The sequence below is a fragment of the Pseudonocardia sp. NPDC049635 genome, from assembly GCF_040659795.1.
GTDB lineage: Bacteria > Actinomycetota > Actinomycetes > Mycobacteriales > Pseudonocardiaceae > Pseudonocardia.
This window is the reverse complement of sequence record NZ_JBFAON010000035.1, coordinates 1-48,929: the sequence shown is the minus strand read 5'-3', so window position 1 is coordinate 48,929 and position 48,929 is coordinate 1. Positions and strand designations below refer to the sequence as shown.

Here is a 48,929-nt window from a genome sequence, read left to right as displayed (position 1 = left end):
GAGGACGGCGACCCGGACGGCTGCTCGCCCTACGGCTGCCGCTCCGGCCTCCCGGCGGACGGTGCCGCGTGATCGCCGACCAGTCCACCCCCACCACCGACACCGCCCAGGAGGGCACCCATGGCTGAGCACGCCTGCTGCTCCGAGTACAACTGCCGCCGCAAGCAGCCGATCCTGGTGCGCCCCGAACCGTTCGGCGGCGGCTGGGTCGCGGTAACCAAGTACCGCAAGCGCGGCGCCAACGGCCTCGTCGCCGACGAGAAGCACCGCCTGGACCCGGTGTCGCAGGCCGAGATCGAGCTGAACGGGTCGGTGCTGCACGACCTGTTCGACCACGTGAAGCAGGCGTGGTCAGGCACCGAGGACGACTCGGAAGCCGACCGAGCCTACCGGGACGTACTGGACAAGATCGCGGAGCTGACCGAGGCGAGGAAGGCTGCACTGCTCGGCGCGCCGGCCGCGGTGTCGTCTGCCGGCCCGGAAGGGGACCACCAGTGAGCGCCATGCAGAGCACAGAGGTCACCGGGTACTGCCCAATGGGCTGCGGCCGCACGCTGTTCCTTGCCGCGGGCGGCCGGGTCACCTGCCGCCATGTCGACTGCCCCGCCCCGTGCGCCGTCGACGACCTCCTCGACGACCGGGAGACCGAGCACGTCGTCGAGTTCGCCGACACCGTGTTCACCGTCCGGCACCCGCTCCGGGAGCGCCTCGGCGACCAGCTCATGGCGTGCGAGCTGCACCAGTACATCGCCGACCTACCCGGCCCACCGGTGGTCCCGGGCCGGTACCGGGCCCGCGCGGACGGTGATCGGTGGTCGTGGGAGCTCATCGGCCCGTCCGGTGTCGTCCCGGCTGGGGGTGACGCAGATGACCGCTGACCCGACCGGCACCCGGAAGACGATCGAACGCGTCGGTCTGGGTGCGTGGTTCCAGGTCAACGACGACGGGACCCCGACCTGGGTGTGCTGCCACGCCGTCCTCCGCGGCAAGATCCCGGCGACCGGACAGAAGGTCACCGAGCTGCGCGGCGCCACGGCGGACGGGGAGCTGATCTCGTTCGTCGACCTGGACAACTCCCCGATCCAGGCGCTCACGAAGCGCGAGGCGAAGGCGGCCGGTCTGGTCGACCCGCGCACCGTGGCAGCTGGGGATGCCCGATGACCGCGCAGCTGCAGCTCGACGTCGCCGGCCGTCGTGCAGCGCCGATCGAGGCTCGGCTGCTGCGGGAGCTGGACCACTTCCGGCAGCACCCGCCTGCACCCGACGACACCGAGAACGTCCGCGCCCACCGTGATCTGATCGCCGGCCACGAGCTGCTGCTCGACTGGCTCGGCACCGTCGACCCGCTGCCCGACGACCCGCTCCGGTGGCCGTGCTCGGCGTGCTGGGCGGCCCCTGGCACGCCGTGCGACGTCCCCGGGACTCGCTCGAAGTGGACACCGCCCGGTCCGCGCTTCCACCTCGACCGTGGGACGGCGGGCCGGTGGGGCGGCGTCGTGGACCGGGCCGAGCCGGGTGGTGGCCGGTGCTGACGATCCTGCTCCGCGCGCTGTTCCGCCGCCGCCCGGCCCGCTGCCGCTGCTGCCCCACCCACCAGCCCGCCGCGCGTCCGGACGTCCGTGGGGCGGTGCCGCGGTGAGGCTGCGCGGGCTGCGTCGGCGGCTGAGCGTGGCACTGGGCGCTGCGGAGGAGCTGGCCCAGGTGCGGGAGGAGCTGGCGGCGGTGAGGGCCGCGTACGCCCGAGACGCGGCTCTGTTCGTGGCTCACCGGGCGGAGTGGGACCGGGAGCGGCAGGAGCTGCGCGCCCGGGAGGCGGAGCTGTTGGCGGCCGGCCTGTCCGCCGGAGCACGCGGCCTGGTCGAGGACCTCCTTCGGGCCCGGGACACGTTCCGGGCCATGGCGAGGGCGGGGCTGCGGCACGAGGCGAAGGTGATCGAACTGGATGAGAGGCGAGCACGATGACCGAGCAGACCGAGACTCCGCCACCCCCGATCGTCTGGGTCGACACGGAGACGACCGGTGTCGGCCCGGACCGGGTGCCGTGGGAGATCGCCGTCGTGCGTCGCGCCCCGGACGGCTCGGAGTCCGAGCACCGGTGGTTCCTCCCGGTCGACGCGGCCAAGGCGGACGGGTTCGCGCTGCGGCTGGGCGGGTTCTGGGACCGGCACCCGGGCGGCCGGGCCGCGACCCGCCGGGAGCTCGACGAGCGCATTCTGCTCGACGATGCCCCGGCGCTGTCGGCACGAGCCGGGATGGCAGACCCGGGCCGAACCGCCGTCGAACTGATGCGCCTCACTCACGGCGCAGTCTGGGTCGGGGCGAACCCGGCGTTCGATGCCGAGCTCGTCGAGCGACTGCTACGCCAGCACGGCATGCAGCCGACGTGGAACTACCACCTGGTGGACACGGGCACCCTGATGCTCGGCTACCTGCACGCCCGCGCCGACGCCGGCCTGGGCGAGCGCCCCTCGGTGACCTACCGCTCGGACGACCTGGCGAAGCTGGTCGGAGTCGAGCCGGCCTCCGACGAGGAGCGGCACACCGCGCTCGGTGACGCCCGCTGGTGCCAGCGCATCTACGACCGGGTCACGGGCGGGGTGACGTCGTGAGCTGGCTGTGCAGGGTCGGTGTGCACCGGTGGGCCGAAGTCGCCGTGTCGGGCGCCCGGCTGCTGGCCGGTAGCCCGGTGTGCTCGGTGACGGCGCGCTGCCGCCGATGCCCGGTCGTCCGGCACGAGCAAAACCGCCGCCCGCCGGCGCGGCGGAAGAGTTCGGCGTCGTGACCGCGACGAAACCCCGCTACCGCCGCCAGCGGGTCACCAGGGCGGACGGCTCGGTCGCGGTCCAGACGAAACCGCCACGCGCCGACGTCCTCTATCACCCGCGGACGGGCTGGATGACGGTGCTGGTCCGCCGCACCCACGACGTGGAGCTGGCCCGGGCGATGGCGGAACGCCGCTGGCTCGAGGTCGGCGACGGCCGGCCGCTGGCCGATGTGGTGCGGGTCGGCTGGTGGCAGACCTACAGCACCACGGAGATCCCGGCGGACGCCGCGGAGGACTCCCGCGGCCGCGCGGTGCGGTTCACCCGCGACGACCGCGCCCGCGCCGCGGGCCCCGGCGTGGAGTTCCGACCTGTCACAGATCAGGAGGCTGCACGGTGAACAAGGACGACCAGCGTCGCGTGGACCGGCTCCGGGACGCCGCTGAGCGCCTCGGTGGCCTCGGCCCACGCGACGACGCGGTGGACATCGAGGTGTACCCACCGCCACCCGGCCAGCCGAAGCTGGCGGGCCTGCCGCAGCGCATGGTGTTGCCCGCTGCCGTGGCCCGGCCGATGGCGGTGTCGCTGCTCGCGGCGGCGGAGCGCATCGAGATGGTCGGCTGGTCCCTCGGCCAGCCGGTCTCCTACCAGCTGGAGATCGCCGGCGTCATCGTCGGCGAGGACCTGGGGCACAACCGGTGACCGCGACCGGGTACCGGCGCCGTCAGCGGCGCAAGGGCTACCCCCGCCAGCTGCTCCCGGCGATGTTGCCCTGGCAGGCGCGTGTGCTCCGCGCCCACGGCATCCCCGTCGGCCGGCTCCGGGCACGCGACATCGTCGACGCCCCGATCATCAGCTACCGGGGGCGAGGCGGATGACCGCCCCGCCCATCCTGCTGCTCCCCCGCCCGCTCCCCCGCTCCCCGGAGGCCTCCCCGATGCCCACCCAGCACGACCAGTCCACCGCCCCCGTGGACCCCGACACGGCCGCGCTGGAGCTGCAGACCGCGGTGGACCAGCTGACGAAGCCGACGCTGCACCGCCTGAACCGGGGCGAGCCGGCGCCCGGGTCGGACGAGTACCAGCAGATCGTCGACGACCGGGACCTGGAGCAGGCGTCGTGGAACCGGCTGTCGGAGGCGTACCGGCTGCGGGACACCCAGGTCGCCCGCGACGCCCTGGACGTGATCGACCTGATCGCCCACCGCCGCGCCGCCCGCACGGTCCCCACCGTCGAGGTCCCGCCGCTGCTGCTGCAGCTCCAGCACGCCATCCCGAACGGCTCCGACACCGGCCACTCCAGCCCCGGCACCGGTGCGGCTCGCTCCCCGCTGGCTCTCGCCGCGCTCGACGTCGTCTCGGAGATCGCCACGGCGACCGGGTTCCGCGGCCCGGCCAGCTCCCCCAACCTGGCCGCCCACCTGGCCGCGTGGTGCGTGAAGGTGTGCGGCGACGAGACCCAGGTCGTCCAGGCCGCTCAGCTCGCCGCTGGCTGGCCGGACCGGGCCCGCGCCGTCCTCGACCCGGTGAAGCACTGGACGATGCCCGGCGCCTGCCCTGACTGCGGGAACCGCACGGCCTATGTCCACCGCGACGGCGAGGTCGTCCGGGTCCCGGCGATCGCTCTGGACACGACGTCCCGGCCGACGACGGCACGCTGCCTGCGCTGCCCGGCCCGCTGGGCCGGCGAGGCGCAGCTGCAGCAGCTCAACCGAGTCCTGAATGAGGAGGCTGGCGCATGAGCCAGAACCCCCGGATCGACTGTGGACTCTGCCGACTGCTCAACCCTCGCGATGAGGAGCGGCAGTACGCGGCGGCGGTGACCGTTGTGGAAGGGACCGCACTGTGCGCCGGCCACATCCCCGCCGTGCGCCGCGCCCTCGTGCTGCCCATCGACCGGACCGTCGACACGTTCGCATTCCACCTGTTCACCGTTACCCGTGAGGACGCAGCAGCCGCCCGGGAAGCCGGAGCCTGACTGCGGCGTGCTCACCGCGACGCGCTACGGGCCGGTGGACCGGGCTGAGTCCGCCGGGTCCGCGCGAAGTGTTCAGCTTCGCTCGTCAGCCAGTACCCCTCGATGACGGGGAGCGGGAAGTCGTCGCGCTTGCCGCCGCGGCGCTCAGTGAGCAGCTGGTAGATGCGCTGCCGCTTCACACCGAGGAGGTCGGCGAAGGCCTGGGCGTCGGTGAGCGGCGGTATGCCGCGGGTCGCGGCGCGCCGTCGCTGCTCGTCGTCGGTGAGGACCTCGATGGCGTGCCAGTCGGTGACCTGGTGGCCGGCGTGGGTGACCTCCTCTATGAGGGCGGCCGCCGCAGTGGAGGCGATGCTGGGGACGTCCACGGCGTCCGGGGATGCGCTCGCGGAGACGCGCAGCCATGGCTCGTCGCGGGCGATGGAGGTCATGACGAGCTCGGCGGCGAGCGTGCTGGCCCAGCGGGTGGCGATGTCGCTGGCTTGCTCGTCGCTGATGGGGCGATCGAGCGCGACGGTGAGGGTGATGGTGTGGTGGTTCATGGCGCCCATCCTGCCTGAGTTGCTTTCATATGTGCAAGGAACAGTGAGAGGTACGATCGCGGGGCCGGGCCCGGGGTACTACGGATACCCCGGGCCCGGTCCTTGGGTCACTCCCGCCAGAACCCCGGCGGCGCGGTGAACCCTTCGAGCATCTCCAGGCCGGTCACCAGGATCCGAAGTGCGACCAGGCTGACCTTGTCGTTTCCGGTGAACGTCCGGGCTGGCACCTGGTGCTGGCGCCGGGCGTCCTTGCTGATGATCACGTATTCGGTGTCGCCGTTGACGACTCCGAACCCCTGCCGCTGCAGGGCCTCCAGGATGCTCTCCGCGGGCGTCATCACGTCCCCTCTCTGTAGTTGTTCCTTACATGAGCTAGCGTATCTCATCACCGAGAGATGCGCAAGATGTTGTAAGGAACGTGGTGGGCGCGTCGCACTTGCACCAACCCCAGGTCAGAGCGCTACAGTGCCCCCGCTCAGTACACGTGTGCCCAGGCCCAGCCGGTTCTCCACGGCTGGGCCTGGCCCGTTTCCGTAGCCACCGAGGCGCACCCGCTTGGACACGAGGGGGTGCGCCTCGTCGTGCCCCTACCCCGCCGTACGCCGCTGGAGCGCCGCACCCCGATGCCCCGGGGCAGCTCCGAGCTCAAGCGCACCCCGATGCCGGCCCGCCGGGCGAACCCGCGCCGCTACTTCGCCAAGGCCATCCCCGAGACCGTGCGCCGACAGGTCCTGGCCCGCGACGACCGGGCCTGCTGCCGCTGCGGCCACTCGGTCATCGGGCAGCGCTACTCCCTGCACCACCGCAAGCCCCGCTCCCAGGGCGGCGAGCACACCACCGCGAACCTGGTCACCCTGTGCGGGACGGGTACGACCGGCTGCCACGGCTGGGTCGAGTCGTTCCGCGACCGGGCACGCGAGGCCGGCTGGCTGGTGCCCCGCTCGGTCGACCCGGCCACGGTGCAGGTGCGCACCTGGCAGCACGGCCTCGCCTGGCCGGGCGACACCTGGATCCCGGTGGACTGACCCGTGCCCAGGTACGGGTCCACCACCCTGCGCGGGTACGGCGCCGCACACCAGCGCGCTGCACGGGCACTGAAGGACCAGCTGCGTCGTGACGGTGAGGGAACGTGCTGCCGCTGCGGGCGCACGCTCTACGCCTGGCAGCTCGACGTCGACCGCAACGACATGCGCGGCGTCGACGCCGACCATCACGAGCTGGCGCGCGCGCTCGGCGGCGAGCTGCCCGACGCGCTCGCCTGCCGCAGGTGCAACCGGTCGGCCGGCGCGACTCTGGGCAACCAGCTACGCGGCCACGCACCACGACGAGCACGACGACTGCGCGAGTGGTGACGCATGACGATCATGCTCAATGTTGGACACGATCAACAACCCGCCAAGATCGTTGATCATGCGAGTTGTCGATCATCAGTGATCCACATCTGATCAACAGCGCGCAGCGCTCTGACCTGCGGAAACGCAGCGGGGATCCCGAGAAAATCCAGGTCAGAGGCCTATGACCCCGCTCTCGACCTTTTTTCTCTCTCTTAGGCGCCCACCCGGGACCGTCACGCGTGACGCATCACGCGTCACGAGCCCCTGACCTGCGGAAAGGCGCACGTGATGGCCGATTCGCCCGCGGAGAGGGCTCGGCGGGCCCGCCGGCACCGCAAGGGCGACCACTCGCTGTGCGACCCGGCCCGGCGGTGCGACCTGGCCGACCAGGCCGCCGCGAACGAGGCCGTCGCGGCTGCCGAGACCCGGCCGGGTGGCCGGTACGGGCCGCGTGGGCAGGCGCTGCACGACGCGCTGGCCGGTGAGCCGTGGGTGGGGCCGATGCAGCGGGCGCTGCTCGACGAGGCGTGCCGGGTCGCTGACCGGCTCGACCGCCTGGACGCGGCACTGACCGACAAGGGCACATGGCTGCGCTACGAGCGGTCGGACCAGCCCGGCGAGGTCGTGATCACGATCGACAGCGTGCTGTCGGAGACCCGGCAGCAGGAGATGGCGTTCCGGGCGCTGATCGCGGAGCTGGACAAGGCAGCGACCAGGACGGCGAAGCCCGGGGCCGGGCCGATGCGACCGTCGAAGAAGGGCGGTGGCCTGGTTGACCTCCGCGAGCGTGCTGCTCGGCGCGCCGGCGCCGCGGGTTGAGCTCCGCCCGGCTGACGTCATCGGCTCCTACGGGCCCGAGGCGTGCGAGCTGGCCGAGCTGGCCGGGCTCCCGCTGGAGGACTGGCAGGCCGACGCCCTCGACGTGATGCTCAGCTTCCGCGCCGACGCGAAGTGGGCGGCGCGGGAGTACGCCGAGCTCGTCGGTCGCCAGCAAGGCAAGAGCGCCGGTGTGGGGCTGCCGCGCGCGCTGGCCGGGCTGCTGCTGCTCGGCGAGCGGCTGATCATGTGGTCCGCCCACGAGGTGAAGACCGCGCTGGAGAGCTTCCTGGCGCTGCGGCTGGCGTTCGAGCAGCTCGGCGAGCCGGCCGGGAACAACCTGATCGCGCTCGACGACGGCGCACTGCTGGTCAAGGTCATCAACAACAACGGCTACGAGGGCTTCGAGCTGTCCACCGGGCAGCGAATGCGGTTCGTGGCCCGGTCCAAGGGCTCCGGGCGCGGGTTCTCCGGCGACGTGAACCTGATCGACGAGGCGTTCGCCTACACCCGCCAGCAGCAGTCCGCGCTCGCACCGACACAGCTGGCCCGCCCGAACCCGCAGACGGTGTACCTGTCCTCACCGCCGCTGCGCGGCGACGTCGAGGAGGGCAAGGTCCTGTTCGCGCTCGCGGCCCGGGCAGCGAAGGGCCACGCCGGCGGCGAGACCGAGCTGGGCTTCCGGGACTGGGGGCTGGCGACCAGCCTCGACGACGTCGCAGCGATGGCGAAGGCCGACCGGGCGGCGTTCCTCGACGACCGGGACAACTGGTGCGCGGCACTGCCGGCGCTGGGCCGGGGCCGGGTCACCGAGGCGTCGATCCTGACGCTGCGCCGCGAGATGGACGAGCTGGACTTCGCCCGCGAGGTCCTCGGCTGCTGGCCGGTGCAGCTCTCGCTCGACGGCCGGTGGCAGGTCATCCGGGAGAGCGCCTGGCGCGCCCGCGGCGACGGCGATCGCGACGCCTGGTCGGACTCGGTCGCGTTCGCCGTGTCGATGCCGCCCGAGCAGGACTGGGCGGCCATCGACGTCGCCGGGCCGTCGCTCGACGGTGACGAGATCCTGCTGCAGGTCGCCGACTACGAGCGCGGCACCGCGTGGGTTCTCCCCCGGATCCTCGAGCTCGCCGCCAGGCACCCGGACGCGGTCACCGCGATCGACCCACGCGGTCCGGCCGGCTACCTGATCCCGCACCTGGAGCGCGCCGGCGTCGAGATCGTCACCCCCAGCGTGCTGGAGGTCGCGCACGCCGCGCAGCGGTTCGTCCGCGGAGTGGTCGACGAGCCGGTGATCCGGCACTTCGACCAGGAGGCCCTCGACATCGCGGTGAAGGCCGCGGTGAAGCGCCCGATGGGCGACGGCTGGACGTGGATGCGCCGTGGCGGCACCGACATCAGCCCCGTCGACGCCGGCTCGCTGGCGGTGTGGGCGGCAGAGGACGCGGCTGGGCCGGTGTCGGCGCCCCTCGCGGTCCCGGCGAACACCGGCAACGACTACGGCGACGGGCTCGGTGCCCTCGGCGGCGATCTCGCACACGTCGGATTCTGAGAGGAGGCGAGAGGTTGAGCGACACCCCGAACCCGCCCGTGACCGAGCTCGGCTTCGGCAACGTCAACCCCGCCACCTGGTGGGGTTCGATCGACGAGCCGACGCCGGAGCTGCGGTGGCCGCTGAACGTGAAGGTCTACGACCGGATGCGCCGTACCGACACGCAGGTGCAGTCCGTGCTCCGGGCGGTGACGATGCCGATCCGGCGGACCAGCTGGCGGTTGTCCCCGAACGGCGCCCGGGACGAGGTCGTCGCACAGATCGCCGAGGACCTCGGGTTGCCGATCGACGGGGACTCCGACGTGCCCCGTCCGGTGCGGACGCGGGACCGGTTCTCGTGGACCGAGCACCTGCGGCTGGCGATGCTGTCGCTGGTGTTCGGGCACATGCCGTTCGAGCAGGTGTGCCGGCTTGACGAGCGGGGCCGGGTCCGGTTGCGGAAGCTCGCGCCGCGGATGCCGGCGACGATCAGCGAGTTCGACGTCGCCCGCGACGGGGGCCTGCGGTCGATCGTGCAGGACCCACCGTCCTGGTCCTCACCGACGGAGTTGCTGCGCGGGCAGAAGCCACCGCGGGCAGTGCGGATCCCGATCAACCGCCTGGTGGTCTACTCCAACGAGCGGGAGGCCGGGAACTGGCAGGGCCAGTCCATGCTGCGGGCCGCCTACAAGTTCTGGCTGCTCAAGGACCGGATCCTGCGCATCCAGGCGATGACGCTCGACCGGAACGGCATGGGCCTGCCGCTGTACAAGGGCGCCGCGAAGAACGAGGACCTCAAGCCGGGTCTGCAGATGGCCACCGACTGGCGGTCCGGTGAAGCCGCCGGGGCAGCAGTCCCGAACGGTGCGGACCTGCTGCTGCGCGGCGTCGAGGGCGACCTGCCCGACGCCGACCGGGTGATCCGCTACTACGACGAGCAGATCGCCCGCGGCGCCCTGCTGCACTTCCTCAACCTCGGCACCCAGACCGGGTCCTGGGCGCTCGGGTCGACGTTCGCCGAGTTCTTCCAGATGAGCCTGCAGACCCTCGCCGACGACGTGAAGGACGTAGTCGACCAGCACGTCATCGAGGACCTCGTCGACTGGAACTGGGGTATCGACGAACGAGCCCCCCGGCTGATCTGCGACGAGATCGGATCCCGCCACCCGGCGACCCCGGAGGCGCTCAAGGCACTCGCCGACGCCGGGATCGTGCTGCCCGACCGGGACCTCGAACAGGCCGTGCGCCACCTCTACGGCCTCCCGCCGAAGGGCGCCTACAGCCAGCCCGCCGGGTCTGCCCCGAACCCCGCCCCGGCCCCTGGAGGGACGACCCCATGACCACGCTTCCGCAGCTCATCGGCGCCGCCCGGCACCGCGCCATCGCCGCGTTCGGACGCCCCTCGGCGGTCGTAGCGCTCGCCGAAGGCGAGACTGCTGCCGAGCCGTCCGAACCGAGCACAACCAGCGCCGACGTGTACCTGTTCGGCTCGATCGGCGGGTTCCTGGGCGTCACCGCGAAGGACTTCGTGCGCGACGTCGGCTCCCTCGACGTCGAGCGCATCGTGCTGCACCTCAACACCCCGGGCGGGGACGCGCTGGAAGGCGTGGCCATCGCGAACGTCCTGCGAGCACACAAGGCTCGGATCGAGGTCCGGGTCGACGGGATGGCGGCCTCGGCAGGCTCGGTCATCGCAATGGCCGGCGACGAGATCATCATGGGCATCGGCAGCCAGATGATGGTGCACGACCCGTGGGGCATCACGATCGGCAACGCGGCCGAGGTCGCTGCGTTCGGCCGTCGACTCGACGCGACCGGCGACAGCCTCGCCTCGACCCTGGCCGCCAAGGCCGGTGGCACCACCGCCGAGTGGCGCGAGGTCATGCGCGCCGAGACCTGGTACACGGCCGACGAGGCCGTCGCCGCCGGGCTGGCCGACCGCGTCGCCGCTGCCGACGAGACCGGCACCGCGGAGGGCGAGCAGATCACCCCGGGCGGGAACCGGTCGTTCTGGGATCTCTGGGACTCGATCGACGAGGACGCGTTCGACCTGTCCGCGTTCGCCTACCAGGGCCGCCAGCACGCGCCCGCGCCCGCCATGCCGGGCCGACAGACCCCCGCCGCGGCCGCGGTCGGGACCCCCGAAGGAGAAGGGAGCCGCACCGTGGCGTTCAGCGACGAGCAGCTCACCACCATGCGTCGCCGGCTGGGTCTCGCCGTCGACGCGGACGAGGCGACGATCGTCGCCGCGCTCGGCGAGGCCCTTGACGAGCAGGCCGCACCTGCGGCCACCGCACGGCCCGCGCTGCCCGAGGGCGTGGTGACGATCGAGGCGGCTGCCCTGGAGCAGCTGCAGACCGACGCCCGCGCCGGCCGGGACGCGCTGGCCCGCCAGCAGCGGGACGACCGTGAGCGGCTGGTCGCCGCCGCGGTCAACGACGGCCGGATCCCGCCCGCGCGGCGGGAGGCGTGGGTGAACATGCTCGCCGCCGACTCCGGCGCGGCGGAGACCCTCGCGAGCCTGCCGAAGGGCCTCGTCCCGGTTGGTGAGCCGACCGGGCACGACGGGAACGACGAGACCGCCCAGGCCGACCTGGTCGACCTGATCTGGGGCGCCGAGACCAGCGAGAAGGGTGCCTGAGATGGCCGACTACGTGCCGGTGTTCAAGCCCGGCGAGGACCTGACGATGACCGCGGCCGCCGACATCGTCGGAGGCCGCCTGGTGCGGGTGTCGGGGAACAACACCGTCCAGGAGACCTCCGCCGCGACGTCGGGGTGGCTCGGGATCGCCACTCAGGACGCGAAGTCCGGTTCGAAGGTCACCGTGACCTCCGGCGGCGTGCAGGAACCGACCGTGGCTGCCGCGGTGGTCGCCGGTGACGTCCTGATCCCGGCCGCGGACGGTCGTGTCACGCCGATCGCAGCAGCCGAGGACTACTCGCAGGTCGTGGGCATCGCCCTGACCGCCCAGCCCACGGCCGGCCAGAAGTGCCGCGCCCGGTTCATCCGCTAAGGGGACCCCGCGATGCCCTACACGTACCCACCCGCCGGTCCGACGTTCACCGGCGAGACCGTCACCATCCACCGCCTGCTCCAGGACCCGGCGCAGATCGCGAAGCGGCTGCGTCAGCTCGCCGCTGAGCGGTTCATCGCCGACGCCCTGCTCACCGGCCGCTACACCGCTGCCGGTGGCTCCATCCAGTGGGAGCAGGACGACGACAGCCTCTACACCGAGCGTCCGCCGGAGGCCATCCGCCCGGGTGGTGAGTACCCGATGTCGCCGCTGGGCATGGGGACCACCCAGATCGCCGAGGTCCAGAAGTGGGGCCAGGACGTGCCCGTCAAGGACGAGGCGATCAAGCGGCTCAAGCTCAACCCCGTCGACCGGGCCTTCAACAAGCTGATCAACCACATGGTGAAGACCGTCGACGGCATCGCGATGGCCGCGATCCTCTCGGCCGTCACGAACACCCAGGCCGCACGCGCGGTCTGGACGTCGGCGACGGCCAAGCAGATCTTCCTCGACGTCAGCGAGTCCAAGGCGAAGATCATCGACCTGGGACTCGGCTACGACCCTGACACCGTGGTCGTGCCGACCCTGACGTGGGTGCATGCGATGGCGACCTTCGCCGACGCCGGATACCTGCCCCGGGAGGACAACCGGCAGCCCGTCCTGACCGGTGACTTCCCTGTCATCGACGGGATGCGGTGGCTCACCACCCCCTTCGCGCCCGTGTCGACCGCGGCGATGGTGCTCGACAGCACCGCGCTCGGTGGCATGGCTGACGAGGACCTCGGCGGACCCGGTTACGCCGGCGCGCTCGCCGGGATCCAGACGAAGTCGATCCGCGACGAGGAGAAGGACGGCTACCGGCTGCGTGCCCGCCGGGTCACCGTGCCGGCCGTCGTCGAGCCGGCCGCCGCGCGCACGATCACGGGGGTGGCTGCCTGATGGGCGTCTACGAGGTCAGCGGCCCACTGGCGGTCGCGAAGGCCAGCGACGGGAAGATCCACTACTACTACCACGGCTCGGTGCTGCCCCCGGAGCTGCCGACCGTCGAACTGGACCGGCTCGTCGCGACCGGCCTGGTCCGCAAGGTCGACGGACAGCAGGGCACCGAGGCGCCGGCCTACCTCGCAGGACCCGCGACCGTCGGACCGGTCATCGGCGGCCGCCCCGTGGGCGACCACCCGGCCGGTGACCAGCCCGGTGGAACTGCCGGTCCGGAACCGGTGCGGCCGGCCGACAGCGCCTCGGTCGCCGCGTGGCGGGAGTACGCAATCGCCCGTGGCGATGACCCCGCCGAGGTCGAGCAGCTCAACCGCAAGCAGCTCGCCGAGCGGCACCCCGAGTAATCGGTGGCCCAGCCACTCGAAGTGCTCCCCCTCGACAAGGCCAAGGAGCACCTCAACCGCGAGAAGATCCGCCAGCCCGGTGAGGACGACGAGCTGGAGGAGTTCATCGGCGCCGCCGTCGACCGGGTCAGCCGCCACCTCGGCCGGCCGGCGGACCCCTCCCGACCGCTCGACGTGCTGGCGGCGAAGGTGGTGCTCGCCGAGTACTGGAAGACCCAGCGCCCGGCTGCAGGTCGGTCGAGCACCTACACGGGGCACGTCAACCCGAACGCGGACGACGGGCCGACCTCAGGGGCGTCGATCCGTGTGAAGCTCACGGACCTGCTCGGACCCGCCGCACCCGACGCCGGGTCGGCCCCACAAGGGCTGTTCCCTCCCCCGCAGGCCTGGCCGGACCCGATCCAGGGGCTGAGGTGAGCGGGCACGCCGCCGTGGCCGCGGCCCGCCGACTCCACACCGTCGCCACTGAACTGTTCGGGGACGAGGTCAACGTCGGGTTCGGGCCTGTGCCCGGCCCGACTGAGGCACTGGACTCGGTCGCCGTCGCACTGTCTCTGGACGAGGCCAGCGTGTCCGGGACCGTCGACTACGACAGCTGGTCATCGCAGCGGGACCTCGTCGACATCCACTGCGTGGTCCTGTCGGTCACCGGTGACGAGGACGACGGCGGGGAGCGGCTCGACCGCTGTTTCGAGCTGATGACCCGGCTCGGCGAAGCACTCGTCGCGGACCGTGCGGCCGGGGCGGTCCCGTCTGGGCTTGTCCCTGCCGCGCTCGTCGAACAGCGCGGTGCAGGGATCACCTGGCAGGGCATCGGCCGCTACCAGGCCCAGTGGATCCACGACGAACGGACCGGCATGAGCGGGGCGCAGCTGCTGTTCCCCGTCACCGTCGCTGCCCGCCGGGCCGCGACTACCGGATAGATCGAGAAGGAGGCCCGGCGTGGCCGAGCACAACGACCCGAACGAGCTGGTCTGGGCGAAGCACAGCTCCAACGGTGTCCCGAAGCAGATGAAGCGAGCGAAGTTCAACCTGCTCGCCTCGACACCCGGCTCCGCCTGGGAGCTGACCAGCGCCCCGGAGCAGAGCGGTCACCAGGGCATCGTCGCCGTCGCCCCGGCCGGCGAGCACCCGTCGGGCGAGACGGCCCCGGTGACGACCACGAAGACCCCGCGGGGTTCCGAGCAGGAGAAGGGGAACGCCTGATGGCCCCCACGACCGCACTTGCCGCTCCGGCGTACTACACGTCCCGGGGCATCGCCAAGATCACCTGGGTCGAGACGTTCGCGAACTTCAAGGTCCCCACCCTCGTCGAGCTCGACGCGGCGACGGACCTGTCCCCGGCGGTCGGCGCGTCCGACGGCTGGGACCAGGAGTCCGAGACGCTCACCGCGACCCCGCTCAACGACCGTCGCGACAAGCAGATCGCCGGTGCGATCTCCTACTCGGACTCCACCCTGGAGCTGTACGCGTCCCTGGAGGACGAGGCGGCGCTGGAGCTGATGCCCCAGGACGAGTACGGCTTCATCGCCCGGTACCCGAAGGGGTTCGGCACGGCCAAGCCCCTGGAGATCTTCCGGGTGCGGGTCGCGGTCGCGACCCGGCTGATGTCGGTCGACGGCAGTGAGGTCGACCGGGTCCGGTTCCAGTACTCGATCGAGGACTCCGCCGTCGGGCTGGCTGTTCCCGCATCGACGTGAGCGAGGACCTGTTCGCTCGGATGAGCGGGCGTCCCCTGCCCGTCGAGACGGTGCATCTGCCGGCCGACCGTCGGGCCTGGGACGCCGCTCATGCCGAGTGGCAGGCCGCTGCGGCCGCGGTGCAGAACGCCGCGGCGTCCGGGCCGCCGCCGCCGGCGCTGCTCGAACGCCGGGCCGCGGCCGAGGCGGCGGTCACCGAGTTGGCGGTGATCTCCTGGGACATCGTGGCGCTGCCTGCCGACGAGTGGGAGACCAAGATCGGGGAGCACCCGGCCGCCGAGGGTGCGGTGCACGGGTGGCCGTTCGAGCCGCGCACGTTCCTGCCCGCTGTGCTCGCCGAGACCGCGACGTCGGGCGGCGAGGCGCTCTCGGTGGAGCAGTGGACGGCGCTGTTCGCCGGACAGCTCGGGCAGGCCGAGCGCAACCAGCTGTTCGACGCGGTTGTGGCGATCAACGCTCAGGCGCCGGTGGTGTCACCTGAGCTGGGAAAAGGCTCGGCGCGGACCCCGTCCTGAACTTCGAGCTGAAGGTGGCCCGCGCGCACAAGATCAGCCACACGGAGTTCCTGCGCTGGCCGCTCTACGACCGCCAGAAGGCGGTGGCCTACGAGATCCGGCTCTCCGAGTACTGCCCGGACTGCGGCACCCACCCCGACACGTGGGACCCCGCCAAGGGCGGTCACCCCCACGCCATGGAGATGCGGCTGGAGCACTGCCGCGGCTGCGAGATCACCGAACAACACGACAAGGCGATCGAGAACAAGCGCGACCAGGTACCCGCCGGTGGGAAGTGGCGGCTGCGTGCCGCTCGGGAGGCGCAGAGCGATGGCAGCGGTGATCGTGTGGACGAAGGTCGAGGGCCAGGAGAAGTACAAGGCCCTGGCCCGCCGGCTGCGTGAGGCCTCCCGTGGGGACCTGCAGCGCAAGCTCACCCGCGCGATCCGCGCCGAGGGCGACCCGGCGCTGCGGGCGGTGCAGGGCCGGTTCCGCACGGTCGACGTCACCTCCGAAGGCCCGGGCGGGTCCAGCTCGGGTCTGCGGGCCCGGGTGGCCGCGGCGACCCGGATCTCGATCCTCGGGAGCGGGATCCGGATCCGCGTCGAACCGAAGAGGGTCGACCCCCGGCACGGCCGGACGCTGAGCTTCGGGGTTAACGGCAAGTACTGGCGCCACCCGGTGTTCGGCAACACCCAGGTGTGGACCGGGCAGCGCGGCCAGGAGGTCTTCTACAGCACGCTGCAGCGCTTCGAGACCCGCTGGCGGGCAGGCATCGAGCGCGCGATGGATGAGATCGCACGACAGATCGAGGGATGAGGACACGACGTGGCGACGAAGATGGTCATCTCCGCGGGCGGGAACGCCTACGAGCTGCACGACATGAACTGGACGATGGGTGAGCTCGCCGCCGTGCAGCGGCACACCGGGCTCAAGGCCGCCCAGTTCGAGGCCGGCCTGGTCGACCCCGACGGCAACGTCCTGGCCGTCCTCGCCGCGATGTGGATCTCGGCTCGCCGCGGCGGCAGCACGGTGTCCTGGGAGGACTTCGAGGCCGCGCAGACGTGGCCGGTCAACACCCTCGAGGTCGACCTCGTCGAGGTCCCGGACGCCCCGGCGAACCGTGAGCAGCGCCGCGCCGCGGCCAAGACGGCGAAGACCCCCGCCGGCAAGTAGTACCTCCGCACCACCTGAACGCCCCCGGCTGATCACCGGGGGAAGACGGGCGGGCCCGCGGTCCCCGAGCCGGGGGCCCGCCCGCACCTCTCGGGACTGAGCCATCCCGAGGGGTGACCTGTGGCCCGTGAGCTCCGGTTCGACGTCTCCGCGCTCGACCAGGCGTCGAGGACGTTCGCGCGGATGGCGCAGGCCGTCGACCGGTTCGAGCGGCGCCTCGATCGCCTCGACGGGAAGCGGGTCACCGCCGAGGCCGAGGTCAAGACCGACCGGGCCGAGCGGGCCATCGGACAGTTCGCCGAGACGGCGCGCCGCCGGCTGCAGTCCGCGCTCACCTCGCTGCCCGAGGTCGAGCTCGACGCCAACTCGTCGCCGCTGGACCGCAAGCTCGCCGACGTCCGCCGGCGCATGGCCGAGCTGGCCGACAAGACCATCGGCGTCGACATCGACGCCGACGAGGCGCTCCGGGAAGCGCAGCAGCTGCAGCGCGAGCTCGACGAACTCTCCCGCACCCACCCGCGGGTCGACGTCCGGGTCAACGCCGCCCACGCCAGCCGCGAGCTCGACGAGCTCAACGATCAGGTCGACCAGCTCGACGGCCGGACCGCCGTGGTCAAGGTCCGCACCGACGGATCGATCCTGGACTCCACCCGCCACATCACGCGCCTCGGTGCGGCGATGCGGGCGATCGCGATCCCCTCGGCCGTCCTGGTCGGCACGCCGGCGCTGGTGTCCCTCGGCGGGTCGGCCGCGGTCGCGGCGGGCAGCCTCGGCCTGGTCCCCGCGGCCGCGAACGCCGCCGGGTTGGCGGTCGGAACGCTGGTCACCGCGTTCCAGCACTTCGGTGACGCGATCGGCGACGACCCGGAGAAGGCCGCCGAGGCCCTGGCGAAGCTGACCCCGGCGGCCCGCTCTGCCGCGACCGAGGTCAACAAGCTCGACCCGGCGTTCCGCAAGATCCGCGAGTCGGTGCAGGAGACGTTCTTCTCCGGGCTCGGTGAGCGACTCGGTGAGCTCGGCGGCCGGTGGATGCCGATGCTGGAGGGGGCGACCACCCGGGTCGCCGACCAGTTCTCCACCGCCGCGGACCAGGTCCTGCAGTTCGCCGGGCACTCGAAGACGGTCGCGACGTTCCGGGACCAGTTCCTCGACCTGGGCACCGCGGTCGGCAACCTGACCCCGGCGATCATGCCGCTCACCTCGGTGATGACTGATGTCGGCACCGTCGGGGCGAAGGTCCTGGCCGACATCACCGGTGGCGCCGGGGAGGCGGCGGCCGGGCTGGCCGAGATGGTGTCGCAGGCCCGCCACTCCGGGCAGATGGAAGCCGGGATCCGGCGCGGCCTCACCGAGCTGCGCCGCTTCGGGCAGCTGGCCGGGAACACCGGCGGGATCCTCCGCGCGATGTACGACGCCGGGCGCGCGTCGGGCAACCATTTCCTCGGGACGCTGATCGACGTCACCGGCCGGATGGACGACTTCCTGTCCTCCGCGCAGGGCCAGGCCGCGATGGTCCAGATCTTCACCGGGATGAACGACGCCGTCACGGCGCTGCTGCCCGGGCTGGAGGCGGTCGGGTCGGCGGTCGGGGAGATCGCCACCGACAAGGCCACCTCGGGCGCGCTGACCGCGATGGCGGGTGCGTTCTCCGACCTGCTCGTGGCCGCCGCTCCGACCGCGGTGGCGATCTCGCGGGTCGTGACCCTCGGGATCCAGCCCTTCGCTGCGGCGCTGAGCTTCGCTGCCCCGCTGATCGGCCCGCTCGTGGGCGGGCTGCTGGCGATGAAGGCCGCGAGCTCGGCGATGAACTTCCTCGCCGCCGCGACCGGGCTCAAGACGCTCGGGACGGCCGCAGCGACGGCGACGACCGGGCTACGCAACACCGCCGCGGCCGCGGCCACCATGGGCACAGCGGGACGTACTGCCGCGGGCGGGCTGGCGGGGACCGCGGCCGCAGCGGCCACCATGAGCCGCAACGCCGGTGGCGCCGCGGAGGGGACGGGCCGCGTCGCGACCGCTCTGGGCCGTGTGCAGAGCGTGGCCGGCAAGGTCGGTAGCGCGCTGCCGCTGGTGGGCCTCGGATTCATCGCCGCTGACACAGCGGTGCGGGCCATGACCGTGTCGCTGTCGGACGCGATGACCGCCTACGGCCAGGGCGGTACGGCCGCGGAGGAGATGCGCCGCAAGGTCGAGGAGCAGACCCTCGCGTTCGGTCCGAACCAGAACGCGTTCGAGCGGGCCGGGAACACCGCCCTGGACTGGATCCGCAGCAACGTGTTCGGGGTCGCGACGGTCGACGACTTCAACGCCTCGATCGAGGAACAGAACCGGCTTATGCACGAGTCGGTGGCCGCGACCGGGGTCTCGCGCAGCAGCTTCGACGAGATCACCGGCAGTATGGACCGGTCGAAGGAGGCCGCGCAGCAGGTCAGCGACTCCCTCGCGCTCGTCGGCCCGGCGCTGGCCGGGATGAAGGACGGTGTCGCCCCGACCCGGGAGATGGACGACGCGCTCAAGGGGGTCGCAACCTCGGCCGGGGAGGCGTCCCAGCAGGCCGGGGAGTCCGCGGCGAAGCTCGGCGGGGTCGCCGCCGGCGCAACGGCTGCGGCGAACAGCATGCAGGCGTCGCGGGATGCGTTCATCGCCTCCGCTCAGGCCGCTGGGATGTCGGAGGAGGCCGCGGGGAAGCTAGCCGACCAGATCGGTCTGATCCCCGACGCCGCGCGCACCAACTTCGAGACCAACGCCGCGACGACGGCGATGGAGATCACCCAGGTCCGGGACAAGCTCGCCGAGGTCCCGCTGGGCAAGGCGGTCACGGTCACCGCGATGACCGACACGGCGAAGTCGGCGCTGACCACGCTCGGTCTGCAGGTCGAGACGATGAAGGACGGCACGGTCCGGGTCACCGCCGACACCCAGGAGGCCCAGAACAACCTCAACTCGTTCATCGCTGGGTCGCAGGACAAGAAGACGACGATCACCATCGACGGGCAGGCCCAGCCCGCCCAGTCGGCGCTGAACTCGATCCTGGGTGCTATCCGGGCGGGTCGCGAGACCGTCACCATCGACGGGCAGACCCAGCCGGTCCTGCAGGCGCTGAGCTACGTGCTCGGCACGGTCGGCGGGGCGCAGGGTGAGGTCACGATCGGCGCGCAGACCATGCCTGCTGACACGGCGCTGGGGCACTACCTGGCCGCGGTCAACTCGGCCGATGGCACCGTGAAGATCGGCGCCGAGACGTTCACCGCCGACCAGATCCTGGCCGCGTTCATCAGCCGGGCCCAGAGCCCGGTCACCAAGCCGCTGCTGGCCGATCCCTCCGACGTCTACGCCAAGGAGGCGGAGGTCGCCCGGGTCGTGACGAACCCGGCCACCAAGCCGATGCACGGCGACCCGTCCCAGGGGCTGACCCAGGAACAGCGCCTCGCCGCTCAGGTCCGGACGCCGTCGGTGAAGGCGATGATGGGCGACCCGAACCCCGGGCTCGGGTCGAACGCCGCTCTGGCGGCCGCGGTGGCGCAGCCTGCGACGAAGCCGATCGACGCCGACCCGTCCCGGGCGAACGCGAAGATCCACGGCGTGGTCGGGCTGGCGAACCAGTCCACCGGCACGCTCACGATCGACGGCAACCCGACGATGGCCAACGGGAAGATCACCACCGCGGTCCGCTTCGCCGACGGCTCGCGCGGCACGATCACCGTGGACGCCAACGAGCAGCCGGCGAACGGCCGGATCCGGGCAACGGTCACCTACGCCGACCGCTCGACCGGCACGGTCACGGTCAACGCCAACGACACCGCCGCCCGCAACGCCATCTCGAACCTGCAACGGCCGACCTACTCCACGCACACGGTGCGCATCGCGACGGTCGGCCGGATCGCGGACGGGAACGTCGCGCTGGCACGAGCCAACCGCGCCCTGGGCGCCTACACCACGCCGGGGATCACCCCCTACGCCCAGGGCGGGTACCGGAGTATGTCGGCCAGCCGTGCCGAGATCGTCCCGCCCCGGCACATGCGGCTGATCGGTGACCGGATGGTCGGCGACGAGGCGTTCATCCCGATCAACCGGTCCAAGCGCTCCCGGTCGATCCTCGCCCGCACCGCCCACGAGATGGGCTACAGCCTCGCCCCGGTCAAGGCGATGGCGAACGGCGGGATGCTGTCGGCGGCCCGGGCGATCCTCGGCCGGATGCAGGCCCGCCAGCCCTTGGCCGAGGACTGGACGTGGAAGGGCGCCCCGGCCGTGGTGGGCCAGCACAACGACGCCCTTCTCGACGAGATGCGCCGCCGCGGTTACCGCTACGCCGACGCGCGGCGGTTCTTCGAGGACTACATCCGCCAGGCCGGCGCGGCCAGCGTGCGGCCGACGGTCACCGCAGCACACACCGCGCAGGTCCAGGCGGTCCGGACCGCGCAGGCATCAGCTGCATCCGCGCAGTCCTCCGCCACCGCGGGCGTCGCGGAGCTGCGAGCGCTGATCGCGGAGGCACGGGCGCACACCGGGTTGCTGCGGGCACTACGTAGCGACTTCGGCCGCGGCCAGGGACTGCCGGAGCTCGCCGCGGCAATGTCCCAGCTCGGGAAGGCCCTCGCCGATGCGAAGCGGCTCGCCGCGACCGCGCGCGGTGCCGGGGCCCGCGACACCGCAGCGTTCGGGGGGTGGTGACCATCGAGACGTGGCTGATCAACGGTGTGCCGCTGGAGTCGGTCGCTGTGATGATCGAGACCGACGAGGGCATCACCGAGACCCCGGAGCTGCGCGAGCGCACCACCGAGGTCCCCGGGATGCACGGCCTGCTCGACCCGAGCATCGGGCCGGGCGGGCAGTCCCGCGTCCACGGTCCCGGGCGGTTCGCGCTCGGCGGGATGGTGCTCGGCGTCGACCCGGTCACCGGTGAAGGCCCGGCCGGCGGCGCCGGGCTGCAGGCCTACTACGACCGCGCCGGAGAGCTGATCCGGCTGCTCTCGGCGCGGGTGCTGACGATCGAACACGTCCGCCCCGACGGGTCGGTACGCCGGGCGGTGGGCAGCCGCAAGGGTGCGTTCCGGCCGTCCCGCGAGCGCGCGAGCCCCTGGTTCGGCCGCTGGCAGGTCGAGCTCGAGATCCCCGGCGCGTTCTGGTCGGCGACCCAGGACGTCACGATCTCGGCGACTGTGCCCAGTGGCGGTGCGATCCCGCTGGGCGCCCTCGGTGTCGGGGACGCCCCGATCACCGACGTCCTGATCACCTACGGGCCCGGGAGCAACCCGACCCTGGTGCAGGGCACCACCCACCTGGCCTACGACGGCGTCATCGGCGCCGGACGGCAGCTGGTGATCGACACCAACACCTCCGACCCGACCGTGGGCCCGGGCAGTGGTGCGACGTGGGCGCCGGAGGACTCCCGGATCCGTTACGGCCCCAACTCGTCGTGGTTCGAGATCGACCCGCTCGCCGGGGCGCTGACCCTCAACCACACCGGCGGCGGCTCCATGTCCGTCTCGATCACCGCCCGGCCCCGCTTCCTGACCAGCTGAAAGGACCGACATGCCCTCTGACGAGATGATCGGCGTCGACGCCTCCGGACAGGTGCGCCCCATGCGCATCTGCGGAGGCCTCGGCGTCGGCTGCGGGAAGGTCGACGACCACCCCCGCCACGTGATCGAGCTGCCCGGCGGCGCGGAGGCGCTCTACCACCTCGACTGCCACGCCGCCGCGGGCTGCGCGTCGTGCGCAGAACAGATCTCCGGGCGCCCGCAGAGCGCCACCGGCGCCGAACTGCTCGACCACCTCCTGGCCCAGGCCCCCGCCGTGCCCCAGGCCGAGGACCCGGCCGCCGTGAACATCCCCGTCGACACCCCGGAGGACTGACCGATGCCGCTCGACCAGGCCGAGGCCCAGCGCCTGCAGAACGCGAAGTGGGGCAAGGCGACCTACCCCGCGCCCACCACGCCGATCATGATCCGGTTGGTGACCGCGAACGGCAGCGCCTCCGCCCCCGGCACCGAGGTCGCGAACGCCGGCGGCAGCGCCTACGCACCGCAGAACGCGTCGACCGCAACCCCGGCGTCGGCACCCAACGGGGTCATGACCAGCAACGCCGCGATCACCTTCACGAACATGCCCGCAGCCACCGTCGTCGGCCTGGAGGAGTGGACCTCGGACCCGCGGCGCACCACCTTCGGCGCGCTCGCGGCACCGAAGACGACCGCGCTCGGCGACTCGCTGACCATCGCCGCCGGTCAGCTCACCGACACCATGACCTGATCAGCGACGTAGAAGGGCGACTCTCCGCCTACGCCACCCACTGACCAGGCCAGGAGCTGCACAATGTGGATCTACAACGACTCCCTGTTCGGCGAACCGGTCGAAGCCGCGGGGTTCCCTGACCACGTCGTGATGGGTGCCGACACCTGGGACCGGCTGATCCAGAAGAGCAGCACGTTCCGCGTGATCAGCCTCCGCATCGACACCAACGCCGAGCCCGGGCTCCAGGGCGGCCCGAACGACTTTCTGTGGCACCTCACCGGCGGCGCAGCCGGCGCCGCGGTCACCACGAACGCCGCCGGGAACATCGCAGTCCTGACCCGTACCGACACCAACGAGGTCTTCTGGACGCTCACACAGGAGCTCCCCGTTGGCCAGGAGCAGTACCTGAACGCGATCTCAGCCGAGGGTGCGGTGTTCTTCGGCCCGATCACAGGACAGCCACTCGGGTGGCAAGCCACGGGCTGGTGACCCGCCCGGCGCGCACCGATCGACCGAGACGATGAAGGGGGAGTAGCTGCCGGTGGCGACCAAGAAGTTCTACCTGAGCAACACGGCCGCCGCGGTCACCCCGGCGATCCCGGCTGGCTGGTGGAACGACGCCACCCTCAACGGGGCCTCGGCGTTGACCGACACCCCGGCCGGAGCCAACGTCGCCGCGTCGCGGGCCGAGACCTCGACCGTCGACCGCTACCAGGTGCTGCTGCGCCGGTGGGTGTCCCCGCCGATCACCCAGGCCGGGACGCTGGAGGCCTCCGGCACGGTCGCCGGGATCGCGATCGCCACCCAGGCCAGCTCGACGGCGGGGGACCTGCGGTCCTGCTACCGGATCTACGTCCTGACCGAGGCCGGCGCCGTGCGCGGCACCATGATCGCCATCGGCGGCGGTGGGACGTGGCCGACCACGCTGACCGGCAAGGTGGAAGACACCCCGGCGGGTCTGTCGAGCCCGGTGGCGGTCCAGCCCGGCGACCGCGTCGTGCTGGAGTTCGGCTTCCAGGCCCGCAACACCGCGGCGACCTCCTACACCGGCACGATCCGCTACGGCGGCACGGCGGGCACCGACCTCGGTGCCGGGGACACCGGCACGAACGCCACGACCCGGCCCCCGTCGATCACCTTCACCGGCGCGAACAGCTCCGATCTGTGGGAGCCGACCGGAGTCGAGCACCAGGGCGCAGCAGCGCTGTCCTCGACGACCACGCTGTCGGCCAGCGGACGCCAGGGACACACCGCCGGCGCCGGGCTGGGCTCGACCACCACCCTGGCCGCCGGGGCGACGGCCGGGCGGCGAGCGGCCGCCGCACTGGGCAGCACCACCACCCTGGCCGCCGGCGCCGCACGGGTACAGCCGGCGGCCGCCGCGCTCACGTCTGCGACGACGCTCACCGCCACCGCACTCGTCACCACTCGCGCTGCCGCCGCGCTGACCTCGGCGACCGTGCTGACGGCGCAGGCAGGGCAGCAGGCGAGCGCGCTGCTCGTCTCGACCACGGTGCTCGCCATCGGTGTCCGCCAGGACCACACGGCCACCGCCGGGCTCGGCGCCACCACGGTGCTCGCCGCCACCGCGCGGCAGACCCACCGCAGCACCGCAGCCCTGGAATCGACCACCGTGCTGGCCGCGGCCGGGACCCGGGTGCTGCCGGCCGCGGCGGCGCTGTCCTCGACGACGGTGCTGGCCGCCACCGGGACCCGCGTCAAGATCGGCGTCGCGCACCTCGCGTCGACCACGACCCTGGTCGTCGGGTCGATCATCCGCACCGCGTACGCCGCGGCCGCGCTCGCCTCGACCACCACCCTGCTCGCGCGGGCCGCCTCCGCCGCCGGTGGCGGTCTCAACCCGTCGCTGTGGGCGCTCGACCCCGCCAGCGGACGGCTGGTGCCGCTGCCGCACGTCGTGAAGCTCTCGGTCGCCGACATCGGCAACGACATCGGCGCCATCAGCGTCGACTACCCGGTCTACGGGCGAGGGTTCGAGCTACTCGCCGACAACGTCACCGACGGCCGCAAGCTCGAGGTCGAGATCTGGCTGGAGGGCTCGCGCGCCAGCCGCATGGTCGGGCGCCTCGACCAGCGCCAGGGCGACGACGTCGACCCCGGCGCGGTGTGGTCGTTCTCCGGGACCCTGATCACCAGCCGACTCGACGACGGGATCGTCGCCCCCCAGCCACTGGTCGGGGAGACCACGCTCGGCGAGGACGTCGAGGTCACCCGCGCCTCGGTCACCACGGCCCAGTGGTCACGGCTCTACGCGCTCGGCTACCGGACCACCGAGGCACAGCCCGACGTCGTGCGGGTCCCGCAGAAGGTCATCGACGCCGTCCGCGCCAACGCCGTGGACATCCCCAAGCTCGCCGACCCGAAGCGGGAGGCGAAGTTCGACGCCGCCACCCCCGGCGCGATCCTGCTGTTCCTGCTCGGCCAGTGCTGGGCCCGCGGCGCTCTCGCCGATCTGACCGTCGACTTCACCGCCACCCACGACTCCGCCGGGCAGCCCTGGCCGGAGCGGCTGACCGCGAAGTGGTCGCCGGTGAAGAACACCGTGCTCACCGTCGCCCAGCGCCTCGTCGAGCTCGGGTACATCGACTTCACCGTCACCCCAGACCGCGTCGTGCGCGCCTGGCGGTTCGGCACCCGCGGCACCGACCGCACCACCGGGCCCCGACCGGTCACACTGCGCCGCGGCCAGAACCTGCTCGAAGCCGGTCGCCGGCAGGGCTCCCGGGGTGCTGGCACCCGGTTCTTCGTCGAGGGCGGGGAAGGCGCGTTCACCACCGTCGAGGACCTCAACGCACAGGCTCGGTTCGGCGAGGTCATCGAGGTCGGCAGCTCCGTCGGCAACATCACCAACCCGAGCGCGCTCACCGCTGCCGCGCAACGCATCCGCGACGCCGGTAGCCGCGGCCAGGACGAGCGGTCCCTGAGCCTCGCCCTGGGCACCGGGCAGCCGCGCCCGGGGCGCACGCTCGGTGTCGGGGACAAGGTTCGCGTCGACACCGACGGCACGCTCGGCGTCGAGCGCCTCGCGCAGTGGCAGGTCACCCTCGAACAACAGCGCATCACCGCCGACGCGACGGCCGGGGACCTGATCCGGTCCCGACAGGCTGCGCTGCTCAAGCGGCTGCAGGACCAGCAGGCCGGTGACATCGTCTCCGGCACCTCGCAGCCCTCGGAGGACCGCGGCGTACCGGCCGCCCCCACCGGGCTGGTCGTGGCGTCGAGGGCGTTCACCGAGGGCACCGACGCCTACGCCGCGGTCACGGCATCGTGCGCCCCGGTCGAGATCAACACCGACGGCACCGCGGCGACCGATATCGACATCTACGAGTGGCAGTGGACGCTGGAGTCCGAGCCGGACATGTGGCAGACCGGGGCGACCACGACCGGTCCGTCCGGGTCATGGGCGACCGGCATCGCGCTGCCGATCCGCGTGCGGGTCCGGGCGCGGGACCGGGCCGGGAACCGCTCGGAGTGGTCGTATGAGGTGCAGCACCTCACCGATGACGCGCTCACCCCGCCGCCGGTCGCCTCCGGACTCACCGGGGAGTCGTGGCTGGGCAACTCCATCCGGTGGCGGTGGGACGGGCTGACCGCCGAGGGCGGGGACATGCTCGCGGTGTTCCCGCGGTTCTCCCACGTGGAGCTGTTCATGGGCCCCTCGGCGAACTTCGCCGACGCCTCCTATGTCGAGAGCCTGTATGCGGCCGGAACGTGGATGGTGAACAACCTCCCGACCGACGTGCGGCAGTACGCCTGGCTGGTCGCGGTCGAGCGCTCCGGGCTGCGCTCGGAACCCTCGGCGCGGGCCGATGCGCTGCCGCGGCGGCTGGTGTCGATCGACTTCGGACCGGAGTCGGTGGACCGGGCCGCGATCCGCAAACTCGCCGTCGGGACGCTGGAGCTCGACGACGGCGCGGTCAACTCGCTGAAGGTATCGGAGCTGTCGGTGGCACTGCTCACCGGTGGTGTGCTGTCGGCCGACGTGATCATGGGCGCCAGCTTCATGACCGGCACCACCGGGCGCCGGCTGCGGTTCGGCGCCGAGGGCCTGCAGATGTGGAACGCCTCCGACGACGTGGTGATCGCGTTCCGGACCGCGGACGCCTCCGCGCTGATCACCGGACAGACCCAGACCGCCCTGTCCGGCCCGCGGATCGTCATGAACTGGGGCGGGTCGAACCCCGACGAGATCCGCTTCTACGCCAGCTCCACCAACCAGTACGGCAGCCTGCGCACCGTCCCCTCGGGCAGCCCGCAGTTCCCCAACCAGACCGGCATGCAGATGACGGCCTTCTCCGGGCGCGGCGACGGGTTCACCGGCAGCCTGCGGCTGTTCCCCGACTACGCCTCCCTGGAGTGGGGATACACCTACCTGCAGGTCGTGCCCCACCAGATGGGCCTGCGCGCCCCGCGGTTCCACTTCGGCATGCCCCGCAACTCCGGGTTCCGCTCCGGCGACGACGAGGTCGTCCGGTTCGGGGTGAACAACCTGACCACGGGCAACTACATCGACAAGACCGTCATCAGCTACCACGTCAGCTCGGTCGACGAGCCGTCGTGGCGCAACATCAACCTCGGCTCCGGGCTCGCGTTCGGGCCCGGGCACATCGGCTCGATCCGGGGCGACTCGAGTGGCTACAACCCCGTGCGGGCCAGCAGCTTCGACACCTTCACCTCACTGCGCTCGACCAAGCAGGACTTCGCCGACCTCGATGACTACGAGGGCGGCCCGCGCGGCGTTCTGACCCGCGCACCGGTGCAGAAGTTCCGGCGGATCACCGAGGTCGCCGAGTGGGGTGACGCCGCCCCGGTGCACATCGGGCCGATGGCCGACGACCTGCCCGAGGAGGTGGTCCGCCGCGACATCGGCCCTGGCGGGGTCACCGGCTACTCCATCGACTCCCACCTCGGCTTGGTCCACGCCGCGGTCAACCAGCTCGGCGACGTCGTCGACGAGCTCCTCGCCCGCATCACGACTCTGGAGGCAACCCGTGCCTGACGTCCCCGACGAACGCCCGCTCTCGGTCACCCCGAAGCAGGTCATCGCGGAGCTGGAGGCGATCCCCGAGGCCCGCCCGTGGTGGGAGCTGGCCCAGGAGCGCGCCGTGCGCAAGGCCCTCGCCGTCCGGCTCCAGGAGCAGGAGCAGCAGCTGCAGGACGCCGAGCAGGAGCTGCAGCAGCTGCGCAACGACAAGGCCCGCCGCGACCGGGAAGCCGACACCGATCGGCCGACCGATCCGGGCCCGTCCGTCATCACGACCGAGGTCTGAGAGGAACGACGCCGGTGGCCACCATCGTCTACGCCATCCCGCACCAGGACGACGAGACGCTCAGCATGGGCGCCTCGATCCGCACCCACCTCGACGCCGGCCACGAGGTGCACCTGCTGCTGCTGTCCACCGGCGTCAACTCCGGCGTCCGGACCCAGCTCGGCCTGTCCCGGCCACGGTTCACCGCCGCCCGCGACGACGAGTTCCGCCGCGCTGCGGGCGCGCTCGGTGTAGCACCCCGGCGGGTGCACCTGTCACGGCCGCACGTCCCCGACGGCGCGCTGTCGGTGCAGGCCGCGCAGGACGCGATCGAGGCGTGGCTCGCCGAGCACCCGGGCGCCTGGCTGAAGACCTACAGCCACCTGAGCTGGCCGGGCCGTCACGCCGACCACAGCAACACCGGGCAGGCCGCGGTGAACCTGCTGCGGTCCGGGGTGGTCGACAACCTGCGGCTCTACGTCGAGCCCTGGCAGACCACTGCGTTCCGGGCCGCCCACCCGGGTGAGCGGATCTCCCAGACCCGCGCGCCGCGACCGGAGCGGTTGCGCGGCGCGCTCGACGAATACGCCCGCGTCGGGCCCGGCATGTACGGCATCGGCTACCGCTCGGTCCGGACTGCGTTCGACCACGTCCGCGGGGAGCAGTCGAGCTGGTACCACCTCCCGCCGGCGGCCGGGCGGTGAGCGACCAGCCGCGCACCTACGTCCCGCTCGACTCCGAGGGCCGTCCCGATCCCGGCCGCGTCCAGGTCGAGCTCTACCAGCACCGTCCCGGGCAGACCGACGCCCTGGTCGCCTGGTCGAAGGGCCGGCGCCTGGTCGTCAACGGCATGCCGGCCGTCGTGCTGCCGAACGGGGACCCGGTCGGGCTCGGGGACTACGCGCTGCGGTTCCCGAACACCGGCCGGCTGCGCCTCGAACCCGCCGACGGGCTCGCCACCCGCTACCAGCTGGCCGAGCAGGAGGACTGATGTGGACGAACGACAGGGGACCCCGCGGTGGTGAGGCTGGACTTCAAGACGGTCCGCGACGGAGTCCTGCTCGTCGCAGGGCTCGGGGTGCTGCTGCACGAGATGGCGCTCGTCGGCGAGCCGCGGACCGCGCTGCTCTGGCTGGCTGGAGCCATGATCGGGTTGCCGGCCAGCCTCATCACCGAGCGGACGTGGCCGTTCCTCGGCACCCGCCCGCCCTCGCCGCAGCAGGGGTCGGACTCGTCGCCTTCCTCGACCGAGACCCGGTGATCGTGATGGTCCGACCCGTCCGCCCCGACCCGGTGAGCGCCGCGCTGACCCGCCACCCGCTGTCGATCACCTTCACGCTGACGATGCTCTACGCGCTCGCGCTGATGATCGTGTCCGGGGTGCCGCTGTGGTGACGATCGACGCGACGCTGCTGCGAGCCGGGGTGCTGGTCGTGATGTTCCTGTGCGCCGGCGCGATGGTCACCGTCATCCGGCTCTACTGGCGCAACTATCGGTCGGCCCGGGCCTCGATGCGGCTGCTGCCGCTGCACGTGGTGCTGGTGTCGGTGTCGACGCTCGGGTTGCAGGCGACCCTGGCGTGGGCGCTGATCGAAGCCACCGCCGCCGACGCCCCGGTATCACCGACGACGCTGATCCGCACCGGGCTCTACGGGCTGTGGTCGGCCGGTGTCCTCGCCGCCCTGGTCGTGATCGCCCGCCAGCAGAAGCGCCTGCTCGACCAGAGGACCGCGCCATGAGCCCGTCGAGCGAACCGGCGGGGACCGATGTCCTCGCCGACGACCTCGCCCGCCTGGAACGCCTCGCCACCGGATACCGCCGCGTCCAGGACCAGCTCGCGCAACGCGCGGTTCGCGAGGCAGCCCGCCGGGACCTGTCCCGCAAGGTCGTGATGGTCCTGGCGCTGCGCGAGTTCTGCCCGTTCGCCCGGCCCATCCACGAGCGCGGGCGCGAGTTCGACCCGAAGAACTGGCCGAAGGCGGCCCGGATCCCGGCCCAGCGCCGGCCACCCACGCGTGCACGGAGCCGGACGTGACCCGGCCGGCCTGCGTGTGCGGCTGCCCCGCCGACCACCACGAGCACTACCGGCCCGGCACCGACTGCGGCACCTGCGGCCAGGCGGTGTGCCCGCGCTACGACACCGGCCGCGGCCACGCCGGCATGGGCCGTGTCCTCGCGGTCGCCGTCGGCGCACCAGGGCTGATGCTCGTCGCGTTGACCGCCGGGCTCTACGGCACCGGCCCGGCCACGGCCGCCGCCGCGGCATTCGTGCTCGTCACCGCCGCCACGATCGCAGCGACCCGAAGGGCCTGACCCGGTGGACGTCGACACGATGGTCCTGGCGTTCCGTTGCTCCCGCACCCGCGCACAGCGCTACGCGGAGGCGATGAACACCGCCATGCTCGCCGCCTCGTGCACGACGGTGAACCGGGCCGCGATGTGGTGCGCCCAGGTCGGTCACGAAACCCTCGGCCTCTACTACCAGGAGGAGCTCGCCGACGGGTCGGCCTACGAGGGCCGCAAGAGCCTCGGCAACACCCAGCCCGGCGACGGGCCCCGGTTCAAGGGCCGCGGCTGGATCCAGCTCACCGGCCGCGACAACTACACCGCGTTCTCCCGCTGGTGTTTCACCCGCGGCCTCGTTCCGGCCGTCGACCACATCGTCCGCAGCCCGGCCCTCGTCGCCGAGCCACCGTGGTCCGGACTCGCGGCGGCCTGGTACTGGACCGTGGCCCGCCCGACGATCAACGCCCGCGCCGACGCCGCCGACCTCGACGCCGTCACCCGCCTGATCAACGGCGGCACCAACGGACTCGACGATCGCCGCTCCCGCTGGGAGGGAGCTCTCAAGCTCGGCGCCCGGCTCCTGCCCGCCGCCCCGGCCACCACCCGGCCTCTGCCTGCACCCGGAAGGACGTGGTTCGACATGGCCACCGAGGAAGACCTCCGCCGCATCATTCGCGAGGAGACACCGCCCGCGGTGTGGCACCACCCGATCCCCGACTGGTACCAGCCGGACCTGCCCCCGCAGGGCGCGTTCGCCATGCTCGCCTGGGCTGCCGCTCACGCCGCGCACGCGCGCAACAACGCCGCCGCGGTCGACGCCCTCCGCAACGAGCTGCGCACCGCGCTCGCCGGCCGGCCCGCGACCGCCCGGGCCGCGCCCGCCGACGTCGAGGACCTCGTCGACACCGTCGTCGAGGCGATCGCCCGCCGGCCCCTGTTCCTCACCGACCGCGCCAGCGGCGGCTGAGCCCTGATCGAGAGGACCCTCATGTTCACCACCGTGTTCTGGAAGGACGCCGCCGAGCGCGCGATCGCCACCGGCGCGCAAACGCTGGTCGGGCTTTGGACCGCCGCCGGCGTGTTCAACCTGCTCACCGTCGACTGGGCCGCCGCCGGCGGCGTCGCCGCCGGTGCCGCCGCACTCAGCCTGCTCAAGTCACTGGTCGCGACAACGATCGCCGAGCGCGGCACGGCGTCGCTGGTCCGGCAGGACCGCGATCCCCACACCTGGCCCTGACCCGGGCCCCGGTCGCGCCGCCACGCGAACCACGCCGGGTCCCTCACCGCGAGAAGCGCCCCGCCCCAGCTCCCTGGGGGCGGGGCGCTTCTCGTCGTCTATGTGCGCCACCGAGGCAGCCCACCTCACTCCCTCGTGGTCCGAGCACCGCCGCGAGGGACAAGACCGCGACCAGCACGAACAGCACCGGTGCCACCCACGGAAAGCTGTCCACCAGCGGCCGTGACCTCAGCGTTCGCCGTCCCGCCACCGGCGGCGGGCGAAGAGAGCCCGACCGCGTCCGAGCACTCGGTGCCATAGCTCATTAGAAGACCAACCCTGGGACCATCACCCCACCGGAGGGATCACATCCACCCCGAACGAGTCACGCTCGCCGCCAACGCCCCGAGCTGGCTCTTCGCACTGGGCGCAGCAGGAAGCTCAGAGAGACGCGCCGAACGTCCAAGGCAGTAGATTCAGTGCTGCCTTCGCCGACGGGTGTTATTCCTCCGCGTCTACGGAGGTCAGGGCGACCAGTGTGTAGGCCCGAGACTCCGTTCCGGTGACGAGGGACCGGACTACGCTGACATCGAACGTGGCGGCGACGCGTCGGGCAAAGAAGTCGCCGAGCCGAGGCACGAGCTCCTCGACGACCTGGGCCTGGATGACCCGGTCTCCCGTGTCGAGCTCGATCCGGTTCCGGATGTCGCTGATGGTCCCCAGTCGTCCATGCTCCACAACCTGTTCTTCCGTCGCCCGGTTCCGGCCAAGGATGTCACCGAGCCGCCGCGCCCCAGACTCGTTCAGCTCGGCGAAACCGCCATCGCCAGTCGTCGGCAGCCAGGTAAACCGGGCAGTCATCCCCTCGTCCACGATCGTGGTCGAAAGCGTGTTGAGGTGCTTGAAGGCCCGACTGCCGAGCGGCAGGACCTCGTCGATCACGGGTGCATCGTCGGTCGGGTTGTCACCTGCGAGATTGATGATCTTCAAGACTCGTTCTAGTGAGTCGTTGAGCAACGTGTCTCGTTCAAGGTGGTCGGTCATCGCGAGTCGTCCCTGCCCTGGCTGCTCCGCCTCCGGTCCCTCGAGGACCGCACCGAAGGAGCCGGGGACTGCCGCAGCGAAGCTCAGCGCGGTCCGGTCGCGGAGCGGGCCGGGGATCGACGAGCTACTGGTCGCCCGGCCAACCAACGCCTGCCCGACGGCCGAGACCACCTCTTGCAGGCTGTGGAGGACCTTGGACAACGCGTCAACCCGGATACGGTGCCGGACGACCGGCGTGCCATCGAGCACAACCCGTAGCTGTGCGCGCGTCGCTTGACTGAGCTGCTCCTGCAGTTCCTCTCGGAACCCCTCGATAGAGGATCGCATCAGCGCGATCGCCGGACTGGTTTCGCTGGGGGCCATCGCGCCGAGGACCTGGTCGGCGTCGTCGATGGCGGCAGCGAGGCCATCACGCACCATCGGGCTTCACCTCCAGGTACCCCTTCTTGAGCTGCGAGTTGTCTCGGACGCCCTGCCACTGCTTGTCCCAGTATGCGAGCCCCTTGTCGGTTTCGGATCGCAACGCGTGGCCGTCGGGGTAGATAAGAACAGCGTACGAGTCGAGCATCCAGTGCTCCCGGGTCTTCTTCCCACCAACGAGCGAGGCCACCATGTGTTGCAGCCCCGGCGCGAGCGCTTCGAACTCCGGAGCGTCGAGCAGGCTCACAACATCAATATCGCCCGGCTCGACCTTGCTCGTCACGTAGCTGCCATCGATCCACTGACTGTGCACTCGTATGACGCTGACAAGCGCTTCGCGGTGCCTCAACCAGCGAGCATAGAGCCGTCGGCGAGGAGAGGCCTCCGGGAACCCGTCTACGAAGTGTCGCTTCACATCTTCCGCTGTGACTTGATGCCGCCCGGGCGGCAAGAGGCCGTCGTTGCCGAGCAACTGCGCTCCTGTCTTCGTGGCCATCGTGGCGGCTGCGCCACGGAGTGGAGTCGCGCGTGTGCTCGCTGTCGTTACGCCGATGGCGGCCCCGCTCGTGGCCGACGAGACACCCGGCGCGATACCGGCCCGCCGGAGCCCGGGCCATCATCCTTGGGCCCACAGCCCCCTGTGGCACCCTAACCCTCGCGCTTCCCCCGCGAACCTCATCCAACCGCACTAACCTGGGGGAACAGTGCGCGATCTGCCCGCTGAGAAGGCGACTGTCGCCGCCGGGGCAGCCGCCCTACGGCACGCCGCGATCCAGGACCGCTACCGGCACCCCGCACGCAGCCCCGATGTCGCGTTCGGCCTCGCGTCGATCCTCGACATGCTGCTGCTGAAGTGGAACGACCACGACGAGGAGACCCGTCGTGCCGTCCTCGACGTGTGTGAGGTGCTCGCTCAGCGCGGGCAGAGGGTGACCCAGGCGGCCGAGACCAGGAGGTTCGCTTCGGACGGTGTCATCGCATCGTGCTCAGCCAGGAGCGACCGGACTCGCTCGGCGTCCGAGTAGTCCTCGTCGTTCGTGCAGATCCGCGTGCCGAGCGAGACGACCATGTTCTCTGTCCACAACCCATCGAGTTGCGGGATGACCTGGTCTGCGTACTCAGATTCCTGCCCCGCCTGCACGGGTGCCGACGGACCGCTGGTGAGCCACGCCATACCGGCCGCGCCGAGCGCGACCCCGAGCGCGAGTGTCAGCAGCAGGTACGACCAGTGCACCCGCACACTCCGCGTCGGCTCGGTCATGGGTGCTCCGCGGTTACCGGTCGTCTCTCCGCCTCCAGCTATCGAGTTCACTAGGGGCTCCGGGTGTCCCATGCCTGCTCAGCTGCCACAAGATCTCGCATAGTCGCGCCGTGGTCGGGCACCGGCTGGCCGGACCGCTCGAGCTCCGCGAACGTTGCGGCGTACTGGTCGATGATGACCAACCGCTCGGCCTGCTGCGCCTCGTTCCGCGCGCGGGCATCAGGCCGGGTCGGGGGAATCCGCTTCCACTCCTCTGTGAGCGCGACGAACGTCGGGTCGGCTGCACACAGCATCCGAACGTGGTGTTCCACCTGTGCGCTTCGGGCAGCCTCGTCTGCGATGCGTGCCCGCTCGTCGGCCTCTGCCTTCGCCCGTGCCTCGGCCTCGGCGACTGACTTCTTGTGCTTCCGGATCAGGATGGCCGCCCCAACGGCGGCCCAGAAGAACAACAGCCCGATCCACCCGGCGATGCTCCCGACGATGACGCTAGCGATCACGGCGCCCACCAGCTTCGCCGCGTCCCGGTTGCCCTGCGCTTGTGCAGCTGCTTCAGCTGCAGCCCGGGCGGCGATCGCCTTGTCGTCTGCGATGCGCTCGTCGTCGGTCATGGCGGCCCGGCGCATCTCTTCGGCGATCTGGGTCTGGCGCCGAAGCTCAAGCTCTGCTGCTTCGGCGGCATAGCGCGTAGCCCGGATGTTCGCTCGCTTGCCCATGACCGTCTCCTCCTGGTGCATCTGCCCCTTCGTACCGCGGGCCAGGCCGGTGTCGTTACCGGTGCTCATCAGAAGTGATGACCCGATGATGTAGCGGCCGACGCCGCTACATGTAGCACCTCCGCTAGCACCACGAACCCGTCGTGACCTGCGGCGTAGCGTGTAGCGCTGGTCAGTCGCCGTGCCGGTCGCGGAGCCTGGCGAGCACCACCGACCCCACCCGGAACCGGCGGCCCCGGCCGCTACACCAGCCGCAGTCGCGGAACGCGCGCCCGCCGCGGCGGAAGTGCTTCCCGCGGCCGTGGCAGCACCAGCAGAACCCGAACGGCCACCACCAGCACGTCGCCACGTACGCCGCGCCGGCCGCGGCGACGGCGGCCCACCAGGACCCGCCGGTCGCGACGAACGCAACCAGGGCAGTGACCGCCTCGATCACGCCGGCCCGCCCTCGATCTCGCCGCGGGCCCGGCGCTCCAGGACGTTCTGGACGTCGTCGAGGTACAGGCCGCGCCGGTTGCGGCGGTGCCCGTTGGCGTCCTCCCCGGCGATCTGGCGGGTTTCCACCCCGGCGGGCAGTGCGCGGGCGAGGGTCTCCGGTGTCCACCCGGTGTAGGTGTCGGGGCGCAGCTCGGCCAGGGCGGCGACGATGTCCTCCGACCACATCCGCCGCACCTTCGCGGTGGCGTAGATGGTGGCCAGGTCCTCGAGCAGGTCGACCAGCACCGTGGTCCGTTCCTCGCCGGCGGCCTGCCCGGTGATCGTGCCCGCGGCGATGCGTAGCTGCAGCGCCCGTTCGGCGACCTTGTCGGAGGTGGGTCCGTCGAGGTAGTAGGAGCGCACGACCCGCGCCTCATCGGAGGTGCCGACCAGGTAGCCGATGCCCTTGTCCTTGCTGGTCAGGGTGCTGGCGCGGACCCCGTTCTTGTACATGCTGGTGCCGAGGATCATGTCGTTCTCGGTCTGTCCCATCACCCGCAGGCAGTAGCGGATCCCGACGTTCGCGCTCACCCCGGTCGGCAGGGAGTCCTTGTCGGGGCGCTGGGTGGCGAGCACCAAGATCACCCCGAGTGCCCGGCCGCGTTTGATGATCGCCGTCGCGAGCGCGCCGGCTTCCTTGCCGTGCTCGGGGTGGGAGAACAGCTCCTGGCACTCGTCGACGACCATCAGTTCCGGGAACAGGCCGAGGCGGCGCTGCCGGGCGAGTTCGGGGGTGACCTTGTTCTCCGGGCAGAGGTTCCGCGGCAGGTCCGCGATGACCGCGGCGCGGCGCTCCAGCTCCTTGTGCAGCTCCCGCAGTGAGGCCACGCACCGCTCGACGGTGACGTCGTCGGGGCCCTGGCCGTAGTCGTGGGCGACATTCTCGGCGAACCGCAGGTCACCGGTGCCTTTCAGCTCGAACACCCGCAGCCGCGCTGACACGTCGAGGCAGCCGGCCAGCAGCAGCGGTTTGATCGCGAACGTCTTCCCCGCCCCGGGCATCGCGCCGATCAGCACGTTCGCGTACATCAGCGAGAACGCGACCTTGCGGCCGCGCTGGTCGGTGCCGAACGGGATCGGCTCGAACAGGCTGGCACCGCCGGCCTTGAGCAGCGGCCACGGCGCTTGCCTGGCGCGGGCCATGTCCTGGTCGCCGACCCATAGCACCAGGCGGCCGTCGTGGGCGTCGGGGACCTGCTCGGGCCACACGCATCCGAGGGGGCGGCGCAGGCCGGACGACAGCCCGGACCGGCGTTCGAGGAGATCGAGGGCGGTCACCCCGAACGGCAGGTCACCCTCGGCGCGCCAGCCGGGACCGTCGCGGGTGATCGGTGCGACGTAGGAGATGGGCCGGTCCGCCTTCGCCAGGGCCGGGACACCGCAGGTGCGCAGCGCCCGGTCCACCACGTCCGAGGTGAGCCTCGGTGGCGCGGATGGTGCGATCGTGGCCGGTGCGACGACCCGGCGGTCCGCGGGCCGGCCGACCCGGCCGAGCCCGGCGATCGCGGTGGCGGCGGCGAGGACCTGCCAGGCCGGTCCGGCCGCGACCGCGATCAGCCAGACCAGGACGGCCAGACCCGCGACGCCGATGGCGGCCTCGGTGCCGCGGCGGGCGACCCGCTTGTTTCGCTCCCGGACCAACCGCAGGTAGGCGGCGTCGTCGCCACGGACCACCGCGGTCCGCCGCAGCGGTGCCCCCTCCGCATCGCTCACCACGTAGAACACCGAGCGAGCGATCCGGTACAGCCCCCGCGGGGAGTAGGCCAGCAGCTTGGCCGCGTACCAGGGGGCCCGGACCGCATGGAACGCGGTGACGTGCGCCCCGAACCGGGCCACCCACCGGACCAGGTCCGCCCGCTCCTCCTTGTTCCGCAGAGCCGCGGGCACGATCGGGCGCCGGTCGTGCTCGCGGGTCCCGGTGATCGTCGCGAAGATCGTCCGCCGCTCCGCCGGCGGATCCACCGGCACCGGCTCCACCTCGGACCGGTCCGGGTCACGGTCCGGGCCCGGGTCCGGTGCGGCGGCAGCAGTACTCGTCGTCATCCGGTCACCGCCTTCAACTCCGGCCGGCGGGCCTCACGCAGGATCCGGTTCGCCCGACCCCGCCCGATCGCCCACCGGGTCAACAGCTCGTTGCTCGACGGCACCGGCCCACCGGCCCGGACCGCAGCGGCGATCTCGGCCACCAGCTGGCGCTCACCGGCCTCGGTCAGCTCCGGTCGCGGACCGGTCCGGTCCCCGGTGTGCCCATCGGCCCGGTCGGTCTCGTCAGGTCGACCGCAGAGCATCGCTAGGTGCACCACCGCGCCCAGCACCGCCGGTGGGACCGCGGACACGAGCACGACGATCCACCAGCCCGGGCGCGCCTGCTCGACCACCAGGTGGTGCCCGAGCCCGTTCCCGACAACCGAGAGCCCCAGCAGCGCCAGAGCGAGACCGCGGCCGAACACCCGGGCCCGACCGGTCCGCGACAGCCACACCAGCGAGCCGGCCGCGGCGCCGGCGTCGATCGTCACCGGCAGCAGCCACGCCGTCCCCGGACTGGTCCACCCGGCCCACGGTGCGAACCCGGACACCGCGGCGAGGTCGTGCAGCGTCGTGAACGACAGAACCGCCGCGGCGGCGGCGACGGCGGCCATCAGCCCGTACAGGGCGTATTCGAGCTTCACCGGCGACCCCGCAGAACAGCCGCCAGCACCTCGACCAGGCGGGGGCGCTCGACACCGTGCAGATCGAGAGGGACCGGCCGCAGCACCGTCGGCCACAGTCCGGACCGGTCCGGATCCAACGGCGACGGGGCCCCGGGCCGCACCGAGACAACCTCTCCGTCGATGACGTCCGGGCGCCGCGGTTCGGGTGCCGTCATCGGGCGACCACCCACCGGTCCCATGCCGCCATTCCCGCGACCGCCCCGATGAACTGCCACTGCGTCCACCCCTGGTTGAACCCGGTGACGATCAGGAACAGCAGCAGCACCGCGGTCAACGCCATACCCACAACCCGGACCGCCATCACCGGACCGCCGTCCCGGTCGCCGGGTCGATGCCGTGCTTCGCGCGCCAGTCCTCGTGCGTGGTCGCCTTCCCGTCCTCGTCGACCGGACCCCGGTAGCCCGAGTCACGGAGCGCCTTGAGCGCCTCGTAGGAGTCGTCCGCCTTCCCCACGGTCACCACCACCCACGGACACGGCCGTCGGACTCGATCTCGGCGGCGATCTTGCGGTCCTCGGCCGCCTCCCGCTCGCACCTGTCCGCGATCTTGTTCGCGCCGAACAGCCGTGCGGCCTTCCCGACCGTCTCGGCCACGTCCGCGCCGTCGTGCTGCAGCTCGATCTGCGCCGCCGCCCGCTCCGCGTCGGACTTCGGCCCGCTGAACCAACCCATGATCTCCCCTCTCGCCTTCCCACATCTAGGAAGGCGAGAGTACGGTAGCTTCCTAGATGTGGGAAGGGCGGGGACATAGCCTGCCCCGGTGACTACAGGCGAGGAGCGCTCAGCGTTGGATGACCTGCGATCGCTGCTCGCCAGCGACCTGTCCGGGGTAGAGCCTGACGCGCTCTACGCCGGTATCCGGGCCAGCGAACTCGTGTTCGACAGCGCCCAGCAGTGGACAGGCCGCCTCGTCGCCGAGCTCCGCCGCCGAGAAATCCCTTGGTCGCAGATCGAGGCCGCGACGGAGGTCCCGAAGTCGACACTGGACCGCCGCGCGGGCCGAATCGAGTAGCCGCCGTCACGCGTCGACGCTCGGCGCTCCCGTTGCGCGGATCGCCTCGGCGAGATGCCACCGAAGCCGCGCAGCGTCACCTGCCGACAACAGCACCGGTTCGCCACCCGAGACGTGAAGCACGACTCCCCGCGTCGCGGGGTCGACCTGGGTGACGATGACTCGGCCGCTCGATCGGAGGGTCCGGGTGCGCAGTGTCCAACGTGTACGTTCCACAGGATCTTCGTCGGAACTGGCCCCAGGTTTGTGCCGGGCAGGCGTCGAACATCACGCGCACAGGCCTGGCTATGCGACCCGGGCTCTCCCGCCGCGCGCCGGTCGATTCCGCAGCCTCGCCCGCGTCAGCTTCTCGACGAATCGAGCCGCCTCGGCCGGGCTCGTGAGCGTGTACTTCCGGGTCTCCTCCACACTGCTGTGGCCCATGACTTCGGCCTGGCGGAAGATGTCCGGGTCGAGCAGGTGGTAGTCGGTCGCGAAGAGATGCCGCATCTGGTGCGCGGTCTCGGTGATCCCGACTCCGGTCAGGAACCGGTTGATCCGGTAGGAGACGCCCTGAGGTGTGTGTGCCTGCCCGTCGGACGGGCGGGTGAACACGGGCCCTCGGCCGGCCCGCCGCACGAACTGGTCGAGCACCAGCATCAGGTCAGATCCGACCGGCGTGGTCCGCCACTTGCCGCCCTTCCCCTCGAGGTGCAGGAGGCCGCACCCGTCGTCGAGCTCCTCGACGTCGGTCCCGCGGAGCCACGCGATCTCACAGCAGCGCAGCCCGGAGCATCCGGCGAGACCGAGCCAGGCGAACATCTCGGGGTCGCGGAGCGCGCAGGACAGCGCGAGGTCGAAGTGCTTGGCGAGCATCGGCCGGGGGCGGCGTTCCGGTTTCCGGGGGTAGTCCAGCGCCACCGAGGGGTCGTCGATGCGGATCCGCGGCCGACTCCGGGCGCTCATCCAGCGGTAGAGTCCGCGCGCCGCGCTGATGTAGCCGATGACGGTCTCCGTTGACCACGTCCGCGGCATCTCGTCACGCCAGCCGAGTAGGTCGTCTTCGGTCGCTGCGGTCAGCGCGCCGGGCTGCAGGTACTCGGCGAGGTGCGCGAGCTGGATCCGGCGCAGTCGGAGCGTGTTCGGTCGCCAGTCGCGCTGGTGCCGGAAGTACTGGTGGAGGACCTTCGCGTTCTCTGTTCCGGCAGCGGCGTCGTTGACCATGCACAGACCATCACCCGAAGCATTGAGCCGGTCACGCTGCGCGGGCATAGTTGCTCTCCCCGACCGCATCCGTTCGCGTCCTCGGAGTCGCGGCGTGCGCCAGCTGTGGCACGCATGATCCGTAACCGGGTGCCACAGGAATGTGATCGGCACCGGCGGCGCCGACCAGCCAGAACCGGCGCTGCCTGAGGGCAGATGCCGCCGATCTCGCGAGTGTGATAGCGCCGCGGCCAGCGTCTTGCTGGGCCCCTTCCGGAGGCCGCGGAGCGTCGCCTGGACGGCCGCCGAGGTGGATCCCGAGGGGCACGCCGAGGAAGGTCGCGATCCGGTCGAGATCGTCGACGTCGAACGCAGTCCGTCCCTTCAGGCGACGGCTGACGTACGCCGGCGAGACGTTGAGATGGTCGGCCAGGTCCTGCCCGCTGATTCCGCGGCGGATCATCCACGATCGAACGTCTGCCGCAACTCGCTCACGGAGAGTGAGCGTCTCCACTGCGCTAGTCATGCCGCGAAATCTACATGAATCTCGCTGACGTCAAAAGTATGACGAGAGTAGCAATCACTCGGCGTCACTGTTCAGTTGCGGCCCAGGTTGACACCTTCTTACGCTCAGCGTAAGAATCACGCCATGCCCCCCACCATCGCGCAGCAGGTCGGACTCGCCGTCCGGATCGTGCTGATGGAGCAGGGCCGCCAGCAGTCGGAGATCGCCGAAGCGCTGAACCTGACGGACGCGGCGGTCTCCCGCCGATGCCACGGCAGCACCGCCTTCCGCGCCGACGAGCTGCTCACCATCTCGCAACTGCTTGGGGTCCCCGTCCAGCGGTTCTACGAGCGAGCCCTCGCTGACCGGCCTGCACCTACTCCCGCCGCCTAGACCCGGCAACAAGAAGGACCGGCCACCCCCGACAGGGCGACCGGTCCAGCACCTCCCGGAAAGGATCCGCATGAACACATCCGAAGGGCGCACGGTGAGTGTAGCCCCTGACCTGCGCGAAGTAGTCCGTCCAGGACCGGCTGCGCACCCGTCTGCACCGCTGGTTCCGCGCTGGTCGGGGCAGATGGCGGACCTGATCGCATCCACCGGCCCGCGCAGCGCGGCCCGGCACCGGCCGGCGCACCGGGCGCCGCGGGAGCGGGACGTGCAGCTGCACCTGCTGATGCTGGGCCTGGGCGCGCTGCTCATGTTCGGCCTGTTCCTCGGGACCGGAGGCATGTGGTGAGCACGTTCGTGAAGACGACCGCCGCTGCGGCCGGCGGCGCGGTGTTGGCGCTGGCCGGGTTCTGGTGGCTGCTCTCGACCGGCCAGGAGGGTGCGGAGCGGTTCCTCGCCGAGTTCAACGGGGACGACCAGCCGACCCCACCGGCCGGCGCGGCAGCGCTCGCCGCAAAGCTCCCGTCGACGCACGGCCTGCAGCTGCTGCAGGGCGAGGACCTGGACGACGCGGTGGCGCACCTCGTCGCCTGCGGCACTACCCGGGCTCTGACGACGGCGGAGCCGGGCGGGTGGGCGGCCACGACGTCCCGGCTCGACGAGATCGCGGAGTCGGTCGTCGACGCCCGCATCAACGCCGCCCTCAAGTGGATGGACGACCACAAGCTCGAGCTGGTCCGGAGGCACGGGTGAACCGTCGCTGGCAGGACCCGAAGAAGAAGGACGGTGACCGGTGACGGCCCCGAGGAAGCCGGCGGACGTCCCGGAGTTCACGCCGCTGGAGCACATGGCGCAGGCCCTGTCCGGGCACCGCGCGGTGTTGGTCGATGTCCGGCACGGCCTGGGCCGGGAACGGTCCCGCGATGAGATCGCTGACCACGCTCTGGCCGCGGTCGCGATCGGTAAGCGGATCGCGTCCGCCGCGGCGGCAGGCCTGTGGTGCGACGGCATGGACGCGCTCGCACACGGCGCCACGCTCGCCGACGTCGCCGCCGCGCTTGATCTTCCCGCTGGCGTAGCCCTGGTCGGGTTGCACGAGTACGTCGACGGCCAGGCCCGGTTGCATCGGCGCTATGGCGACATGGGCATGTCCCCCGCACAGGCCGACGAGGCCCGCGCTCTGATCGACGGAGCAGACCAGTGAGCCGCTACACCGGCGCGATCCCGCAGCCGCTGTGCCGGAAGAAGAACCACAAGTTCATCGGGATCGTCAGTAACCAGCTCGGCACCGAGCCGTTCGACTCGTCCCGGCCGCACGCCTCGACGTCTGTGTGCGGGCGCGCGGAGTGCATCGACGACGCCCGGGAGTGGGTTCAGGCCCACACCCGCGAGGACGGCGTGTTCACGACGTTCGAGCAGAACCGTGCCGCCTCCGCGGGCCGCTCTGCCGGAGCAGACCAGTGACCGCCGCCGTGAACCCGGCGCAGGTGGGCCGTGCCGCCGAGCTCGCGGTCCGCGCCGTCGATGACCTGATGACGTGGGAGGCGCAGACCCCCCGAACCGATCTGACGGTGGAGGACGTCAACCGGATCGCTCGTCTGCTGCGGCAGGCCGCGACGGAGCTGGACGGTCGCGCCAGCTCGGCCCGGTTCTCCGCTCACGGTTACGAGCTCACCGAGGCGGGCTTGGCCGCGACCGACGATCCGGCACGCCGGCGCCGCTGGGCCGAGATCGTGTGCCTGGACGGGGGCCGGTCGTGACGGCCCGGACTGCGTCGGGCCGCCGCTACGACGCTGCCCGCGCTCGCTCGTATCGTCGGCGTCGCGCGGCTGGCCTGACGATGATGGTCGACGCCGGGGCGGTCCGCGCTCACGTCACCGAGTTGCGCCAGCAGGGTGTCAGCATCCGCCGGATCTCCGAGGTGTCGGGGGTGACCGCGCCGACGCTGTACGCGCTGCTGGTGGGGCAGCCGTCGAAGGGCCTACCGCCGACCCGGCGGGTCACCCACGGTGTCGCGCAGCGGCTGCTCGCCGTCACCCCGCCCACCGCCGCACCCCCGGTCCGTGACCTGGACACGCTGCCCGATCTGGCCCGGGTCGACGCGACCGGGTCGCGCCGCCGGATCCATGCGCTCGCCGCTCTGGGCTGGTCGGTGCAGCAGCTCGCGGACCGTCTCGGGTTGGCGCGCCGCCAGCTTCAAGGTCGTGTTCTCCACGGCGGCGAGCAGGTGTCGGTCCGCACGGCCCGCGCGATCCGCGACCTGTACGACGCACTCTGCTGGCAGCCGCCCCCGGCGGACACTGCATGGCAACGCGCCGCGGTCACCCGAACCAAGGCATGGGCGAACCGGCAGGGCTGGGTGCCCCCGCTGGCGTGGGACGACGACACCATCGACGACCCGGCCGCAACACCCGACCTGGGCCGGGAGCAACGCGGCGTGGTGGACGTCGACGACGTCGAGCATCTCCGCTCGTTCGGCTACTCCGACAAGGCGATCGCCGACCGGTTCGGTGTGCAGCTCGACAGCCTGTACGCCGCGCTGCGCCGCAACGAACGCCGGGGTGCGGCATGAGGCAGCACGTCGCGTTCGCCGGCCCGCGCGGCGGCATGTCCCCGGACCAGGGGCGGGCGGTCGCGGCGATCGTGTCCCGCTGGGTCGACGACGGTGTGACCGAGCTGCACCACCAGGACGACCTGACCGCCTACGACCTGGTCGACCGCGCCGCGGCGCTGTTCCTGGACCTGTTCGTCGTCGCTCACCCCGCCGTCGGGCAGAAGCGCCCCACCGCCCGGGGTGGGATCAACGACGAGGTCGCGTTGCCGCTACCGGCCGATGCCCGCGACGAGCACCTGCTGGCGGTGTGCGGGCGGGTCGTCGTCGCGGTCGGCGGTCCGGTGTTCTGGGAGCGGTCCCCGGTGTGGCGGTTCGCCGCCCGCGCCCGGGCACTGGGTCGCGAGCTGCAGCTGGTCGACCTCGACGGCGCCCCGCTGTTCGATGTGCAGTGGCCGGTGGCGCGGTGATGGACAAGGTCCGCGCCCGCGCCGGCGTCTGGTCCCGCAAGGGCCTGGTCATCGAACCGCCGTACCCGGGACCGTTCTCGGCCGGCTGGGCGCTGCTCACCGTCCGGCTCGGCCCCCGCAACTCCACTGCCCTGACCCACGAGCAGGCGCTGCACCTGCGGGACTGGCTCAACACCCACCTCGACGACACCCCGCCACCCGCCGACCCGGACGCCGTCCGCGCCGAGATCGACGAGCAGATCGAGCAGCTGACGCGCTTGGCCGCCGACTCGAAGTCCGGCGACTACCAGACCGCGATGGCGTGGGCGCAGCACGCACTGAACAAGGTCGCCGAGGCGGCCGGACGGAAGAGGACCCGATGACCGACACGGCCGCCCCCGGCTACGGCCCCGCGGAGATCCGCGCCGAGGTCCAGGCATGGCAGGACGCCGCGACGGCTGCCCGCGCCGACGCCCACGACCAAGCCGCGCTGCTGCTGGCCCCACCCGGCCGCACACCAGCCGACGCGCACACCCGCATGCACTCGCAGGCCCTCATCGGTGCCGCGCTGGTCGCGCGCCGTCTCGCGCAGCTGGAGAACGTGCCACCGCTGGTCCGCCCGGACGGCGACGGCTGGGTCCTGGAGTCCACCGACCCGAGCCGGGAGCACGCCGCGGTCGACCGGGTCGCCGGCGTGGCGATCACCGCGTTGGCCAACGGCGAACCGGAGCGGGCCGCCGCCGCGGTCGCCGCGTTCGCGCTGCCGGAGGAGACCAGCGCCGACCGGTTGGTGGCGCTGATGTTCCGGCTGCTGAACCTGTACCTGGTGCTCGACGACGCCCTGAACGCCCCGCGGGGTGCCTCGTGACGTGGGTGAAGGTCGACGACGCACTCGCCGACCACCGCAAGGTCCGCCGGCTTGGTAAGGACCGGCTCCCCGCGATGGGGCTGTGGGTGCTGACGGCGTCGTGGTGCGGGCAGCAGCTGACCGACGGTTTCGTGCCGGCGGAGGTGGTCGAGCGGTTCGACCCGCGCCAGAAGATGGCCACCAGGCTCGTCGATGTGGGCCTGTGGGTGCGCGAATCCGACCCCGAGGAGGGCGACGGGTTCCGCTTCCACGACTGGGCGGATCACCAGCCGACGCGGGACGAGGTGGAGCGCAAGCGCGATGAGGCCCGGGTTCGGATGAACCGGGTTCGTGCACGTCGGAGGGCGGATCGCGCGAACCGCACCGACCCGGTTCGCGACGACGATCCGGAGAACGTTCCCCCACCGGTTCGCGCGAACACCCCCGTGAACGACGACAGCACGTTCAGCTACCCCGACCCGGCCCGTCCCGTAGTTCTCCTACCGGAGAACAACACGCCGCCTGACGGCGGCGTGCCGCGCGCGGCCCGCGACACCCCCGCCGCCGTCGACAACGAGGCGTCCCGGCAGCGCCGCCGCGCCGGCCGCCACACCGAGATGGCCAAGACCGCCCGCTCCGGCGCCGCCGTCCGGATCGTCAACGCCTGGGCCGACAGCTGCGACCACCGCCCCGGCCCGAGGGTGATCCGGGACCTCGGCGTCGAAGTCGACCAGCTCCTGCGCCGCGGCTGGCCCGACGACCTGCTGGCCCGCTGCGTCGAAGCGTGGGCGTCCAAGGGCCTCGGCCCGTCGACTTTCCAGTCCGTGGCCAGCGAGGTCGCGAACCGGCGCCCCGCCACCCCGCAGACCGTCACCACCCGAGCCCTGGCTGGCCTCGACGACGCGTTCGCCGAGTACGAGCGCCGCCACTCCAGCGAGGTCGTCCAGCTGCCCGGGCGAGGAGCCTGACCATGCCCATCCCGATCGAGCACAACCCGGTCCTCACCAGCGACTTCCGCGCCGTGTTCCAGGTCCTCGGCGTCATCGACGGCCACCCCCGCACTGCCGATGACGTCGAGGCGTGGATGCTCGCCGCCCGCACCGGCCGCTGGACCCGCGCCCAGGTCGCCGCCGCCACCTTCGCCCTGACCACCACGTTCACCGGGTTCCGGGTGCAGCCCGGGCACCTGGCCGAGCAGATCAGGGCGAACCGGGCCCGGATCCGCGGCCTGTGGGAGTGCCCACCGCCCCCACGGGAGCTGGCCGACGACCCGGCCGCCGAGCTGGCGTGGCGCCGCCGCGCGGCGGTGGACTTCGCCGACCGCGCACTGCTGGCCCTGGCCGCCGGCGACCGCCCGGAGGACGTGCCGCTGCTCGCCACCCCGGAGCCGCCGGTGCAGCGGCTGCTGCTGGCCGAGGCACCGCCGGAGGTCCGCACCGAGATCGAGGCGGCGATGCCTGCACTCGGCCGGCTCCCGGAGCCGCGCCCGACTCCACACCGCACCCCGCGGGCCGCGACCGACCCGGCCCGCCGCGCCCAGGCCCGCGCCGAGCTGGACGCCCGCCGCCCTACCGACACCGATTCCACCCCTGCTGAGCTGCGAGAGGACGCGACCGCATGAGCGTCGAACCGAGTGGACACCACCACTATCCAGTGCATACTGGTGGTGCCACCGAGTATGCGACCCGAGGGGGTGGCCGCCATGCGACGCCACTTCGATCTGTCGACCGACCAGCGGCTACGGATCTCCGAGTCGCTGCTGGTGCCGTGCGACCCACCCGGCCGGCTCGGCCGGAACCGGGGCTGCGGAGCACCCGCGGGGCAGCGCTGCCGCAACGTCCACACCGGGCTCCCGCTGGAGGGGCTCGGGGCGCACGTCGGCCGGCTCCACCGCGCCCGGACCGCACGTGCGGTGTCCTCCCGGAGCTCGTCGCCGACGTCGCTGCCGGACGCTTCGACCGCGACACCAGTGGCCGTCCCTGCCTGACCCGCGGCCAGGCCGCCGCCTACTTCGAGTCAGCCGCCCAGGCGGTCGCCGACCACGGGCATCACCGCGGCGGACTGTGGCCAGCCTGGTCCACCCCCGACGGACCCGCCCCCTGGGCGCCGGGCACACCGGTCGACATCTGGGGTGCCCTCGCGGTCGTGCGCGGCCTCACCGCGGGCGGCGCGGACTCCACCGAGGTGATGCTCGGCCCGATGACGAAGACCCTGTACGAGGTCCTGCCTCCGCGGGCCCGCCGCTGCGGCGGGGTGGGCAGGTGGAACGACGGACCCCGCTGGTCGAGGTTCGTCCCCGGTTCGGGGTGGTGGCTGCGTCGCCGCGCGATCCGCACCCTGCACGCCGCGGCCGCGCAGTGCCGGGCGGGGGTGAGCGGCCGTGGCTGACCAGCAGACCGTTCCGTTCCACTCCGCGCACGAGGGTTACGCCGTCGTCCTCGCCGAGGTCCAGACGCTGCAGGAGGCGCTGACCGAGCTCGGGATGAGCCTGGACTGGCTGTGGCACGAGATCCGCGTCGGCAACCGGCCGGGCATCGAGGCCAACGCGGACTCCCTGGTCTCGGCCGCTGACCGGGCAGTCGACGGGGCGGCCCAGGTCCTCGCGACAGCACGCCGGTTCCGTGACGATGCCGGCGCGGGAGTGGCGGCGTGAACGCCCACGAGGAACGGGTCCTGGAGCTGTGCGACCTGGACTACGCGAGCGCGGAGAAGGTCGCTGCGGAGATCGACCGTCTCCGTGCGGAGCTGTCCGCGTCCCGGGAGCGGGAGCAGCGGCTCACCGAGACGGGGAACGGGATGGCCGATGCCATCCAGCGCGGGCTGTCCGGCGGCGACTGGTTCGAGGCCGAGGAAGACGCCGACTCGTGGCGGAAGGCGGTCCGCGGAGACGCACCCACGGATGAGCGCGAGCCGGGCGACTGCGCGGTGTGCCCACCCGGGAAGCCGGTGACCGCTGTCTGCATCGTCGACCACCCGAGGGCCCCGGCTGTCGCTCCCACGGACGGGCAGGGCCCGGCCGACGAGCTGCGGGCGTCCGACTACGAGGCGGCGCTGGCGTGGTTCCGGGACGGCTGGCCGGACCGGGCCACCGCGCTGATCGAGCAGGCCGACCGGTCTGTGTCGTCGCTGTGCGCGGCGACGATCGTCCGGCACGTCCTGGCCGCCGAGGACGTCGACTCGATCGGCTCGCACGAACTGTCCGCGGCCCCGGCCGACGGCCCGGAGTACGCGATCATCGAGACGAACCGCGGCGGCGGTGTCGAGTACCCGGTCGCGGAGCGGAACACGAACGGCCCGGCCGGGTGGATGATCGGCGGCGAGTTCGTCCCGGATGTCGCGGTGACGCACGTCGAGCCGGTGACCGTGCTGCGCGCGTCCGCGGCCCCGGCCGACGACACCGCCGCACCGGACGACCTGCCGGAGCCGGACTGGGAGTACGACGGCGTCCTCACCTGGGACTGTCCGGTGCGCGTCGACCTGGACGACACGGGCACCACGTCACCGGCGCGCATTGAGCTGGCGGACGTCTCGCTCACGGTGGAGGAGGCGACCCGGGTTCGGGACGCGCTGGCTGCTGCCGTGGACGCTGCCCGCCCGGCCCGGGACGGGGGCGAGCCTAAGTGAGCGCCCCGACGATGGCGGTGTTCTCCTGCGGCGCCGGTGTGCAGTCGACCGCGAT

At 72.1% G+C, this 48,929-nt stretch carries 74 protein-coding genes; 60 read left to right on the top strand and 14 right to left on the bottom strand.

Annotated elements, in window-relative coordinates:
* Positions 1 to 120: 120 nt before the first annotated feature.
* The 11 genes from AB0J24_RS26725 (at position 121) to AB0J24_RS26675 (ending at position 4,739) form a co-directional block, all read left to right on the top strand.
* Positions 121 to 498, top strand: coding sequence for a hypothetical protein (locus AB0J24_RS26725; RefSeq protein WP_358686347.1), 378 nt, complete (start codon positions 121 to 123; stop codon positions 496 to 498).
* Positions 499 to 503: 5 nt separating this feature from the next.
* Positions 504 to 878, top strand: coding sequence for a DUF6085 family protein (locus tag AB0J24_RS26720; RefSeq protein ID WP_358686348.1), 375 nt, complete (start codon positions 504 to 506; stop codon positions 876 to 878).
* Complete coding sequence (locus AB0J24_RS26715) at positions 868 to 1,161, top strand: hypothetical protein (protein WP_358686345.1); 294 nt, start codon at positions 868 to 870, stop codon at positions 1,159 to 1,161. Before AB0J24_RS26720 ends, AB0J24_RS26715 begins: the two co-directional genes overlap by 11 nt.
* On the top strand, positions 1,158 to 1,532 hold the full coding sequence (locus tag AB0J24_RS26710; protein WP_358686342.1) for a hypothetical protein: 375 nt from the start codon (positions 1,158 to 1,160) through the stop codon (positions 1,530 to 1,532). Before AB0J24_RS26715 ends, AB0J24_RS26710 begins: the two co-directional genes overlap by 4 nt.
* A 103-nt stretch (positions 1,533 to 1,635) precedes the next feature.
* A complete protein-coding gene (locus AB0J24_RS26705) occupies positions 1,636 to 1,962 on the top strand; it encodes a hypothetical protein (protein WP_358686339.1) in 327 nt (108 codons plus the stop codon).
* Positions 1,959 to 2,609 (top strand): hypothetical protein, encoded by a 651-nt coding sequence (locus tag AB0J24_RS26700; protein WP_358686337.1) that lies wholly within the window; start codon positions 1,959 to 1,961, stop codon positions 2,607 to 2,609. The genes AB0J24_RS26705 and AB0J24_RS26700 overlap by 4 nt, the downstream gene beginning before the upstream one ends.
* Positions 2,610 to 2,778: 169 nt before the next feature.
* Positions 2,779 to 3,162: a hypothetical protein gene (locus AB0J24_RS26695; protein WP_358686334.1), complete on the top strand. Its 384-nt coding sequence runs from the start codon at positions 2,779 to 2,781 to the stop codon at positions 3,160 to 3,162.
* Entirely contained in the window at positions 3,159 to 3,464 is a 306-nt protein-coding gene (locus AB0J24_RS26690; protein WP_358686331.1) for a hypothetical protein, read from the top strand. Before AB0J24_RS26695 ends, AB0J24_RS26690 begins: the two co-directional genes overlap by 4 nt.
* The gene (locus AB0J24_RS26685) at positions 3,461 to 3,640 is read left to right on the top strand and encodes a hypothetical protein (protein WP_358686329.1); all 180 of its coding nucleotides are present in this window, start codon (positions 3,461 to 3,463) and stop codon (positions 3,638 to 3,640) included. The genes AB0J24_RS26690 and AB0J24_RS26685 overlap by 4 nt, the downstream gene beginning before the upstream one ends.
* Complete coding sequence (locus AB0J24_RS26680; RefSeq protein ID WP_358686327.1) at positions 3,637 to 4,503, top strand: hypothetical protein; 867 nt, start codon at positions 3,637 to 3,639, stop codon at positions 4,501 to 4,503. Before AB0J24_RS26685 ends, AB0J24_RS26680 begins: the two co-directional genes overlap by 4 nt.
* Positions 4,500 to 4,739 (top strand): hypothetical protein, encoded by a 240-nt coding sequence (locus tag AB0J24_RS26675; protein WP_358686324.1) that lies wholly within the window; start codon positions 4,500 to 4,502, stop codon positions 4,737 to 4,739. The genes AB0J24_RS26680 and AB0J24_RS26675 overlap by 4 nt, the downstream gene beginning before the upstream one ends.
* A gap of 11 nt (positions 4,740 to 4,750) precedes the next feature.
* Here the strand turns inward: AB0J24_RS26675 and AB0J24_RS26670 are convergent, their stop codons facing one another.
* Positions 4,751 to 5,278 carry a hypothetical protein gene (locus AB0J24_RS26670; RefSeq protein ID WP_358686321.1) on the bottom strand — a complete coding sequence of 176 codons (528 nt, stop codon included), beginning with the start codon at positions 5,276 to 5,278 and terminating at the stop codon, positions 4,751 to 4,753.
* Positions 5,279 to 5,385: 107 nt separating this feature from the next.
* Positions 5,386 to 5,616: a hypothetical protein gene (locus AB0J24_RS26665; protein WP_358686319.1), complete on the bottom strand. Its 231-nt coding sequence runs from the start codon at positions 5,614 to 5,616 to the stop codon at positions 5,386 to 5,388.
* Between the two features lie 243 nt (positions 5,617 to 5,859).
* On the opposite strand from AB0J24_RS26665, the gene AB0J24_RS26660 reads away from it, so the two are divergent.
* The 33 genes from AB0J24_RS26660 (at position 5,860) to AB0J24_RS26500 (ending at position 31,710) form a co-directional block, all read left to right on the top strand.
* Positions 5,860 to 6,303: an HNH endonuclease signature motif containing protein gene (locus tag AB0J24_RS26660; protein WP_358686317.1), complete on the top strand. Its 444-nt coding sequence runs from the start codon at positions 5,860 to 5,862 to the stop codon at positions 6,301 to 6,303.
* 3 nt (positions 6,304 to 6,306) lie between these two features.
* The gene (locus AB0J24_RS26655) at positions 6,307 to 6,630 is read left to right on the top strand and encodes a hypothetical protein (protein WP_358686316.1); all 324 of its coding nucleotides are present in this window, start codon (positions 6,307 to 6,309) and stop codon (positions 6,628 to 6,630) included.
* A gap of 270 nt (positions 6,631 to 6,900) precedes the next feature.
* A complete protein-coding gene (locus tag AB0J24_RS26650) occupies positions 6,901 to 7,431 on the top strand; it encodes a hypothetical protein (RefSeq protein WP_358686314.1) in 531 nt (176 codons plus the stop codon).
* Entirely contained in the window at positions 7,385 to 8,977 is a 1,593-nt protein-coding gene (locus AB0J24_RS26645) for a hypothetical protein (RefSeq protein WP_358686311.1), read from the top strand. Before AB0J24_RS26650 ends, AB0J24_RS26645 begins: the two co-directional genes overlap by 47 nt.
* 14 nt (positions 8,978 to 8,991) lie before the next feature.
* Positions 8,992 to 10,296, top strand: a complete 1,305-nt coding sequence (locus AB0J24_RS26640) for a hypothetical protein (protein WP_358686309.1) — start codon at positions 8,992 to 8,994, stop codon at positions 10,294 to 10,296.
* The gene (locus AB0J24_RS26635; RefSeq protein ID WP_358686306.1) at positions 10,293 to 11,597 is read left to right on the top strand and encodes a head maturation protease, ClpP-related; all 1,305 of its coding nucleotides are present in this window, start codon (positions 10,293 to 10,295) and stop codon (positions 11,595 to 11,597) included. Before AB0J24_RS26640 ends, AB0J24_RS26635 begins: the two co-directional genes overlap by 4 nt.
* 1 nt (position 11,598) lies before the next feature.
* Complete coding sequence (locus AB0J24_RS26630) at positions 11,599 to 11,970, top strand: capsid cement protein (protein ID WP_358686304.1); 372 nt, start codon at positions 11,599 to 11,601, stop codon at positions 11,968 to 11,970.
* A gap of 12 nt (positions 11,971 to 11,982) precedes the next feature.
* A complete protein-coding gene (locus AB0J24_RS26625) occupies positions 11,983 to 12,909 on the top strand; it encodes a hypothetical protein (RefSeq protein WP_358686301.1) in 927 nt (308 codons plus the stop codon).
* On the top strand, positions 12,909 to 13,313 hold the full coding sequence (locus AB0J24_RS26620; RefSeq protein ID WP_358686298.1) for a hypothetical protein: 405 nt from the start codon (positions 12,909 to 12,911) through the stop codon (positions 13,311 to 13,313). Before AB0J24_RS26625 ends, AB0J24_RS26620 begins: the two co-directional genes overlap by 1 nt.
* A gap of 3 nt (positions 13,314 to 13,316) precedes the next feature.
* A complete protein-coding gene (locus AB0J24_RS26615) occupies positions 13,317 to 13,730 on the top strand; it encodes a head-tail connector protein (RefSeq protein ID WP_358686295.1) in 414 nt (137 codons plus the stop codon).
* Positions 13,727 to 14,236, top strand: a complete 510-nt coding sequence (locus tag AB0J24_RS26610) for a hypothetical protein (RefSeq protein WP_358686294.1) — start codon at positions 13,727 to 13,729, stop codon at positions 14,234 to 14,236. Before AB0J24_RS26615 ends, AB0J24_RS26610 begins: the two co-directional genes overlap by 4 nt.
* A gap of 19 nt (positions 14,237 to 14,255) precedes the next feature.
* On the top strand, positions 14,256 to 14,519 hold the full coding sequence (locus AB0J24_RS26605) for a hypothetical protein (RefSeq protein WP_358686293.1): 264 nt from the start codon (positions 14,256 to 14,258) through the stop codon (positions 14,517 to 14,519).
* Positions 14,519 to 15,013 (top strand): hypothetical protein, encoded by a 495-nt coding sequence (locus AB0J24_RS26600; protein WP_358686291.1) that lies wholly within the window; start codon positions 14,519 to 14,521, stop codon positions 15,011 to 15,013. Before AB0J24_RS26605 ends, AB0J24_RS26600 begins: the two co-directional genes overlap by 1 nt.
* A gap of 20 nt (positions 15,014 to 15,033) precedes the next feature.
* Positions 15,034 to 15,528: a hypothetical protein gene (locus tag AB0J24_RS26595; protein WP_358686289.1), complete on the top strand. Its 495-nt coding sequence runs from the start codon at positions 15,034 to 15,036 to the stop codon at positions 15,526 to 15,528.
* A 14-nt stretch (positions 15,529 to 15,542) separates the two neighbouring features.
* Entirely contained in the window at positions 15,543 to 15,911 is a 369-nt protein-coding gene (locus AB0J24_RS26590) for a hypothetical protein (RefSeq protein ID WP_358686287.1), read from the top strand.
* Complete coding sequence (locus AB0J24_RS26585) at positions 15,838 to 16,326, top strand: hypothetical protein (RefSeq protein ID WP_358686284.1); 489 nt, start codon at positions 15,838 to 15,840, stop codon at positions 16,324 to 16,326. Before AB0J24_RS26590 ends, AB0J24_RS26585 begins: the two co-directional genes overlap by 74 nt.
* A gap of 9 nt (positions 16,327 to 16,335) precedes the next feature.
* A complete protein-coding gene (locus AB0J24_RS26580) occupies positions 16,336 to 16,683 on the top strand; it encodes a hypothetical protein (RefSeq protein ID WP_358686282.1) in 348 nt (115 codons plus the stop codon).
* Positions 16,684 to 16,803: 120 nt separating this feature from the next.
* Positions 16,804 to 21,354 (top strand): hypothetical protein, encoded by a 4,551-nt coding sequence (locus tag AB0J24_RS26575; RefSeq protein ID WP_358686279.1) that lies wholly within the window; start codon positions 16,804 to 16,806, stop codon positions 21,352 to 21,354.
* Entirely contained in the window at positions 21,351 to 22,205 is an 855-nt protein-coding gene (locus AB0J24_RS26570) for a hypothetical protein (protein WP_358686277.1), read from the top strand. Before AB0J24_RS26575 ends, AB0J24_RS26570 begins: the two co-directional genes overlap by 4 nt.
* A gap of 10 nt (positions 22,206 to 22,215) precedes the next feature.
* Complete coding sequence (locus AB0J24_RS26565) at positions 22,216 to 22,539, top strand: hypothetical protein (RefSeq protein ID WP_358686275.1); 324 nt, start codon at positions 22,216 to 22,218, stop codon at positions 22,537 to 22,539.
* Positions 22,540 to 22,542: 3 nt separating this feature from the next.
* Positions 22,543 to 22,935 carry a hypothetical protein gene (locus AB0J24_RS26560; RefSeq protein WP_358686272.1) on the top strand — a complete coding sequence of 131 codons (393 nt, stop codon included), beginning with the start codon at positions 22,543 to 22,545 and terminating at the stop codon, positions 22,933 to 22,935.
* A gap of 63 nt (positions 22,936 to 22,998) precedes the next feature.
* Complete coding sequence (locus AB0J24_RS26555) at positions 22,999 to 23,406, top strand: hypothetical protein (RefSeq protein ID WP_358686269.1); 408 nt, start codon at positions 22,999 to 23,001, stop codon at positions 23,404 to 23,406.
* Between the two features lie 52 nt (positions 23,407 to 23,458).
* Complete coding sequence (locus AB0J24_RS26550) at positions 23,459 to 27,937, top strand: hypothetical protein (RefSeq protein WP_358686266.1); 4,479 nt, start codon at positions 23,459 to 23,461, stop codon at positions 27,935 to 27,937.
* A complete protein-coding gene (locus AB0J24_RS26545) occupies positions 27,930 to 28,208 on the top strand; it encodes a hypothetical protein (RefSeq protein ID WP_358686264.1) in 279 nt (92 codons plus the stop codon). Before AB0J24_RS26550 ends, AB0J24_RS26545 begins: the two co-directional genes overlap by 8 nt.
* Before the next feature lie 14 nt (positions 28,209 to 28,222).
* Entirely contained in the window at positions 28,223 to 28,891 is a 669-nt protein-coding gene (locus AB0J24_RS26540) for a PIG-L family deacetylase (protein WP_358686262.1), read from the top strand.
* Positions 28,888 to 29,178: a hypothetical protein gene (locus tag AB0J24_RS26535; RefSeq protein ID WP_358686260.1), complete on the top strand. Its 291-nt coding sequence runs from the start codon at positions 28,888 to 28,890 to the stop codon at positions 29,176 to 29,178. Before AB0J24_RS26540 ends, AB0J24_RS26535 begins: the two co-directional genes overlap by 4 nt.
* 27 nt (positions 29,179 to 29,205) lie before the next feature.
* Complete coding sequence (locus tag AB0J24_RS26530; RefSeq protein WP_358686258.1) at positions 29,206 to 29,448, top strand: hypothetical protein; 243 nt, start codon at positions 29,206 to 29,208, stop codon at positions 29,446 to 29,448.
* A 5-nt stretch (positions 29,449 to 29,453) separates the two neighbouring features.
* Positions 29,454 to 29,582: a hypothetical protein gene (locus AB0J24_RS26525; protein ID WP_358686256.1), complete on the top strand. Its 129-nt coding sequence runs from the start codon at positions 29,454 to 29,456 to the stop codon at positions 29,580 to 29,582.
* Positions 29,579 to 29,926 (top strand): hypothetical protein, encoded by a 348-nt coding sequence (locus tag AB0J24_RS26520; protein WP_358686254.1) that lies wholly within the window; start codon positions 29,579 to 29,581, stop codon positions 29,924 to 29,926. The genes AB0J24_RS26525 and AB0J24_RS26520 overlap by 4 nt, the downstream gene beginning before the upstream one ends.
* Complete coding sequence (locus AB0J24_RS26515; RefSeq protein ID WP_358686252.1) at positions 29,923 to 30,222, top strand: hypothetical protein; 300 nt, start codon at positions 29,923 to 29,925, stop codon at positions 30,220 to 30,222. Before AB0J24_RS26520 ends, AB0J24_RS26515 begins: the two co-directional genes overlap by 4 nt.
* Complete coding sequence (locus AB0J24_RS26510; protein WP_358686250.1) at positions 30,219 to 30,500, top strand: hypothetical protein; 282 nt, start codon at positions 30,219 to 30,221, stop codon at positions 30,498 to 30,500. Before AB0J24_RS26515 ends, AB0J24_RS26510 begins: the two co-directional genes overlap by 4 nt.
* 4 nt (positions 30,501 to 30,504) lie before the next feature.
* Positions 30,505 to 31,440 carry a hypothetical protein gene (locus AB0J24_RS26505; RefSeq protein WP_358686248.1) on the top strand — a complete coding sequence of 312 codons (936 nt, stop codon included), beginning with the start codon at positions 30,505 to 30,507 and terminating at the stop codon, positions 31,438 to 31,440.
* A gap of 21 nt (positions 31,441 to 31,461) precedes the next feature.
* Positions 31,462 to 31,710: a holin gene (locus tag AB0J24_RS26500; protein ID WP_358686246.1), complete on the top strand. Its 249-nt coding sequence runs from the start codon at positions 31,462 to 31,464 to the stop codon at positions 31,708 to 31,710.
* A gap of 480 nt (positions 31,711 to 32,190) precedes the next feature.
* On the opposite strand, the gene AB0J24_RS26495 is transcribed toward AB0J24_RS26500, so the two are convergent.
* From AB0J24_RS26495 to AB0J24_RS26450, 10 genes are all read right to left on the bottom strand, one after another.
* Complete coding sequence (locus AB0J24_RS26495) at positions 32,191 to 33,153, bottom strand: hypothetical protein (protein WP_358686244.1); 963 nt, start codon at positions 33,151 to 33,153, stop codon at positions 32,191 to 32,193.
* Entirely contained in the window at positions 33,143 to 33,625 is a 483-nt protein-coding gene (locus tag AB0J24_RS26490) for a hypothetical protein (RefSeq protein ID WP_358686242.1), read from the bottom strand. Before AB0J24_RS26490 ends, AB0J24_RS26495 begins: the two co-directional genes overlap by 11 nt.
* Positions 33,626 to 34,066: 441 nt before the next feature.
* On the bottom strand, positions 34,067 to 34,414 hold the full coding sequence (locus AB0J24_RS26485; protein ID WP_358686239.1) for a DUF732 domain-containing protein: 348 nt from the start codon (positions 34,412 to 34,414) through the stop codon (positions 34,067 to 34,069).
* A gap of 50 nt (positions 34,415 to 34,464) precedes the next feature.
* Complete coding sequence (locus AB0J24_RS26480; RefSeq protein WP_358686236.1) at positions 34,465 to 35,196, bottom strand: hypothetical protein; 732 nt, start codon at positions 35,194 to 35,196, stop codon at positions 34,465 to 34,467.
* Between the two features lie 103 nt (positions 35,197 to 35,299).
* Positions 35,300 to 35,563, bottom strand: coding sequence for a hypothetical protein (locus AB0J24_RS26475; protein WP_358686234.1), 264 nt, complete (start codon positions 35,561 to 35,563; stop codon positions 35,300 to 35,302).
* The gene (locus AB0J24_RS26470; RefSeq protein WP_358686231.1) at positions 35,560 to 37,647 is read right to left on the bottom strand and encodes a cell division protein FtsK; all 2,088 of its coding nucleotides are present in this window, start codon (positions 37,645 to 37,647) and stop codon (positions 35,560 to 35,562) included. Before AB0J24_RS26470 ends, AB0J24_RS26475 begins: the two co-directional genes overlap by 4 nt.
* Positions 37,644 to 38,273: a DUF2637 domain-containing protein gene (locus tag AB0J24_RS26465; protein WP_358686229.1), complete on the bottom strand. Its 630-nt coding sequence runs from the start codon at positions 38,271 to 38,273 to the stop codon at positions 37,644 to 37,646. Before AB0J24_RS26465 ends, AB0J24_RS26470 begins: the two co-directional genes overlap by 4 nt.
* 193 nt (positions 38,274 to 38,466) lie before the next feature.
* The gene (locus tag AB0J24_RS26460) at positions 38,467 to 38,595 is read right to left on the bottom strand and encodes a hypothetical protein (RefSeq protein ID WP_358686227.1); all 129 of its coding nucleotides are present in this window, start codon (positions 38,593 to 38,595) and stop codon (positions 38,467 to 38,469) included.
* A gap of 20 nt (positions 38,596 to 38,615) precedes the next feature.
* Positions 38,616 to 38,768, bottom strand: coding sequence for a hypothetical protein (locus AB0J24_RS26455; RefSeq protein WP_358686224.1), 153 nt, complete (start codon positions 38,766 to 38,768; stop codon positions 38,616 to 38,618).
* Between the two features lie 2 nt (positions 38,769 to 38,770).
* Positions 38,771 to 38,986, bottom strand: coding sequence for a hypothetical protein (locus tag AB0J24_RS26450; RefSeq protein WP_358686222.1), 216 nt, complete (start codon positions 38,984 to 38,986; stop codon positions 38,771 to 38,773).
* Positions 38,987 to 39,074: 88 nt separating this feature from the next.
* On the opposite strand from AB0J24_RS26450, the gene AB0J24_RS26445 reads away from it, so the two are divergent.
* Positions 39,075 to 39,326, top strand: a complete 252-nt coding sequence (locus tag AB0J24_RS26445) for a hypothetical protein (RefSeq protein WP_358686219.1) — start codon at positions 39,075 to 39,077, stop codon at positions 39,324 to 39,326.
* Between the two features lie 285 nt (positions 39,327 to 39,611).
* On the opposite strand, the gene AB0J24_RS26440 is transcribed toward AB0J24_RS26445, so the two are convergent.
* Both AB0J24_RS26440 and AB0J24_RS26435 read right to left on the bottom strand, forming a co-directional pair.
* Complete coding sequence (locus AB0J24_RS26440; RefSeq protein ID WP_358686216.1) at positions 39,612 to 40,529, bottom strand: tyrosine-type recombinase/integrase; 918 nt, start codon at positions 40,527 to 40,529, stop codon at positions 39,612 to 39,614.
* A 31-nt stretch (positions 40,530 to 40,560) separates the two neighbouring features.
* A complete protein-coding gene (locus AB0J24_RS26435; RefSeq protein WP_358686213.1) occupies positions 40,561 to 41,034 on the bottom strand; it encodes a helix-turn-helix transcriptional regulator in 474 nt (157 codons plus the stop codon).
* A gap of 123 nt (positions 41,035 to 41,157) precedes the next feature.
* On the opposite strand from AB0J24_RS26435, the gene AB0J24_RS26430 reads away from it, so the two are divergent.
* The 15 genes from AB0J24_RS26430 (at position 41,158) to AB0J24_RS26360 (ending at position 48,874) form a co-directional block, all read left to right on the top strand.
* Complete coding sequence (locus AB0J24_RS26430; RefSeq protein WP_358686211.1) at positions 41,158 to 41,406, top strand: helix-turn-helix transcriptional regulator; 249 nt, start codon at positions 41,158 to 41,160, stop codon at positions 41,404 to 41,406.
* A gap of 184 nt (positions 41,407 to 41,590) precedes the next feature.
* Complete coding sequence (locus AB0J24_RS26425) at positions 41,591 to 41,752, top strand: hypothetical protein (RefSeq protein ID WP_358686209.1); 162 nt, start codon at positions 41,591 to 41,593, stop codon at positions 41,750 to 41,752.
* Positions 41,749 to 42,156, top strand: a complete 408-nt coding sequence (locus AB0J24_RS26420) for a hypothetical protein (protein ID WP_358686206.1) — start codon at positions 41,749 to 41,751, stop codon at positions 42,154 to 42,156. The genes AB0J24_RS26425 and AB0J24_RS26420 overlap by 4 nt, the downstream gene beginning before the upstream one ends.
* A 40-nt stretch (positions 42,157 to 42,196) precedes the next feature.
* Positions 42,197 to 42,607 carry a hypothetical protein gene (locus AB0J24_RS26415; protein WP_358686204.1) on the top strand — a complete coding sequence of 137 codons (411 nt, stop codon included), beginning with the start codon at positions 42,197 to 42,199 and terminating at the stop codon, positions 42,605 to 42,607.
* Entirely contained in the window at positions 42,604 to 42,867 is a 264-nt protein-coding gene (locus AB0J24_RS26410; protein WP_358686201.1) for a hypothetical protein, read from the top strand. Before AB0J24_RS26415 ends, AB0J24_RS26410 begins: the two co-directional genes overlap by 4 nt.
* The gene (locus AB0J24_RS26405) at positions 42,864 to 43,163 is read left to right on the top strand and encodes a hypothetical protein (protein ID WP_358686199.1); all 300 of its coding nucleotides are present in this window, start codon (positions 42,864 to 42,866) and stop codon (positions 43,161 to 43,163) included. Before AB0J24_RS26410 ends, AB0J24_RS26405 begins: the two co-directional genes overlap by 4 nt.
* An 83-nt stretch (positions 43,164 to 43,246) precedes the next feature.
* The gene (locus AB0J24_RS26400) at positions 43,247 to 43,975 is read left to right on the top strand and encodes a hypothetical protein (RefSeq protein WP_358686196.1); all 729 of its coding nucleotides are present in this window, start codon (positions 43,247 to 43,249) and stop codon (positions 43,973 to 43,975) included.
* A complete protein-coding gene (locus AB0J24_RS26395) occupies positions 43,972 to 44,424 on the top strand; it encodes a hypothetical protein (protein WP_358686194.1) in 453 nt (150 codons plus the stop codon). The genes AB0J24_RS26400 and AB0J24_RS26395 overlap by 4 nt, the downstream gene beginning before the upstream one ends.
* Positions 44,424 to 44,786, top strand: coding sequence for a hypothetical protein (locus AB0J24_RS26390; RefSeq protein WP_358686191.1), 363 nt, complete (start codon positions 44,424 to 44,426; stop codon positions 44,784 to 44,786). The genes AB0J24_RS26395 and AB0J24_RS26390 overlap by 1 nt, the downstream gene beginning before the upstream one ends.
* The gene (locus AB0J24_RS26385; RefSeq protein WP_358686189.1) at positions 44,783 to 45,271 is read left to right on the top strand and encodes a hypothetical protein; all 489 of its coding nucleotides are present in this window, start codon (positions 44,783 to 44,785) and stop codon (positions 45,269 to 45,271) included. Before AB0J24_RS26390 ends, AB0J24_RS26385 begins: the two co-directional genes overlap by 4 nt.
* A complete protein-coding gene (locus AB0J24_RS26380) occupies positions 45,268 to 46,218 on the top strand; it encodes a hypothetical protein (RefSeq protein WP_358686187.1) in 951 nt (316 codons plus the stop codon). Before AB0J24_RS26385 ends, AB0J24_RS26380 begins: the two co-directional genes overlap by 4 nt.
* Before the next feature lie 2 nt (positions 46,219 to 46,220).
* Positions 46,221 to 46,871, top strand: coding sequence for a hypothetical protein (locus tag AB0J24_RS26375; protein WP_358686185.1), 651 nt, complete (start codon positions 46,221 to 46,223; stop codon positions 46,869 to 46,871).
* A 524-nt stretch (positions 46,872 to 47,395) separates the two neighbouring features.
* Complete coding sequence (locus tag AB0J24_RS26370) at positions 47,396 to 47,638, top strand: hypothetical protein (RefSeq protein WP_358686183.1); 243 nt, start codon at positions 47,396 to 47,398, stop codon at positions 47,636 to 47,638.
* The gene (locus AB0J24_RS26365; protein ID WP_358686181.1) at positions 47,631 to 47,903 is read left to right on the top strand and encodes a hypothetical protein; all 273 of its coding nucleotides are present in this window, start codon (positions 47,631 to 47,633) and stop codon (positions 47,901 to 47,903) included. Before AB0J24_RS26370 ends, AB0J24_RS26365 begins: the two co-directional genes overlap by 8 nt.
* Positions 47,900 to 48,874 carry a hypothetical protein gene (locus AB0J24_RS26360; RefSeq protein WP_358686179.1) on the top strand — a complete coding sequence of 325 codons (975 nt, stop codon included), beginning with the start codon at positions 47,900 to 47,902 and terminating at the stop codon, positions 48,872 to 48,874. The genes AB0J24_RS26365 and AB0J24_RS26360 overlap by 4 nt, the downstream gene beginning before the upstream one ends.
* Positions 48,875 to 48,929: the final 55 nt, after the last annotated feature.

Excerpts from the sequence above, each read along its gene's own strand:
- AB0J24_RS26515 (WP_358686252.1), top strand. The coding sequence starts at position 29,923 with ATGAGCCCGTCGAGCGAACCGGCGGGGACCGATGTCCTCGCCGACGAC.
- AB0J24_RS26680 (WP_358686327.1), top strand. The coding sequence starts at position 3,637 with ATGACCGCCCCGCCCATCCTGCTGCTCCCCCGCCCGCTCCCCCGCTCC.
- AB0J24_RS26635 (WP_358686306.1), top strand. The coding sequence starts at position 10,293 with ATGACCACGCTTCCGCAGCTCATCGGCGCCGCCCGGCACCGCGCCATC.
- AB0J24_RS26395 (WP_358686194.1), top strand. The coding sequence starts at position 43,972 with ATGAGGCAGCACGTCGCGTTCGCCGGCCCGCGCGGCGGCATGTCCCCG.
- AB0J24_RS26595 (WP_358686289.1), top strand. The coding sequence starts at position 15,034 with ATGAGCGGGCGTCCCCTGCCCGTCGAGACGGTGCATCTGCCGGCCGAC.
- AB0J24_RS26555 (WP_358686269.1), top strand. The coding sequence starts at position 22,999 with ATGTGGATCTACAACGACTCCCTGTTCGGCGAACCGGTCGAAGCCGCG.
- AB0J24_RS26565 (WP_358686275.1), top strand. The coding sequence starts at position 22,216 with ATGCCCTCTGACGAGATGATCGGCGTCGACGCCTCCGGACAGGTGCGC.
- AB0J24_RS26480 (WP_358686236.1), bottom strand. The coding sequence starts at position 35,196 with ATGAGCACCGGTAACGACACCGGCCTGGCCCGCGGTACGAAGGGGCAG.
- AB0J24_RS26500 (WP_358686246.1), top strand. The coding sequence starts at position 31,462 with ATGTTCACCACCGTGTTCTGGAAGGACGCCGCCGAGCGCGCGATCGCC.
- AB0J24_RS26720 (WP_358686348.1), top strand. The coding sequence starts at position 504 with ATGCAGAGCACAGAGGTCACCGGGTACTGCCCAATGGGCTGCGGCCGC.
- AB0J24_RS26495 (WP_358686244.1), bottom strand. The coding sequence starts at position 33,153 with ATGGTGCGTGATGGCCTCGCTGCCGCCATCGACGACGCCGACCAGGTC.
- AB0J24_RS26525 (WP_358686256.1), top strand. The coding sequence starts at position 29,454 with ATGGTCCGACCCGTCCGCCCCGACCCGGTGAGCGCCGCGCTGACCCGC.
- AB0J24_RS26485 (WP_358686239.1), bottom strand. The coding sequence starts at position 34,414 with ATGACCGAGCCGACGCGGAGTGTGCGGGTGCACTGGTCGTACCTGCTG.
- AB0J24_RS26630 (WP_358686304.1), top strand. The coding sequence starts at position 11,599 with ATGGCCGACTACGTGCCGGTGTTCAAGCCCGGCGAGGACCTGACGATG.
- AB0J24_RS26665 (WP_358686319.1), bottom strand. The coding sequence starts at position 5,616 with ATGACGCCCGCGGAGAGCATCCTGGAGGCCCTGCAGCGGCAGGGGTTC.
- AB0J24_RS26450 (WP_358686222.1), bottom strand. The coding sequence starts at position 38,986 with ATGGGTTGGTTCAGCGGGCCGAAGTCCGACGCGGAGCGGGCGGCGGCG.
- AB0J24_RS26675 (WP_358686324.1), top strand. The coding sequence starts at position 4,500 with ATGAGCCAGAACCCCCGGATCGACTGTGGACTCTGCCGACTGCTCAAC.
- AB0J24_RS26425 (WP_358686209.1), top strand. The coding sequence starts at position 41,591 with ATGGCGGACCTGATCGCATCCACCGGCCCGCGCAGCGCGGCCCGGCAC.
- AB0J24_RS26600 (WP_358686291.1), top strand. The coding sequence starts at position 14,519 with ATGGCCCCCACGACCGCACTTGCCGCTCCGGCGTACTACACGTCCCGG.
- AB0J24_RS26435 (WP_358686213.1), bottom strand. The coding sequence starts at position 41,034 with ATGACTAGCGCAGTGGAGACGCTCACTCTCCGTGAGCGAGTTGCGGCA.
- AB0J24_RS26715 (WP_358686345.1), top strand. The coding sequence starts at position 868 with ATGACCGCTGACCCGACCGGCACCCGGAAGACGATCGAACGCGTCGGT.
- AB0J24_RS26725 (WP_358686347.1), top strand. The coding sequence starts at position 121 with ATGGCTGAGCACGCCTGCTGCTCCGAGTACAACTGCCGCCGCAAGCAG.
- AB0J24_RS26625 (WP_358686301.1), top strand. The coding sequence starts at position 11,983 with ATGCCCTACACGTACCCACCCGCCGGTCCGACGTTCACCGGCGAGACC.
- AB0J24_RS26650 (WP_358686314.1), top strand. The coding sequence starts at position 6,901 with ATGGCCGATTCGCCCGCGGAGAGGGCTCGGCGGGCCCGCCGGCACCGC.
- AB0J24_RS26440 (WP_358686216.1), bottom strand. The coding sequence starts at position 40,529 with ATGGTCAACGACGCCGCTGCCGGAACAGAGAACGCGAAGGTCCTCCAC.
- AB0J24_RS26430 (WP_358686211.1), top strand. The coding sequence starts at position 41,158 with ATGCCCCCCACCATCGCGCAGCAGGTCGGACTCGCCGTCCGGATCGTG.
- AB0J24_RS26460 (WP_358686227.1), bottom strand. The coding sequence starts at position 38,595 with ATGGCGTTGACCGCGGTGCTGCTGCTGTTCCTGATCGTCACCGGGTTC.
- AB0J24_RS26385 (WP_358686189.1), top strand. The coding sequence starts at position 44,783 with ATGACCGACACGGCCGCCCCCGGCTACGGCCCCGCGGAGATCCGCGCC.
- AB0J24_RS26700 (WP_358686337.1), top strand. The coding sequence starts at position 1,959 with ATGACCGAGCAGACCGAGACTCCGCCACCCCCGATCGTCTGGGTCGAC.
- AB0J24_RS26390 (WP_358686191.1), top strand. The coding sequence starts at position 44,424 with ATGGACAAGGTCCGCGCCCGCGCCGGCGTCTGGTCCCGCAAGGGCCTG.
- AB0J24_RS26710 (WP_358686342.1), top strand. The coding sequence starts at position 1,158 with ATGACCGCGCAGCTGCAGCTCGACGTCGCCGGCCGTCGTGCAGCGCCG.
- AB0J24_RS26560 (WP_358686272.1), top strand. The coding sequence starts at position 22,543 with ATGCCGCTCGACCAGGCCGAGGCCCAGCGCCTGCAGAACGCGAAGTGG.
- AB0J24_RS26585 (WP_358686284.1), top strand. The coding sequence starts at position 15,838 with ATGGCAGCGGTGATCGTGTGGACGAAGGTCGAGGGCCAGGAGAAGTAC.
- AB0J24_RS26470 (WP_358686231.1), bottom strand. The coding sequence starts at position 37,647 with ATGACGACGAGTACTGCTGCCGCCGCACCGGACCCGGGCCCGGACCGT.
- AB0J24_RS26400 (WP_358686196.1), top strand. The coding sequence starts at position 43,247 with ATGGTCGACGCCGGGGCGGTCCGCGCTCACGTCACCGAGTTGCGCCAG.
- AB0J24_RS26670 (WP_358686321.1), bottom strand. The coding sequence starts at position 5,278 with ATGAACCACCACACCATCACCCTCACCGTCGCGCTCGATCGCCCCATC.
- AB0J24_RS26620 (WP_358686298.1), top strand. The coding sequence starts at position 12,909 with ATGGGCGTCTACGAGGTCAGCGGCCCACTGGCGGTCGCGAAGGCCAGC.
- AB0J24_RS26375 (WP_358686185.1), top strand. The coding sequence starts at position 46,221 with ATGCCCATCCCGATCGAGCACAACCCGGTCCTCACCAGCGACTTCCGC.